This window comes from Paracoccus caeni, assembly GCF_016629665.1.
GTDB lineage: Bacteria > Pseudomonadota > Alphaproteobacteria > Rhodobacterales > Rhodobacteraceae > Paracoccus > Paracoccus caeni.
The window spans coordinates 56,394-110,989 of the sequence record NZ_JAEPRQ010000003.1; the positions used below are offsets into that span (position 1 = coordinate 56,394).

General features: G+C 62.1%; 56 protein-coding genes (1 of these 56 only partly in view). 22 read left to right on the forward strand and 34 right to left on the reverse strand.

Annotated features, from left to right (window positions below):
* Nucleotides 1-49: 49 nt before the first annotated feature.
* Nucleotides 50-1,477, reverse strand: a complete 1,428-nt coding sequence (gene cls, locus JJJ17_RS09770; protein WP_200685910.1) for a cardiolipin synthase — start codon at nucleotides 1,475-1,477, stop codon at nucleotides 50-52.
* A 91-nt stretch (nucleotides 1,478-1,568) separates the two neighbouring features.
* Here cls and accD point away from each other — a divergent pair, with 91 nt between their 5' ends.
* Complete coding sequence (gene accD / locus JJJ17_RS09775; RefSeq protein ID WP_200685911.1) at nucleotides 1,569-2,492, forward strand: acetyl-CoA carboxylase, carboxyltransferase subunit beta; 924 nt, start codon at nucleotides 1,569-1,571, stop codon at nucleotides 2,490-2,492.
* A 19-nt stretch (nucleotides 2,493-2,511) separates the two neighbouring features.
* Nucleotides 2,512-3,783, forward strand: coding sequence for a bifunctional folylpolyglutamate synthase/dihydrofolate synthase (locus JJJ17_RS09780; protein ID WP_200685912.1), 1,272 nt, complete (start codon nucleotides 2,512-2,514; stop codon nucleotides 3,781-3,783).
* Between the two features lie 11 nt (nucleotides 3,784-3,794).
* On the opposite strand, the gene zapE is transcribed toward JJJ17_RS09780, so the two are convergent.
* Complete coding sequence (zapE, locus tag JJJ17_RS09785; RefSeq protein WP_200685913.1) at nucleotides 3,795-4,937, reverse strand: cell division protein ZapE; 1,143 nt, start codon at nucleotides 4,935-4,937, stop codon at nucleotides 3,795-3,797.
* Nucleotides 4,938-5,045: 108 nt separating this feature from the next.
* Here zapE and JJJ17_RS09790 point away from each other — a divergent pair, with 108 nt between their 5' ends.
* Together JJJ17_RS09790 and JJJ17_RS09795 are read left to right on the forward strand one after the other, a co-directional pair.
* Nucleotides 5,046-5,678, forward strand: coding sequence for a 5'-methylthioadenosine/S-adenosylhomocysteine nucleosidase (locus JJJ17_RS09790; protein WP_200685914.1), 633 nt, complete (start codon nucleotides 5,046-5,048; stop codon nucleotides 5,676-5,678).
* 216 nt (nucleotides 5,679-5,894) lie between these two features.
* Complete coding sequence (locus JJJ17_RS09795; RefSeq protein ID WP_200685915.1) at nucleotides 5,895-7,712, forward strand: ABC transporter transmembrane domain-containing protein; 1,818 nt, start codon at nucleotides 5,895-5,897, stop codon at nucleotides 7,710-7,712.
* Nucleotides 7,713-7,752: 40 nt separating this feature from the next.
* Here the strand turns inward: JJJ17_RS09795 and JJJ17_RS09800 are convergent, their stop codons facing one another.
* A complete protein-coding gene (locus JJJ17_RS09800) occupies nucleotides 7,753-8,289 on the reverse strand; it encodes a CAP domain-containing protein (protein WP_200685916.1) in 537 nt (178 codons plus the stop codon).
* Between the two features lie 221 nt (nucleotides 8,290-8,510).
* Here JJJ17_RS09800 and lysM point away from each other — a divergent pair, with 221 nt between their 5' ends.
* The 4 genes from lysM (at nucleotide 8,511) to JJJ17_RS09820 (ending at nucleotide 13,113) form a co-directional block, all read left to right on the forward strand.
* Nucleotides 8,511-9,008, forward strand: coding sequence for a peptidoglycan-binding protein LysM (gene lysM, locus JJJ17_RS09805; protein WP_200685917.1), 498 nt, complete (start codon nucleotides 8,511-8,513; stop codon nucleotides 9,006-9,008).
* A 146-nt stretch (nucleotides 9,009-9,154) separates the two neighbouring features.
* The gene (locus JJJ17_RS09810; protein WP_200685918.1) at nucleotides 9,155-11,038 is read left to right on the forward strand and encodes an acyl-CoA synthetase; all 1,884 of its coding nucleotides are present in this window, start codon (nucleotides 9,155-9,157) and stop codon (nucleotides 11,036-11,038) included.
* A 100-nt stretch (nucleotides 11,039-11,138) separates the two neighbouring features.
* Nucleotides 11,139-12,224, forward strand: a complete 1,086-nt coding sequence (locus JJJ17_RS09815) for a glycosyltransferase family 61 protein (RefSeq protein ID WP_200685919.1) — start codon at nucleotides 11,139-11,141, stop codon at nucleotides 12,222-12,224.
* A 40-nt stretch (nucleotides 12,225-12,264) separates the two neighbouring features.
* A complete protein-coding gene (locus JJJ17_RS09820) occupies nucleotides 12,265-13,113 on the forward strand; it encodes a glycosyltransferase (RefSeq protein WP_200685921.1) in 849 nt (282 codons plus the stop codon).
* Here the strand turns inward: JJJ17_RS09820 and JJJ17_RS09825 are convergent, their stop codons facing one another.
* The 9 genes from JJJ17_RS09825 to JJJ17_RS09865 all read right to left on the reverse strand — a co-directional run bounded on the left by JJJ17_RS09825 (nucleotide 13,114) and on the right by JJJ17_RS09865 (nucleotide 21,100).
* Nucleotides 13,114-13,749 carry a DsbA family protein gene (locus tag JJJ17_RS09825; RefSeq protein ID WP_200685922.1) on the reverse strand — a complete coding sequence of 212 codons (636 nt, stop codon included), beginning with the start codon at nucleotides 13,747-13,749 and terminating at the stop codon, nucleotides 13,114-13,116.
* Nucleotides 13,750-13,954: 205 nt separating this feature from the next.
* Nucleotides 13,955-14,512, reverse strand: coding sequence for a CHAP domain-containing protein (locus tag JJJ17_RS09830; protein ID WP_234464019.1), 558 nt, complete (start codon nucleotides 14,510-14,512; stop codon nucleotides 13,955-13,957).
* A 199-nt stretch (nucleotides 14,513-14,711) separates the two neighbouring features.
* Complete coding sequence (ettA, locus tag JJJ17_RS09835) at nucleotides 14,712-16,367, reverse strand: energy-dependent translational throttle protein EttA (RefSeq protein ID WP_200685923.1); 1,656 nt, start codon at nucleotides 16,365-16,367, stop codon at nucleotides 14,712-14,714.
* Nucleotides 16,368-16,393: 26 nt separating this feature from the next.
* Nucleotides 16,394-16,744 (reverse strand): hypothetical protein, encoded by a 351-nt coding sequence (locus JJJ17_RS09840; RefSeq protein WP_200685924.1) that lies wholly within the window; start codon nucleotides 16,742-16,744, stop codon nucleotides 16,394-16,396.
* A complete protein-coding gene (locus tag JJJ17_RS09845) occupies nucleotides 16,741-17,607 on the reverse strand; it encodes a sulfotransferase family protein (protein ID WP_234464020.1) in 867 nt (288 codons plus the stop codon). The genes JJJ17_RS09840 and JJJ17_RS09845 overlap by 4 nt, the downstream gene beginning before the upstream one ends.
* Nucleotides 17,604-18,239, reverse strand: coding sequence for an MT-A70 family methyltransferase (locus JJJ17_RS09850; protein ID WP_200685925.1), 636 nt, complete (start codon nucleotides 18,237-18,239; stop codon nucleotides 17,604-17,606). The genes JJJ17_RS09845 and JJJ17_RS09850 overlap by 4 nt, the downstream gene beginning before the upstream one ends.
* A complete protein-coding gene (locus JJJ17_RS09855; RefSeq protein ID WP_200685926.1) occupies nucleotides 18,220-18,837 on the reverse strand; it encodes a BglII/BstYI family type II restriction endonuclease in 618 nt (205 codons plus the stop codon). Before JJJ17_RS09855 ends, JJJ17_RS09850 begins: the two co-directional genes overlap by 20 nt.
* 277 nt (nucleotides 18,838-19,114) lie before the next feature.
* Complete coding sequence (gene rimO / locus JJJ17_RS09860) at nucleotides 19,115-20,479, reverse strand: 30S ribosomal protein S12 methylthiotransferase RimO (protein ID WP_200685927.1); 1,365 nt, start codon at nucleotides 20,477-20,479, stop codon at nucleotides 19,115-19,117.
* A 96-nt stretch (nucleotides 20,480-20,575) separates the two neighbouring features.
* Nucleotides 20,576-21,100, reverse strand: coding sequence for an HdeD family acid-resistance protein (locus tag JJJ17_RS09865; protein WP_200685928.1), 525 nt, complete (start codon nucleotides 21,098-21,100; stop codon nucleotides 20,576-20,578).
* Nucleotides 21,101-21,300: 200 nt separating this feature from the next.
* Here JJJ17_RS09865 and JJJ17_RS09870 point away from each other — a divergent pair, with 200 nt between their 5' ends.
* Nucleotides 21,301-21,777: a hypothetical protein gene (locus tag JJJ17_RS09870; protein WP_200685929.1), complete on the forward strand. Its 477-nt coding sequence runs from the start codon at nucleotides 21,301-21,303 to the stop codon at nucleotides 21,775-21,777.
* Nucleotides 21,778-21,865: 88 nt separating this feature from the next.
* Entirely contained in the window at nucleotides 21,866-22,270 is a 405-nt protein-coding gene (locus JJJ17_RS09875; RefSeq protein WP_200685931.1) for a hypothetical protein, read from the forward strand.
* A 26-nt stretch (nucleotides 22,271-22,296) separates the two neighbouring features.
* On the opposite strand, the gene JJJ17_RS09880 is transcribed toward JJJ17_RS09875, so the two are convergent.
* On the reverse strand, nucleotides 22,297-22,914 hold the full coding sequence (locus JJJ17_RS09880; RefSeq protein ID WP_200685933.1) for a TetR/AcrR family transcriptional regulator: 618 nt from the start codon (nucleotides 22,912-22,914) through the stop codon (nucleotides 22,297-22,299).
* A gap of 99 nt (nucleotides 22,915-23,013) precedes the next feature.
* Between JJJ17_RS09880 and JJJ17_RS09885 the strand changes: the two genes are divergently transcribed.
* The gene (locus JJJ17_RS09885; protein ID WP_200685935.1) at nucleotides 23,014-23,454 is read left to right on the forward strand and encodes a hypothetical protein; all 441 of its coding nucleotides are present in this window, start codon (nucleotides 23,014-23,016) and stop codon (nucleotides 23,452-23,454) included.
* Between the two features lie 32 nt (nucleotides 23,455-23,486).
* Here JJJ17_RS09885 and JJJ17_RS09890 read toward each other — a convergent pair whose 3' ends face one another.
* The 5 genes from JJJ17_RS09890 to JJJ17_RS09910 all read right to left on the reverse strand — a co-directional run bounded on the left by JJJ17_RS09890 (nucleotide 23,487) and on the right by JJJ17_RS09910 (nucleotide 28,878).
* A complete protein-coding gene (locus JJJ17_RS09890) occupies nucleotides 23,487-25,298 on the reverse strand; it encodes a DUF4132 domain-containing protein (protein WP_200685937.1) in 1,812 nt (603 codons plus the stop codon).
* Between the two features lie 66 nt (nucleotides 25,299-25,364).
* Entirely contained in the window at nucleotides 25,365-26,138 is a 774-nt protein-coding gene (locus JJJ17_RS09895) for an ABC transporter permease (protein WP_234464021.1), read from the reverse strand.
* Nucleotides 26,135-27,076 (reverse strand): ABC transporter ATP-binding protein, encoded by a 942-nt coding sequence (locus JJJ17_RS09900; RefSeq protein WP_200685939.1) that lies wholly within the window; start codon nucleotides 27,074-27,076, stop codon nucleotides 26,135-26,137. The genes JJJ17_RS09895 and JJJ17_RS09900 overlap by 4 nt, the downstream gene beginning before the upstream one ends.
* 27 nt (nucleotides 27,077-27,103) lie before the next feature.
* Nucleotides 27,104-28,297 carry an MFS transporter gene (locus JJJ17_RS09905; protein WP_200685941.1) on the reverse strand — a complete coding sequence of 398 codons (1,194 nt, stop codon included), beginning with the start codon at nucleotides 28,295-28,297 and terminating at the stop codon, nucleotides 27,104-27,106.
* Complete coding sequence (locus JJJ17_RS09910; RefSeq protein WP_200685944.1) at nucleotides 28,297-28,878, reverse strand: NADPH-dependent FMN reductase; 582 nt, start codon at nucleotides 28,876-28,878, stop codon at nucleotides 28,297-28,299. The genes JJJ17_RS09905 and JJJ17_RS09910 overlap by 1 nt, the downstream gene beginning before the upstream one ends.
* A 72-nt stretch (nucleotides 28,879-28,950) precedes the next feature.
* Between JJJ17_RS09910 and soxR the strand changes: the two genes are divergently transcribed.
* Entirely contained in the window at nucleotides 28,951-29,442 is a 492-nt protein-coding gene (gene soxR / locus JJJ17_RS09915) for a redox-sensitive transcriptional activator SoxR (protein WP_200685947.1), read from the forward strand.
* A gap of 56 nt (nucleotides 29,443-29,498) precedes the next feature.
* Complete coding sequence (locus tag JJJ17_RS09920; RefSeq protein ID WP_200685949.1) at nucleotides 29,499-29,807, forward strand: hypothetical protein; 309 nt, start codon at nucleotides 29,499-29,501, stop codon at nucleotides 29,805-29,807.
* A 3-nt stretch (nucleotides 29,808-29,810) separates the two neighbouring features.
* On the opposite strand, the gene JJJ17_RS09925 is transcribed toward JJJ17_RS09920, so the two are convergent.
* Nucleotides 29,811-30,974, reverse strand: a complete 1,164-nt coding sequence (locus JJJ17_RS09925) for an MFS transporter (protein ID WP_200685951.1) — start codon at nucleotides 30,972-30,974, stop codon at nucleotides 29,811-29,813.
* On the opposite strand from JJJ17_RS09925, the gene JJJ17_RS09930 reads away from it, so the two are divergent.
* Nucleotides 30,933-31,874, forward strand: coding sequence for a helix-turn-helix domain-containing protein (locus JJJ17_RS09930; RefSeq protein WP_200685953.1), 942 nt, complete (start codon nucleotides 30,933-30,935; stop codon nucleotides 31,872-31,874). The two genes, JJJ17_RS09925 and JJJ17_RS09930, sit on opposite strands and share 42 nt — an antisense overlap.
* 60 nt (nucleotides 31,875-31,934) lie before the next feature.
* On the opposite strand, the gene JJJ17_RS09935 is transcribed toward JJJ17_RS09930, so the two are convergent.
* The 7 genes from JJJ17_RS09935 to JJJ17_RS09965 form a co-directional block, all read right to left on the reverse strand.
* Nucleotides 31,935-34,919 (reverse strand): valine--tRNA ligase, encoded by a 2,985-nt coding sequence (locus tag JJJ17_RS09935; protein ID WP_200685955.1) that lies wholly within the window; start codon nucleotides 34,917-34,919, stop codon nucleotides 31,935-31,937.
* A gap of 471 nt (nucleotides 34,920-35,390) precedes the next feature.
* Nucleotides 35,391-36,059: a glutathione S-transferase family protein gene (locus tag JJJ17_RS09940; RefSeq protein WP_200685958.1), complete on the reverse strand. Its 669-nt coding sequence runs from the start codon at nucleotides 36,057-36,059 to the stop codon at nucleotides 35,391-35,393.
* Entirely contained in the window at nucleotides 36,056-36,415 is a 360-nt protein-coding gene (locus JJJ17_RS09945; protein WP_234464022.1) for a hypothetical protein, read from the reverse strand. Before JJJ17_RS09945 ends, JJJ17_RS09940 begins: the two co-directional genes overlap by 4 nt.
* The gene (locus JJJ17_RS09950; RefSeq protein ID WP_200685960.1) at nucleotides 36,412-37,053 is read right to left on the reverse strand and encodes a glutathione S-transferase family protein; all 642 of its coding nucleotides are present in this window, start codon (nucleotides 37,051-37,053) and stop codon (nucleotides 36,412-36,414) included. Before JJJ17_RS09950 ends, JJJ17_RS09945 begins: the two co-directional genes overlap by 4 nt.
* Before the next feature lie 34 nt (nucleotides 37,054-37,087).
* A complete protein-coding gene (locus JJJ17_RS09955) occupies nucleotides 37,088-37,720 on the reverse strand; it encodes a glutathione S-transferase family protein (protein ID WP_200685962.1) in 633 nt (210 codons plus the stop codon).
* A 67-nt stretch (nucleotides 37,721-37,787) separates the two neighbouring features.
* Nucleotides 37,788-38,576, reverse strand: a complete 789-nt coding sequence (locus JJJ17_RS09960) for a VOC family protein (RefSeq protein WP_200685964.1) — start codon at nucleotides 38,574-38,576, stop codon at nucleotides 37,788-37,790.
* Nucleotides 38,577-38,585: 9 nt separating this feature from the next.
* Nucleotides 38,586-39,302 carry a DUF1428 domain-containing protein gene (locus JJJ17_RS09965; protein WP_200685966.1) on the reverse strand — a complete coding sequence of 239 codons (717 nt, stop codon included), beginning with the start codon at nucleotides 39,300-39,302 and terminating at the stop codon, nucleotides 38,586-38,588.
* A 98-nt stretch (nucleotides 39,303-39,400) separates the two neighbouring features.
* Here JJJ17_RS09965 and JJJ17_RS09970 point away from each other — a divergent pair, with 98 nt between their 5' ends.
* Entirely contained in the window at nucleotides 39,401-40,069 is a 669-nt protein-coding gene (locus tag JJJ17_RS09970; protein WP_200685968.1) for a winged helix-turn-helix transcriptional regulator, read from the forward strand.
* Between the two features lie 72 nt (nucleotides 40,070-40,141).
* Here JJJ17_RS09970 and hppD read toward each other — a convergent pair whose 3' ends face one another.
* Nucleotides 40,142-41,239, reverse strand: a complete 1,098-nt coding sequence (gene hppD / locus JJJ17_RS09975) for a 4-hydroxyphenylpyruvate dioxygenase (RefSeq protein WP_200685970.1) — start codon at nucleotides 41,237-41,239, stop codon at nucleotides 40,142-40,144.
* 132 nt (nucleotides 41,240-41,371) lie between these two features.
* Between hppD and JJJ17_RS09980 the strand changes: the two genes are divergently transcribed.
* Nucleotides 41,372-41,827, forward strand: coding sequence for an Lrp/AsnC family transcriptional regulator (locus JJJ17_RS09980; RefSeq protein WP_200685973.1), 456 nt, complete (start codon nucleotides 41,372-41,374; stop codon nucleotides 41,825-41,827).
* Here the strand turns inward: JJJ17_RS09980 and maiA are convergent.
* Complete coding sequence (gene maiA / locus JJJ17_RS09985; protein ID WP_200685975.1) at nucleotides 41,824-42,456, reverse strand: maleylacetoacetate isomerase; 633 nt, start codon at nucleotides 42,454-42,456, stop codon at nucleotides 41,824-41,826. The genes JJJ17_RS09980 and maiA overlap by 4 nt on opposite strands.
* A complete protein-coding gene (locus tag JJJ17_RS09990; protein ID WP_200685977.1) occupies nucleotides 42,453-42,875 on the reverse strand; it encodes a MarR family winged helix-turn-helix transcriptional regulator in 423 nt (140 codons plus the stop codon). Before JJJ17_RS09990 ends, maiA begins: the two co-directional genes overlap by 4 nt.
* Before the next feature lie 139 nt (nucleotides 42,876-43,014).
* On the opposite strand from JJJ17_RS09990, the gene hmgA reads away from it, so the two are divergent.
* Both hmgA and fahA read left to right on the forward strand, forming a co-directional pair.
* Entirely contained in the window at nucleotides 43,015-44,376 is a 1,362-nt protein-coding gene (gene hmgA / locus JJJ17_RS09995; RefSeq protein WP_200685979.1) for a homogentisate 1,2-dioxygenase, read from the forward strand.
* A gap of 10 nt (nucleotides 44,377-44,386) precedes the next feature.
* Entirely contained in the window at nucleotides 44,387-45,649 is a 1,263-nt protein-coding gene (gene fahA / locus JJJ17_RS10000) for a fumarylacetoacetase (protein ID WP_200685981.1), read from the forward strand.
* A gap of 43 nt (nucleotides 45,650-45,692) precedes the next feature.
* Here the strand turns inward: fahA and msrA are convergent, their stop codons facing one another.
* From msrA to JJJ17_RS10015, 3 genes are all read right to left on the reverse strand, one after another.
* Nucleotides 45,693-46,202, reverse strand: a complete 510-nt coding sequence (msrA, locus tag JJJ17_RS10005; RefSeq protein WP_200685983.1) for a peptide-methionine (S)-S-oxide reductase MsrA — start codon at nucleotides 46,200-46,202, stop codon at nucleotides 45,693-45,695.
* Nucleotides 46,199-46,645: a peptide-methionine (R)-S-oxide reductase MsrB gene (gene msrB, locus JJJ17_RS10010; protein WP_200685985.1), complete on the reverse strand. Its 447-nt coding sequence runs from the start codon at nucleotides 46,643-46,645 to the stop codon at nucleotides 46,199-46,201. The genes msrA and msrB overlap by 4 nt, the downstream gene beginning before the upstream one ends.
* 133 nt (nucleotides 46,646-46,778) lie before the next feature.
* Nucleotides 46,779-47,747 (reverse strand): NAD(P)H-dependent flavin oxidoreductase, encoded by a 969-nt coding sequence (locus JJJ17_RS10015; RefSeq protein ID WP_200685987.1) that lies wholly within the window; start codon nucleotides 47,745-47,747, stop codon nucleotides 46,779-46,781.
* 197 nt (nucleotides 47,748-47,944) lie between these two features.
* Here JJJ17_RS10015 and JJJ17_RS10020 point away from each other — a divergent pair, with 197 nt between their 5' ends.
* Nucleotides 47,945-48,886, forward strand: coding sequence for an omptin family outer membrane protease (locus JJJ17_RS10020; RefSeq protein WP_200685989.1), 942 nt, complete (start codon nucleotides 47,945-47,947; stop codon nucleotides 48,884-48,886).
* Nucleotides 48,887-48,935: 49 nt separating this feature from the next.
* Here the strand turns inward: JJJ17_RS10020 and clpB are convergent, their stop codons facing one another.
* Nucleotides 48,936-51,575, reverse strand: coding sequence for an ATP-dependent chaperone ClpB (gene clpB, locus JJJ17_RS10025; protein WP_200685991.1), 2,640 nt, complete (start codon nucleotides 51,573-51,575; stop codon nucleotides 48,936-48,938).
* Nucleotides 51,576-51,738: 163 nt separating this feature from the next.
* Between clpB and JJJ17_RS10030 the strand changes: the two genes are divergently transcribed.
* From JJJ17_RS10030 to JJJ17_RS10040, 3 genes are all read left to right on the forward strand, one after another.
* The gene (locus JJJ17_RS10030) at nucleotides 51,739-52,452 is read left to right on the forward strand and encodes an SIMPL domain-containing protein (RefSeq protein WP_200685993.1); all 714 of its coding nucleotides are present in this window, start codon (nucleotides 51,739-51,741) and stop codon (nucleotides 52,450-52,452) included.
* A 3-nt stretch (nucleotides 52,453-52,455) separates the two neighbouring features.
* Nucleotides 52,456-53,169 carry an orotidine-5'-phosphate decarboxylase gene (gene pyrF, locus JJJ17_RS10035; protein ID WP_200685995.1) on the forward strand — a complete coding sequence of 238 codons (714 nt, stop codon included), beginning with the start codon at nucleotides 52,456-52,458 and terminating at the stop codon, nucleotides 53,167-53,169.
* A gap of 66 nt (nucleotides 53,170-53,235) precedes the next feature.
* On the forward strand, nucleotides 53,236-53,955 hold the full coding sequence (locus JJJ17_RS10040; protein WP_200685997.1) for a hypothetical protein: 720 nt from the start codon (nucleotides 53,236-53,238) through the stop codon (nucleotides 53,953-53,955).
* A 275-nt stretch (nucleotides 53,956-54,230) separates the two neighbouring features.
* On the opposite strand, the gene JJJ17_RS10045 is transcribed toward JJJ17_RS10040, so the two are convergent.
* On the reverse strand, nucleotides 54,231-54,596 hold the 3' portion of the coding sequence (locus JJJ17_RS10045; protein ID WP_200685999.1) for an NUDIX hydrolase. Its footprint extends 84 nt past the window's final position; only the last 366 of its 450 coding nucleotides appear in the window; the start codon falls outside the window, past its right edge; it ends in the stop codon at nucleotides 54,231-54,233.

Here is a 54,596-nt window from a genome sequence, read left to right on the forward strand (position 1 = left end):
GCAGCCAAGCCTACATTTCCACGCTGCCGCTGTAAAACGGCATCGGCGGCTACAGCAGCGGCGAGGCCAGCGCGGCAAGGTTATTGCGCAGGCGGCGCAGCACGCTCCAATCGCGGACCTCGTCCAGTGTGATCTCGCGCGAGCGTTCGACATAGGTCGCCTGACGGGCATCCAGTTCGGCGATCAGTTCAGGGTCGAAGACCGCCATGTTCACCTCGTAATTCAGCTCGAAGCTGCGGCGGTCGAGGTTGGCGCTGCCGACCATGGCGATGCGGCCATCGACGGTCATGATCTTGGCATGCAGCAAGCCGGGCTCGAACAGCATGATCCTGACGCCCGCCGACAGAAGGCCATAATAGAAACCCTGCGAGGTGGCGCCCACCACCATCGAATCGTTTCGGGCGGGCAGGATCATCGTCACCTTGACCCCGCGCCGCGCCGCCGCCCGGACCGCCGAATCCAGCGCGACATCGGGCACGTAATAGGGAGTAGTGATGACGATATTGTCTTCCGCCGCGTGCAGCATCGCGTTCAGGCAGTCCGAGATGCTGCCCGCCCGCCGATCCGGCCCGGTTGCCACCACCTGCGCGATCTGGCCCGGCAGATCGACCGCATCCACGGTGGTCAGCATGTCGCCGAGGTCACGTCCGGTATAGCTCATCCAGTCGGCCAGAAAGACCGACTGAAGCTGGCGCACGACCGGCCCCTCCACCCGGAACAGCACATCGATCCACGGCGCAAAGCGCGGTTTGACCGCGAAGGCCATGTCAGAGCAGTTGCGGCTGCCGGTAAAGGCCACGCGATTGTCGATGACCAAAATCTTGCGGTGATTGCGCAGATCCAGCCTGCGGAACAGGATGCTGATGAAGGGAAGGCCCCACGGAAACGCCGTCACGCATTCCGCGCCAGCATCCTGCATCTTCTTCCACAGCGGCGAATTGACCAGCGAACGAGAGCCAAGCGCATCCACGATCACCCGGCAGGCAACGCCCCGACCGGCAGCGCGGCCAATCGCCTCGGCGACCTTGCCGCCGCTGTGATCGGGCAGCCAGATGTAGAACAGCACATGCACATGATCCTGAGCGCGGTCGATGGCGTCGATCAGCCGGTCGATCGCCTCATCCGATTCTTCCAGCAAAGAGATACGGTTGCCGGTCAGCGCGATCATGCCGCCGACCGCCGCATTGGCCGCAACGACGGTGCGCGCATAGTCCGGCGGATAGGCGATCAGATCGGGCAGGGTGATCTTCAACCCGGTCAACCGGTCGCGAACGTCGCCCATCCGCTGCACCTCGGCCTGGTTCATCCGCACCTCGCCGAACAGCACATAGGCGATCAGCCCGACGACGGGCACTGCCTCGATCACCATGATCCATGCAAGCCGCACCGAAGGGTCAAGACGGGGACGGATCAAAACCCGGGCGATAAAGCCCCAGACAAGCGCCGTGTGAAGAAGAACCAGCAAGGAAGTCCACATGCCGCGCATCTTTGACAGACCATGCGGCAATTGCAATTCCCCGTCATGCGCCCTATTTCGGGAACCGCAAACAGCCCGAGGTCGCTCGCGAATGAACTGGATCACCAACTACGTCCGCCCGCGCATCAACTCGCTCTTCTCGCGTCGCGAGGTGCCGGACAATCTGTGGACGAAGTGCCCGGAATGCGGGACCATGCTGTTCCACCGTGAGTTGTCGGACAATCTGAACGTGTGTTCGACCTGCGATCATCACCTGGCGATTTCGCCCCGTGACCGCTTCACGGCGCTGTTCGACGGCGGCGTGTTCCTTGAGGTCAAGGTGCCAGAGCCGATCGCCGATCCGCTGCAATTCCGCGACCAGAAAAAATATCCCGACCGGATGAAGGCCGCGCAGAAATCCACCGGCGAGAAAGAGGCGATGTTGGTCGCTGAAGGCGAGATGGGCCGCACCCCCATTGTCGCCGCCGCACAGAATTTCAGCTTCATGGGCGGCTCGATGGGGATGTATGTCGGCAACGCCATCATCGCCGCTGCCGAACGCGCGGTGAAGCTGAAACGCCCCTTGGTCCTGTTCTCGGCTGCTGGCGGGGCGCGGATGCAGGAAGGCATCCTGTCGCTGATGCAGATGCCGCGCACCACCGTCGCGGTCGAGATGCTGAAGGAAGCGGGCCTGCCCTATATCGTCGTGCTGACCCATCCGACCACGGGCGGCGTCACCGCCAGCTATGCGATGCTGGGTGACATCCAGATTGCCGAGCCGAACGCGCTGATCTGCTTTGCCGGTCCCCGCGTGATCGAACAGACCATTCGCGAAAAACTGCCCGAGGGTTTCCAGCGCGCCGAATACCTGCTGGAACACGGCATGCTGGACCGGGTGACGCATCGGAAGGAATTGCGGAACGAGCTGATCTCGATCCTGCGGATGCTGGGCAACCTACCCGCGCCGACCAAGGCCGAACTGCCCGCGCCTTCGCCCGAAGAACTGGCTGCGGCTGCGCCCGCCAAAGTCGAATAGAACCCGACAAAGCCCTGCCATGAGCCATACAGACGCCATCCTCGACCGCCTGATGGCGCTGCATCCGAAGGTCATCGACCTGTCGCTTGACCGGATGCACCGGCTGCTTGGCGCGCTTGGCAATCCCGAACGGTCGATCCCGCCGGTGATCCATGTCGCAGGCACGAACGGCAAGGGCTCGACCCAGGCGATGATCCGTGCGGGGCTTGAGGCAGGGGGCAAGCGCGTCCACGCCTATACCTCGCCGCATCTGGCGCGCTTTCACGAACGCATCCGGCTGGCGGGCGACCTGATCCCCGAAGCCGATCTGGCGGCAGTGCTGGAAGAATGCGAGGCCGCCAATGACGGCCAGCCGATCACCTTCTTCGAGATCACCACCGCCGCCGCCTTCCTCGCCTTTTCGCGCGTCCCGGCGGATTATACGTTGCTTGAGGTCGGGCTTGGCGGTCGCCTTGACGCGACCAATGTGATCGATGAACCCGCGCTGACGGTGATCACCCCGATCAGCATCGACCACACACAATATCTTGGCGATACCCTGCCGCTGATCGCAGGGGAAAAGGCCGGGATCATCAAGCGCACCGTCCCGTGCATCGTCGGCCCGCAACAGGACGAAGCCCTGCGCGTGATCGAAAACCGCGCCTCGGGCCTCGCAGCGCCGCTGTTCGTCCACGGCCAGCACTGGCAGATCGCCCGCGACCGTGACGGCATGGTCTATCAGGACGATTTCGGCCTCTGGGATCTGCCGCTGCCGAACCTGATCGGCCCGCATCAAATCCAGAATGCAGGCGCGGCGCTTGCCGCCCTTCGCCACCTGAACGCAACCGACGCACAGGCGCTCGCCGCGGTGACGCAAGCCGAATGGCCCGCCCGTATGCAACGCCTGCGCCACGGCCCGCTAGTCGATCTGGCGGGACCGCAAGCAGAGCTTTGGCTTGACGGCGGCCATAACCCGGCAGGGGGCGAGGCGCTTGCCGCGACCTTCGAAACCCTGCCATCCCGCCCGACCCATCTGGTCTGCGGCATGCTGAACACCAAGGACATCGCGGGCTATCTTCGCCCGCTGGCCCCCTTTGCCGAGACGCTGACCGCCATCGATATTCCGGGCGAGCCGAACACGCTGCCCGCAGCCGAGACCGCCAAAGCTGCCGAAAGCGTCGGCATCACCACCCGCACCGCAACCGACGCCGCCTCGGCCATTGCGGCGATCATCGAAACCGCCCCACAGGCCCGCATCCTGATCTGCGGCTCGCTGTATCTTGCAGGCAGGATCCTCCGCGAAAACGGCTGATTTGCGTTGGTCTAAATATCCCGGGGGTTCGGGGGCTGGCCCCCGGCCTCGCCGCCCCAATCCGCATCCTGCATCTCGCGCAACCGACTGGCCGTCCGCTCGAACTCGAAACTGCCCTCGCCCTCGGCATAAAGCAGCTCCGGCTCATCCGCTGCGCTGGCGAACAGACGCACCTTGGCCTCGTAAAGCGCATCGATCAGCGTCACGAACCGCTTGGCCTCGTTATAGTTCGCGGATGACAACCGGGGAACGCCGTCGATGATCAGCACCCGAACCCGCTGCGCCAGCGCCAGATAATCCGCCGCGCCAAGCGGCTTGCCACAGAGATCCCAGAACCCGGCTCGCGCCACATCACCCGCATGGGCGGGCAGATCGAAGCTGCGGCCCTTCATCTCGATCACCAGAGGCGTGGGCGCAGCCCCCTGGGTTTCCTCAGCCCATACCGCATCCAAAGCCTCGCGCGCCGCCGCATTGGCGGGGGTGAACCAGACCTGCCCGCCGGTGCTGCGGCCCTGTCGATGGTCGGTCTGGCTGTCGAGGCAAACCACATCCATCCGTTCGCGGATCAGCGCGATGAAGGGCAGGAAAAGCTGACGGTTCAGTCCGTTCTTGTAAAGCTCTTCGGGTGCCCGGTTCGAGGTGGTGACGATGACAACCCCCTGATCCAGCAGCACCTGAAACAGCCGTCCCACGATCATCGCATCGGCGATATCGGTGATCTGCATCTCGTCGAAACACAAAAGCCGCACCTTGGCCGCGACGGCCATTGCCACCGGCTTCACGGCGTCCTGATCGCCACGCTTGCGCGCTTCGTTCAGGCCGACCTGAATTTCCTGCATGAATTCATGGAAATGCACCCGCCGCGCCGGCAGGGGCGAGGCTTCGGCCATCATGTCCATCAGCATCGATTTACCGCGCCCGACGCCGCCCCAGAGGTAAAGCCCCTTCACCTGCGCGCCCGACTCGGCAGGAGAGCTGCCGCCGCCGAAGAAGGCACGCCAGCCGGAACGCGGCTTGCCCGAAGTTGCCGCAGGAAGCTGCGCCAGATCATCCAGAACCCGGTCCAGATGCGGCAGAACCGCCTGCTGCGCGGCGTCCGGCTCCAGCTTGCCGCTGGCTACACGTTCTCGATACAGGTCGCTGATCTTGCCCATGTTGCTGCAATTTGCATGCCCGCCAGACCCAGACAAGGGCCAATCCGGCGACTTGACCGGAACGGCGCGGCATGAGACCCCAAGATGTGACAGCGCAAAGGAACCGCCATGCAGATCCCCGAGCCCGATCAGATCGCGGGCCTGCCCGTGCTTTTCGTCATGGCGGCCGAACCGGAATATGGCCCGGCCTTGCGCGCGCGGATCAGCCCGTTGATCACCGGCATTGGCCCGGTCGAGGCCGCCGTGAAGCTGACCGCCGCGCTTTCCGCGATGCCCGTTTTGCCAAAGCTGATCGTCTCGCTGGGCTCTGCCGGGTCGGCATCGCTGCAGCAGGCCGAGATCTATCAGGCCAGCGCCGTCGCCTATCGCGACATGGATGCCTCACCGCTGGGCTTCCCGCGCGGACAGACGCCGTTACTTGATCTGCCGCCGCGCGTCGATCTGCCTTACCGCATCCCCGACCTGCCCGAGGCGACGCTTTCCACCGGCGCCAATATCGTCAGCGGTGCCGCCTATGACGACATTGCCGAGGATATGGTCGATATGGAAACCTTCGCCCATCTGCGCGCCGCGCAGCATTTCGGGCTACCACTGATCGGGTTGCGGGGAATTTCGGACGGGGTGGCCGAGTTGCAGATGCTGTCGGACTGGACGCAATATCTGCACATCATTGATGAGAAGCTGGCCCTCGCCGTCGATGCGCTTGAGCGGGCGATAGCGGACGGAGAGATCAGTCTGTAGGGCGCGTCTGCCACCTGAAACGAAGGGCATCGCCCGCCCGATGGGGCGGACGGGCAATGCCCGGCGGTGCCTGTCGGCACCTTGATTCCGGGCGGGCACTCTTCTTTCACCCTGATCGTGCTTCACTCTGTCGCCGTCATTCCGGTCTCGCCTGCTTGTTCTTGCGGCATCCACAGCCTAAACCGACGACGGCACAGCAATACTGAACAGGAAGCCATGGCACGGGGCGACACCCTTACCGAGGATCGGCCGACCAGCAAGAAGGTCGGCGCGCTAGGCGCGTTGTGGCCGTTCATCCGGCCCTATCGCGGACAGGTTCTGATCGCGGTCGTGGCCTTGGTGCTGACCTCGGCGATCAGCCTTGTTCTGCCGCTGGCCGTGCGCCGCGTGGTCGATAATTTCGACGATGGCGCGGGCCTGCTGGACGAATATTTCGCCGCCGCCCTTGGCATCGTTGCGTTGCTGGCGGTGGGGACCGCCGCCCGTTATTTCTTCGTCACCCGGCTGGGCGAAAGGGTCGTTGCGGACATTCGCAAGGCGGTCTTTGCCCGTGTCGTCACCCTGAGCCCCGGCTTTTTCGAACGGGTGATGACCGGCGAGATCCTGTCACGCATCACCACCGATACGACGCTGGTGCAATCGGTCGTCGGCTCGTCGCTGTCGATCGCGCTTCGCAATATGCTGGTGCTGGCCGGGGGGCTGGTGCTGCTTGCGCTGACCTCGGTCAAGCTGATGGGGCTGGTGCTGTTGATCGTTCCGGCGATCCTTGTGCCGATCATCGTGCTGGGCCGCCGCCTGCGCCGCCTGTCGCGCGAGAATCAGGACTGGATCGCGGCATCCTCCGGCATGGCGTCCGAGACGCTTCTGGCCGCGCAGACGGTTCAGGCCTACACGCATGAGGCGCGCAGCAGCGCCCGTTTCGACACGGCAACCGAGCAAAGTTTCGATGTCGCCCTGACCCGCATCCGCACGCGGGCGGTGATGACGGCCATCGTCATTTTCCTGATCTTCGCCGGGGTGATCGGCGTGTTGTGGATTGGTGCGCGCGACGTGCGCGAAGGTGCGATGACCGCCGGGCAGTTGGTGCAGTTCGTGATCTACGCGATCCTTGTGGCCAGCAGCAGCGGCGCATTGTCGGAAATCTGGGGCGAATTACAGCGCGCGGCGGGCGCGACCGAGCGGCTGGGCGAATTGCTGGCAGCCGAGGATGCGCTGACCGATCCCGCCAATCCGGTTGCCTTGCCCCGCCCGGTCAAGGGGCAGATCGCGCTGGAAGGGGTCAGTTTCCACTATCCGACCCGGCCCGATGTTTCGGCGCTGGAAGGCGTCGATCTGGTGATCCGGCCCGGTGAGACGGTGGCACTTGTCGGCCCGTCTGGTGCAGGCAAGACCACGATCATCCAGCTTGCCCAACGCTTCTGGGATCCGGGTGCGGGGCGGGTGACGCTGGACGGGATCGACCTGCGCGACATGCGCCGCGACGATTTCCGTCAGGCGATGGCGCTGGTGCCGCAAGACCCGGTGATCTTCGCGACGACTGCCGCCGAAAACATCCGCCTTGGCCGCCCCAAAGCCAGCGATGCCGAGGTCGAGGCCGCCGCCCGCGCCGCTCATGCCGATGACTTTATCCGGTCGCTGCCGCTGGGCTACGAGACGCAGCTTGGCGAGCGCGGGGTGATGCTGTCGGGCGGGCAACGTCAGCGTATCGCCATCGCCCGCGCCATTCTGCGCGATGCGCCGGTGCTTCTTCTGGACGAGGCGACAAGCGCGCTGGACGCCGAATCCGAGGCATTGGTTCAGGCCGCCGTTTCGCGACTGTCCGAGGGACGCACGACCGTGGTCATCGCGCATCGGCTGGCCACGGTGAAGAAGGCCGACCGGATCATCGTGCTGGAACATGGCCGTATCGTGGCCGAGGGCACGCATGAAGAGCTGGTGGCGCAGAACGGGCTTTATGCGCGGCTGGCGCGGATGCAGTTCACCGATGATCTGCAAGAGCAGCCTTTGACGGGGGTCTCAGCAATCGGGGGCTAGGACCGCTCGCCGGTCAACCGCGCGAGGCTTTCAGCATCACCTATTGGCGCGGCGCTGCATAGACGGCTGACCAGAACCGCGTTCTGCCATCTGCGCCAATGGCCTGACCGATGCCGTAATCGCGCATTTGCGGGATCAGCAGGTTGGCGACATGGCCCGAGGATCGGTTCCACTCACTCAGCACCCGGCCCTGATCGAAGGGGCCCGCCGCGATATTCTCTGCCGTGATCGAGGGTGCGTAGCCCGCTGCCTTGACCCGTGGTCCCGGTCCGGCGCTGGAGGAGCCGCGATGCGTCATCCGCCCGCGTTGTGCCATGTCGCAGGCATGCTCTGCCGCCACGCGCGACAGCGTCGGATTGGGCCGGACCGGAGGCAGCCCGGACCGCGCCCGCATCGCATTGGTCGCCGCAGCGCCCGCCTGATTCTGCGAATGCGTTGTCCGAAGGCACGTCGCCTGTCCCGGCGCCGTCGCCTGCACATCATGGGGATCGCTGCCAGAGGGAGACTGGCCGCCCTCCTGAGCGCAGGCGGCAAGCACCGAGACGAAGGCAAGCGCCGACAAACGGAGAGAGGTCATGGCGGAGGTCATTCCCGTGGTTCTTCTGCTTTGCGCCGGGACTATCCCGACAGGACGGCTGAGCCAATCATATACAACCAAAGGTTGCTTTTCTATTCACGGACTCGACATTCGCGGGAATGGCGGCGCTTTGCCGCCCGGATGACTGTGCCGGAACCCTTCAACTCTGCCTGACGTTTCTGCATCGTGATCACGTCTAACCACCCGAAAAGGACAGAAACATGGCCATCTGGGATTTCGTGAAAGATGCCGGGAAATCGGTATTCGGCAAGGCCGAGGCCGCGACGCCGAAACCCGCCGAAACCACCGCAGCGCCCGCCGCTCCGGCGCAGGACGCAGATACGACGCGCAAGGTCGAGGCTCTCAAGGCCGAACTTCGGGCGCTGAAGCTGGACAAGGACGACGTTCATCTGACGCTGAAGGGCGACACGGTGAAGCTGGAATCCCGCGGTGCGGATCGCGAGACGCTTGAAAAGCTGGTTCTCGCTATCGGCAATATCGAAGGCATCGCCAAGGTCGAGGCCGATCTGCCCAAGGATGCAGGCGAAGCGCCGGTCTTCCACGAGGTGAAGAAGGGGGAAACCCTGTCGGCAATCGCCAAGGCCTATCTGGGCGATGCGAACAAGTATAACGCCATCTTCGAGGCGAACCGGCCGATGCTGTCCGACCCGGACAAGATCTATCCCGGCCAGACGCTTAGGATCCCTAAATCTGCCTGACCTTCCGAGACGCGGCGTCGGGCTTAACTGACGCCGCGTTTCAACCGACAGCCGGGCGCAAAGCTCTTGCCCCACTTCCCTGCTATGGCCCATGCTACGATGCAGGGAAGGAACCGGAGTAACCGGGTTCCGCAGGGGGAGGAAAAATGGGCCGCTTCATCAGCTATGAAGATCGTGATGCCGTAGAAAACGCGATGCCTTACGAATCGCGCGATCTGCCAAAGACGATCTATGGTTTTCTGTCGCAAACGGCTCAACGTTTTCCGGAACGCCCGGCGATCAGCTTTCAGCTTTTGTCCGGTGAACGCGACCATGCTGTCACGCTGAACTGGCGCGACCTGCTGGCGCGCGTGACCGAGACGGCGAACCTGTTCCGCAGTCTTGGTGTGGGTCCGACCGATACGGTCGCCTATCTGCTGCCGAACAGCATCGAGACGCCGGTGGTCCTTTTGGCCGGTGCCACCGCAGGCATCGTCAACCCGATCAATCCGCTGCTGGATGCCAGCCAGATCGCGGGCATCCTGCGCGAAACCGGCGCAAAGGTTCTGGTGACGCTGAAGTCGTTCCCCAAGACCGATGTCGCCCAGAAGGCCGCCGCCGCCGTGGCCGAGGCGCCGAACGTCACCCATATCATCCAGATCGACCTGAACCGTCATCTGAAGGGGATCAAGCACTACATCGTCCCGCTGATCCGCCCCAAAACCACCGTCAAGCATCACGCCGAGGTTCTGGATTTCGAAGCCGCGACCAGCAGCCAGAAGCACACGAGGCTGGATTTCGAGGACGTGCAGGAAGACCGCATCGCCGCCTATTTCCACACCGGCGGCACCACCGGCACGCCCAAGGTCGCGCAGCACAAATATTCCGGGATGATCTATAACGGCTGGCTGGGCGGCACGCTGCTGTTTGATGAAACCGACGTGCTGATGTGTCCGCTGCCGATGTTCCACGTCTTCGCGGCCTATCCGGTGCTGATGTCCTGTATCGGCTCGGGCGCGCATGTGATCCTGCCGACGCCTGCGGGTTATCGGGGCGAAGGCGTGTTCGACAACTTCTGGAAGTTGATGGAGCGGTGGCAGTGTACCTTCCTGATCACCGTGCCAACGGCGATTTCCGCGCTGATGCAGCGCCCGGTGAATGCGGATGTTTCGGCCCTGAAAACCGCGATCTCTGGCTCGGCCCCGCTGCCGCTTGAACTCTATAACCGTTTCAAGGCCGCAACCGGCGTCGAGATTGCCGAGGGCTATGGCCTGACCGAGGCGACCTGTCTGGTCAGTTGCAACCCGGTCGATGGGGTGAAAAAGGTCGGCTCGGTCGGGATTCCGCTGCCCTATACGCATGTGCGTATCCTGAACCACGACGATGCGGGCAATGCACATGCATGCGGCGTGGACGAGGTGGGCGAGATCTGCGTCTCGAATCCCGGCGTCCTGCCCGGCTCGACCTATACCGAAGTGGACAAGAACCACCGTCTGTTCGCCGAGGATATTTATCTGCGCACCGGCGATCTGGGTCGGCTGGATGCCGATGGCTATCTGTGGATCACGGGTCGCGCCAAGGATCTGATCATCCGTGGCGGCCACAATATCGACCCCGCCGAGATCGAGGACGGCCTGCTGTCGCATCCCGCCGTGGCCTTCGTTGGCGCGATTGGTCAGCCTGACGGCTTTGCGGGCGAACTGCCCTGCGCCTATGTCGAGCTTGTCTCGGGCGCCTCGGTCACGGTTGACGAATTGATAGAGCATGCCCGCAACCATATCCACGAACGTGCCGCGGTCCCGAAATATGTCGAGGTGCTGGACGAGCTTCCGAAAACCGCCGTTGGCAAGATTTTCAAGCCCGATCTCCGCAAGCTGGCCATTGCCCGCGTCTATAACGAGGCGCTGGCGGGGACCGGGGCGAAAGTGACCGATGTGGTGGACGACAAGAAGCGCGGTCTGGTGGCGCGTCTGTCGCGCGATGGTCAGGTGGATGAGGCAGCCGTTCAGCAGAAACTGGGTGAGTTCACACGACCATGGGAATGGGGCTAAGGACGGCAGAGCGGACTTTCAGACAGCTCCAAACTCCGATATGACAAGCTGATCAACCAGCGCGCCAACTGTCGGACCCAAGTTCAACCGAGGAGCACCTATGAGCGAACCACTGCCTGCTGAAGGCTGGTCCCGCGAGATCGTCGTTCTGAAAAACGCCGTCGTCTATCCTCCGACCGGGTTGGGAATGCAACAGGTCTGCGGCGTCCAGACTGCGGAAGGCGACTGCCTTCACGCCTCGATGTGGCGCGGTAAGGTGCGGTTGACGATGGCCTCGAAAGAGCCGGTGGAACCTCTGTCCAGACTGCCGGGCCGCCACATGTGGGGCGGCCTTTTCTATGGGCATTTCGGGCATTTCATGACCGAAACCATGTCGCGCTGCTGGGCCTTCGACCGCGATGATATCGAGTCTGTCGTGTTCATCCCGAAGCATGAAAAGCTGAACGGGTTTCACTCTTACCGCACCGATTACTGGAACCTGCTGGGGCTGAAAGCGCAGATCCACATCGCCCATCACCCCATCGAGGTTGAGGAATTGTTGGTGCCGGGGCAGGGCTTCGGGCTGGGCCTGATCGCCAAGGGCACCCCGGAATATCGCGAGACGATGCGCCGCCTGACCGAGCGGGTCGAGACTGACGAGCCGCGCAAGATCTATATCTCGCGCACGAAATTCGGGGGCAGGGGCGGCATTATCGCCGAGATGTCGATCGAAGAGAACATGGCCCGCAACGGCTATACGATCATGCACCCGGAACGGATGCCGCTGGTCGATCAGTTCCGCTATTACAAATCGGCGACGCATATCGTTGGGGTGGATAGTTCTGCCTTTCACATTGCCGGAATGATGGCTGATCCCTCTAAGCAGTTCGCCTTCATCCTGCGCCGTGACAACAATGCCTATGATTCGATTGCCGATCAGATTCTGGGCATGACCGGACGACCCCCGCATATCATCAACACGCTGGTCGCCAATTGGATGGATAAGGGACAGGCGCGGTCGAACCACCTGAGTTGGGGTGAGATCGATCATCTGGCTTTGGCGCGGCGCTTGCAGGAACTGGGGTTCATCGACGATGCCTCGACCTGGGAGCCGCCATCCCCGGAACTGGTGCAAAGCAGCGTCGAATATGCAAACAATCGCAGTCAGGGGCCGGGTCTGGTCCGCAATCTGATCGAGGCGGGGTAAACTTGCCGAACGACCGCAACACTATCGCTGAAGGTTAGACATGAACGATCGTGACGTCCGCATCCTTGGTGTCTGCCGCTTCTCGATGTTGGGGCGTGGCGATTGGAAAGCCTATCGGAATCAACCGGACGAAGCGCTGGAAGCGATCTATGAGGCGCAGGCGGTGGAATTGTTCACGCCCGACCGGATCGAGGCGCGGCTGGCCACGTTCGAGCAACTGACCCTGCGGTCGCTGGTCCATCAGTCGGACCCGGATTTTCAGTTGCTGGTGATCTCTTCGGACCGGATGCCGAAGAAATATCAGGATCGGCTGGCCGAGATATGCGCGGGTCACGAGCAGGTCGTGCTTAGATTTCTGCCGCCGATCCACATCTCGGAGGCGATCCAGCAGGTCGCGGCGGAAATCGGGCTGGACCTGAAAGACACGATGCAGTTCCGTCTGGATGACGACGATTGCGTTGCCACCGATTACATCCGCCGCCTGCGCCGTCACGCGGTCTGCATGTGGCGGAACGCGCATTTCGCCGTCAGCTTTCCGTCGATCTTCTACTGCATCACCGACGGCCCGACCGAGGGTATCTATAACTGGTTCAGCCCGTTTTTCAGCGCCGGTGCCTGCATCCGGCATTCGACGCGGACCATCTTCGACTATGGGCACTATCAAATCCCGTCGCGGCTGGTCGCCGTCACCGATCCGCATTTCCCGAACATCGTGACGCATCGCGGTGACAATGACACGCCGCGCCATGCACCTGAAATCCTTCGGAAAAGGGGAATGTCGCGGGCAACGTCAAACGATGTCCAACGCGCGATAGAGCGGCATTTCGGCTATCTGACGCCCGAAGGTTTGGCGCTTTGCACGTTCGACCGCGCGCTGGCGCTTGCCTGATCAGGCAACGCCCAGCGTCTTGCGGCCGCGTTCGACCAGTTCGCGCAACTCTTTCAGGCTCATCTCACCAAAGACCGCCTCGTCGCCGCACATGAATGTCGGCGTGCCCATCAGGCCCATGTGATCGGCAAGTTCGGCACTGTTGGCGATGTGGTCGGTGACGTTCTGGGCCTGCATGTCGGCGCGGAGTTTGGCTTCGTCCAGACCGACGCGGCGGGCGATCCGCATGACGCTTGGCTCTTCCGCGCGGTCGCGCATCAGCAGCAGACCCTGATGGAATTGCCAGTACTTACCCTGATTGAGCGAGGCAAGCGAAGCCTGCGCCGCGAATTCCGAACCGGGTCCGAAGACCGGCCATTCGCGGTAAACCACGCGCAGCTCCGGGTCCGACGACACGATCTGCTGCACGACATTGACCATCTTGCGGCAATGCGGACAGTTGTAATCGAAGAACTCGACCAGAGTGATATTTCCCTCGGGATTTCCAAGCACCGGCGAGGTCGGGTCACGCTCCAGCGCCTCTCGCAGCACATCTGGCATCGGGTTCGGGCGATCAGCGTTCTGCGCCAAGGCGGGAAGGGCGGCCATGGTGCCGAAGGCGGCTCCGCTGGCGAGGATCAGGCGGCGGGTCGGCATGGCGGCTCCTGTCGTCGGGACAGGTCAAACCATAGCCAAGCGAGATCGCAGGCGTAAGCCGTCTGTGGTCACTTTGGTGTCAGGAAGGGCGTTGCATCTGCGAAGGTTGCGCGCCGCAAGCCATTGAAATCACATAATCTGGCCTGCGCAAGATGTGCACAGCCTGTACACCGCTTCTGCACAGCGCATACACCGGCGGCGCGCTTCAGTGTTGTTGCGGATAGATGAAGCCGTTGATCGGGTAGGGCTTGCCATAGGTGCCGGGCTGGCTTTCCAGCCGGACCATGGACCAGTCCCCCGCCCCGGACACATCGACGACATTCATGTTCATCGACACCTGATTGCGGTGCCAGTTGGCATGATCGATCCTGATATGGCGCGGGGAGACGATTTCGGACACGACGGCAACGTGGCCCAGCGGCATCCCCCCCGTCGCGCGGAACGCCATTACCGAACCGGGCTGCGGCTGCCGCCCGTTGGCGTAAAGGCCCTGCGCCGCGCCCCACCAATCCTTCGCATTACCGCGAATATTGATGCCGCTGGCGGTGCGGGCGAAAGGCACGCACCAGACCCGCTGCCCGTTCGAGCGACGCTCTTTCGCTTCCAGCAGCGCCATCGAGGCGCGCTGCGGATCGATCTGGCCGATGGTGATGTCATTGGAAGAGGACGAAGGCGGCGTGGTCGAACAGGCCGCAACCAGCGCGATCACCGCGCATAAAACCGGAAGACGCCGCATAAGCGGTGTGATGCGTGAGCCGCGCATATATCCCTCGTTTTCGCATTTTTATGCTTGGCCTCGCGTACGGCGCGAAGCCCGCAGACGGTGCTATATCTGCGGGCTCTTGCAAAGCTTTTGCTCAGGAGGGTGGCGGATTGTTGCCGGTTTGGGCGCGCCTTGCCAAAGTGGCACACGCGCAGATGACCTTCCCGAACGCCAAGGTGACGGGAAGGTCAGCGTCAGTTCAGCGGGTGAACTTCTTGTATTTCACCCGTTTCGGTTCGATCGAATCCGGGCCGAGGCGGCGGACCTTGTCTTCCTCATAGGCTTCGAAGTTGCCTTCGAACCATTCGACATGGGCATCGCCTTCGAAGGCAAGGATATGCGTGCAAAGCCGGTCGAGGAAGAAACGGTCGTGCGAAATGATCACCGCGCAACCGGCGAAATCTTCCAGCGCGGCTTCCAGCGCCTGCAGGGTTTCCACGTCAAGATCGTTGGTCGGTTCGTCCAGCAGCAGCACGTTGCCGCCGGATTTCAGCAGCTTTGCCATGTGAACGCGGTTCCGTTCACCGCCGGACAATTGCCCGACCTTCTTCTGCTGATCGCCGCCCTTGAAGTTGAAGGCGCTGCAATAGGCGCGGCTGTTCATCTGCGCGTCGCCCAGCACGATCTGCTCGGCACCGCCCGAGATTTCCTCCCAGACGGTCTTGTTCGCGTCCAGCGCATCGCGCGACTGATCCACATAGGACAGATGCACGGTATCGCCCAGCGTGATCGAGCCTTCGTCGGGCTGTTCGTTGCCGGTCAGCATGCGGAACAGGGTCGATTTACCGGCGCCGTTGGGGCCGATCACGCCAACGATGCCGCCGGGCGGCAGGGCGAAATCCAGACCTTCGATCAACAGCTTGTCGCCCATGGCCTTTTTCAGGCCGGAAACCTCGATCACCTTGCCGCCAAGGCGTTCGCCGTTCGGAATGATGATCTGGGCGCGGGTCAGCTTGTCGCGTTCGGACTGGCTGGCCATTTCGTTATAGGCGTTGATCCGGGCCTTCTGCTTGGCCTGACGGGCCTTGGCGCCAGCGCGGATCCATTCAAGCTCGCGTTCCAGCGTCTTCTGCTTGGCCTTATCCTCGCGCGCTTCCTGCGCCAGACGCTTGGCCTTCTGTTCCAGCCATGCCGAGTAATTGCCCTCGTAGGGGATGCCGCGGCCGCGATCCAGTTCCAGAATCCAACTGGTGATGTCGTCAAGGAAATAGCGGTCGTGGGTCACGGTCAGGATCGTGCCCGGATATTCGATCAGGTGCTTTTGCAGCCAGGCGATGGTTTCCGCGTCAAGGTGGTTGGTCGGTTCGTCCAGCAGCAGCATGTCGGGCGCTTCCAGCAGCAGCTTGCACAGCGCGACCCGGCGGCGCTCACCGCCGGACAGGGTCTCGACATCGGCATCATCGGGCGGGCAGCGCAGGGCCTCCATCGCCACGTCGATCTGGCTGTCCAGATCCCACAGGTTCTGGGCGTCGATTTCATCCTGAAGCGCCGCCATCTCATCGGCGGTCTCATCGGAGTAGTTCATCGCCAGTTCGTTGTAGCGGTCCAGCTTGGCCTTTTTCGCGGCTACGCCCAGCATGACGTTTTCACGCACGTTGAGCGAGGCGTCCAGTTGCGGCTCCTGCGGCAGATAGCCGACGGTCGCGCCTTTGGCGGCCCAAGCTTCGCCGGTGAAATCCTTGTCCCAACCGGCCATGACGCGCAGCAGCGTCGATTTACCGGCGCCGTTGACGCCGACCACGCCGATCTTCACTCCCGGCAGGAAGTTCAGGCGGATATTTTCAAAGACCTTCTTGCCGCCGGGATAGGTCTTGGACACGCCGTCCATGTGGTAGACGAACTGATAGGCCGCCATCGGAGAACTCCTCGCAAACTTTGAGGCTATTTAGGCCATCGGAGCCGCGAGTAAAAGAACCGGACGATGACCACAACCGCTATGATGATCGCCGACCAGGCCGCAATCGCCATCGGCAGCAGTTCTGGTTTGTGCTTGAAGAATGCGGATATCAGCAGAAGCACAAAGAAATGAAGGTTGTAGAATGCCTCGCGGGTTTCACCGAAAGGCGCATTTTCACCGCAGCGCACAAAGACGAACATCGCATCCGTCCAGAAACAGGTCGAGCCGTAGTTGAGGCCGCCTGACGGCAGCCAGAGACTGGCCACGTAGCCAGCGATCATAATGAAGAGAAAGCCGACGCTGACAAGGCTGATGGCTTTCCAAAGCAATCTCATCTGATTTCCTCGACAAATTCGGGACCGATTGTGTCGGCCAGAAAATCAAGCTGCGGCTGAAGCCGGGCTTCCAGCGCGGCGATTACCTCGGGCGGGGGGTGCAGCCCTTCGGGATTGGCGAAGACCTTGTTTCGCATACCGCTATAGGGGTAGGGGCCGATCTTCAGATAGGTCTCGACCTGATCCATGACCGCCGCCGGGTCGCGGGCGATGCGTCCGAAGGGCAGCACCAGCATGTCTGGAAAGCGCGCCAGCCAACGAGGCAGGTAGCTGGCATAGTCGCCACGCTCGATCAGCACCGGATCTTCGATGGCGGTCAGCCATTCGGAAATCGTCGCAGGGGCGGATTTTTTCCGGCGCAGGTTCATCCGTAGCTGCGACACCGCGCGATCGACCGGATGCCGGATCAGATAGATCACCCGCGCTTTCGGCATGAAATCATGGATGTAATCGACGCCCTCATCCGGCAGGCCGGAATATTCGGGGGTGAAATCCATCGGCATCGCCGTTTTTGGCGCCGGGGCGAAGATGCGCTTGTACCATTGGTTGTGAAACATCCGCCGCGAGGTCAGATCGACCAGATAGGCATCCAGTTCCGGCGGCATCGGCACGTTGCGCTTCACATGCCTTTCGCGGATTTCCTTCAGCTTGTTGCGATAGTGCCAGCCGGTCCATTGCCGGTGGTCGGGCAGGAACAGGTGGTTGAAATACTGCGCCTCCTTGAACGGAGGGATCCAGATCTGCGGGTGCTGCCCCAGCATCTGCGCCAGCCATGAGGTGCCGGCCTTTTGCGCGCCGATGCACAAGGCGCCGGGCTTGCGCGGCTTGCCTTCGGGGTCGAATGCCGCGCTGATGGTGATCAACGCAGCTTCACCACGTTGCTTTGGGAATGGTTCGAATAGGTCGGCCAGTCGGGTTCATATTCCTCGGCCTGATTGCCCCAGACGGTCCAGCCCTTGCGCGGGCCTCGGGCGAACATTTCCAGGCGCGGACCCCAGCTACAGGATTCGATCAGCTCGTATTGCTCGTCCGGTTTGCGGCTGTGTTCGCGTTTCTGGGTCGAGATGATGTTTTCCTGCGACCGGCCGGGGGCAAGGGTGCGGACATCCTTGCCGCGCACGCCGAAGAGCAGGATTTCGGTCACGTTTCGGAAATAAAAGCCGACGCCGCGCCGGTCCGGGCCGCCATCCTTGCGGACCTTGTACCAGATCAGGTTGGATTTGTATTTGAAGCCCCAATGCTCCATCACCTTCAGCCCCTCGGGCAGAAGCGCGTTCGGCACCCAGAGATAAAGGTGGGCACGGGGGGCCGCGACAGCCTCGACAGGCAGGTCGCAGATATCGTCCAGGGTCATCGTCGGATAGCGGGACAGGCGCTTGTGTTCGGGCGCCATCTTGCCGGTGCGGTTCTGGAACTGCCAGGGCGGATCGGCAAGGATTGTGCCGAACTTTGCCGACTGGGCGGTCGCCAACAGGTCATCCGACGCGCTGTTCAACGTTGCCTCCCGTGTCCAGATATAGAGCCTTGGTGATACCGAATACCAATAGCGGACATCCCGCCCCGCCGCCACCTTCAATTCGCGGCAACAGCTTTGACATATGCGTGGTCGATTCCCCGTAGGACGATCCGCGCCCCAATTGCCGGAAGATGTGCTGCAATTCATCGGCGCGGGTGACGATCACTCCGACGCTCAGCGCCCGCAGATCGAAGAGAAGGCGGAAGTTGTTCAGGTCGCGGTCGTAGAACGGGTCTTTGTTGTTCCATTCGATCTCAAGCCCGATGCCGTTCTTGAAGCAATCGACTTTGTGGGTCGGGCTTTCCTTCATCAGATCATCGACGACGATGCCGGTGCGAAATTGCCGCTCGCGCCAGCCGCGCTGGTCAAGGAAGCCATCAATGAAGGCCGAGACGCGGGATTTGTTGCCGCCGCCGACCTCGATCCATTCGCGGCGAAGGCGGAAGGCGGTCAGAACGTCGATGATGTCCTGCCATTCGTTGGGGAAGTCATGGGCAAGGATGGCGCTGGCATGGCGCCATTCATGGACTTCGTAATGATCGGCGATGAAGGCGGGCAGGCGGTTGCGAAGGGTCACGGGCTGCCCCGAAATCGAAGCGCCCGCCCGGAATCAAGGTGCCTGAAAGGCACCGCCGGGCAGTGACCAGCCGCCCCCCGGCTGGGCACTTCGGGGAGGTTCCGCGCGACAGAAATCTTCGAAGGGGTGGCACCATAAAGTGCGAAATACGACTGTTCCCGTGCCCATCCGCGGCTGATCGCTGCCCTCATCTCTGAGGGGCGTTCGTCAACAGGCGCGGTGCTGATGGGGCTCCACAAGGCTGCCAGCGGTCGGGCACTGCCCTTGGCTTTGGAATTCACAAACGTCCCCAAAGATCATACTCCCCGGCCTCGTCCACCGTTACGGTGACGATATCGCCGGGTTTCAGATCTTCAAAGCCCTCGTCGATGAACAGGTTGCCGTCGATTTCCGGGGCGTCGGCCTTGGTGCGGCAGGTTGCGCCGTCGGCATCGACCTCATCCACGATCACCTCAATCCGGGTGCCGATCTTGGCGGCCAGCTTCGCCTCGGAGATCGCCTGCGCCTTCTCCATGAAGCGGTCGAAACGGTCCTGCTTGACCTCGGCAGGGACATGATCGGCCAGATCATTAGCCCGCGCGCCTTTGACATTCTCATACTGAAACGCGCCGACGCGATCCAGTTGCGCCTCGTCCAGCCAGTCCAGCAGGGTCTGGAACTCTGCCTCCGTCTCGCCCGGATAGCCGACGATGAAGGTCGAGCGCAAAGTGATCTCGGGGCAGATCGCCCGCCATGCGGCGATTTCGTCCAGCGTCCGCGCCGCCGCCGCAGGCCGGGCCATGCGTTTCAGCGTGTCGGGATGGGCGTGCTGGAAGGGGATGTCCAGATAGGGCAGCACCAGCCCCTCGGCCATCAGCGGGATCAGGTCGCGCACATGCGGGTAGGGATAGACATAATGCAGCCGCACCCATGCCCCAAGCGAGCCCAGATCGCGCGCCAGATCGGTGATATGCGCCCGGTGGCCGCGTTCCTCGGCGAATTTACGGTCCACGCCGTAGGCGCTGGTGTCCTGCGAGATCACCAACAATTCCTTGACCCCGGCCTGCACCAGCTTTTCAGCCTCGCGGAAGACCGCATGGGCCGGGCGGCTGACCAGTTTGCCGCGCATGTCGGGGATGATGCAGAATTTGCACTTGTGGTTACAGCCCTCGGAAATCTTCAGATAGCTGTAATGCCGGGGGGTCAGGCTGACGCCGCTGGCGGGCAGCAGATCGATGAAGGGATCGGGCGATGGCGGCACCGCGCCATGCACCGCATCCAGCACGGATTCGTATTGATGCGGGCCGGTGACGGCCAGAACCTTGGGATGCGCGCCGGTGATATATTCAGGCTCGGCCCCCAGACAGCCGGTGACGATCACCCGGCCATTTTCGCGGATTGCCTCGCCAATGGCTTCCAGCGATTCCGCCTTGGCGCTGTCCAGAAAGCCGCAGGTGTTCACGATCACTGCATCGGCGCCAGTATAATCGGGGCTGATCGCGTAGCCTTCGGCCCGCAGGCGGGTCAGGATGCGTTCGCTGTCGACCAGCGCTTTCGGGCAGCCAAGGCTGACCATGCCGATAGTCGGCTGGCCGTCACGCCGCTCTTCGGGGATACGGGCACGGGCTAGATCGGGGCGCAGATCGGGCGGGTTCATGTGCATCTGGCGCAGATAGGGCCAGCCATGCGCAAAAGCAAGCTGTCTGAAAGGCGGCGTCGGGATGGCAGAGGGGCGGAAGCGCCCGCCCCTCTGAAACGTTTACGCGGTCGCGGGGCTCTGAGGCCGCGTCCATGAAAGTGCAAGCATCGAGACCCCGTTCGAGATCAGCTCGATCGCCAGCAGGATGCCCAGAGCGCTTGCCACCGAAGCCGGGAAGTTGGCCAGGATGATCAGGCCCAGCAGGATGGCCAGAAAGCCGCTGACCAAGATCAGCCAGAAGGCATTGGTTCCCTTGAGCGAAAAGGCCAGCACCACCCGCAGGATGCCTGCCGCCAGAAACAGCGATGCTACAGTCAGCGTCAGCGCCACGATCCCTTCAAGCGGTCGTGCCAGCAGCACGATCCCCAACAGGATAAACGCCGCTCCAAGCAGGATCGCCCAGATGCGACCCGCCCAGTCCCGTTCCTGAAACACCGTAACAAGTTCCAGAATGCCGATGATCAGAAACGCCCAGCCCGCAAGCTGTTCAACGGTCAGCGTCGCCGCCAGCGGGTTCGCGAAGGCCAGAATACCGGCAAGGATCGATAAAACCCCCACCGCAGTCCAAAGGATTCGACTCGACATGGCTTGAACTCCGTTCTGTTTGCCAGTGCCGGGATGGTGCCACGAAGCCGCATGCATAAGTTGTGCAAATTGAGCATATCGGATTTTATCCACAGGGAGTGTAACGCAGAAGTCGCGCATTTTTTTGGCGTTTGGCGGCGCTGTCAGCCTTCACGCATCCGTGGCTTTTCGCCGACAGGGATTCGGAGGATACCTCTGGCATGAAAAGAAGAATCTTCCAGCTTGTTCCGGCGCTGATGGCTGCGCTGTTCATGGCGGTTATGCCGGATGCGGTGCTGTCGCAGCAGCGCGACGGGGGCCGTTTCATCGACGTGATCAACAATGGCGGCGGCAATGTGCTGGAGATGGTCCAATATCGCGACCGTCTGGCCCGCTCTGGCAAAACCGTGCGGATTCGCGGCTATTGCCGGTCGGCCTGCAGTATTCTGACCAGTTTGCCCAATGCCTGTCTGGGGCCGGGGGCGAGTATCGGTTTCCACGCCCCGCGCCTGCCCGGCACCACGATCATCCCGCCCTATGTCGATGAGATCATGGGCAACTATTACCGCGCGGGCATTCGTGAGCGGTGGTTCGGCGGCTGGAACCGCTCGATCGATATGCATGTCATCACCGCGCAGGAATATGTCCGGCTGGACCCGCAGGCGAGGATTTGCGGCAGCATTCGCGCAAGGCGCTGATGTTGTGTCGCAGTATTCGATCATCCTTGTTCCCCGCGATGTCGGGCACGTGCCGGTTGAACTGCGTCAAGGACAGGGGCGTGATCTGTTGCGCGAGATCATCGGGGCTGGCGGTCAGGTCAGCCTGATCCGACATGACTCAATCGAATTCTTTGATTGTGGCGAGAACTTTTCGGAGATCACCTGCCCGCAATGCGGTGTCGAGATCGATCAGGCCGTGTGGGGTGATATGATGGATCGCGATTATGTGCCTACGAGAATGGCGGACCCGGTCAATGGTATCGCGCCGGGCTTTCGGATGCAGGCTGATGCGCTGCCTTGTTGCGGGGCCAGCGCTACGGTCGCGCAGCTTGATTATGTCTGGCCCGTCGCCTTCGGGCGCTTTGCTGTTGAGGCGGCTAACCCTGCTATCGGTGAACTGACGACAGAACAGGTGATGGCACTGGAGGCCGCCTTGGGTTGTCCGCTGATCGTGGTTTATCGGCACTTGTAAAATGCCCGACGCTCTCTCGCCGTCGTTCAGGCGCGCATTCCGGCGATAAAATCGGCCAGCGCGCGGCGCATCAGGTCCAGAGGCTCGCCATTCGGGTGCCATTCTGGGAAATGCCCGTCCGCTGCCATCCGCGCCAGACCATAGACAAATGCGCGGCAGGACAGGACCAGCGCCTCGGTATCCGCATTCGCAGTCAGTTGCCCTGCCTGCTGCGCCCTCTCAAGAAGATCGGCCATGCGCGTGCGAATGCCATCATTCATCTGCCGCAGCGTGGCCGAGCCGTTGAAGTCGATCAGGCTGCGGGAACTGACAATCTGAAAATGGGTCGGGTTTTGCGTCGCCCATTCCAGATAGCCAAGACCGATCCGCTCGATCTGCGCTAATGGGTCGGTGTCGTCATCGTCAGCCTGCGCAACCTCGACCGCCGCGACCAGCCGTTCCATCGCCTGCTCGGCAACAGCGGTCAGCAGCGCCGCCTTGGAGCTGAAATGCCGGAACGGGGCGCCGGGCGAGACGCCGGCGCGCTTCGCCACCTCTCGCACCGACAGCCCGTCCACGCCGCGCTCATCGATGATCTCTACCGTAGCTGCGATCAGGGCCGAAGCCAGATTGCCGTGGTGATAGGACTTTTCCTGTTCGGTCATGGGGCACCTCTGAACAGTAATGTAATCACCGATTATTTACTGCGCAATCCGTTTGGATCGGCTATATGTAATCATCGATTACATCCACATGAGGTTTCCATGCGCTCTTTATCGATGATGCTCTTCCTGACCATTCTTGTTCCCGCGCCGCTGATCGCGGATGAGCCGCCAAGCTTGCAGATCGTTTGGCCACCCGAGGGTGCGACGATCCCTTTGGGCACGGACGATGAGGGCGCGATTGGCGTGGTGGTCAGCAGCAATTTCCGCTTGATGCCTGCGGGCGATTGCGGAGGCGATCCACGCTGCGGTCATGTTCATATGAAGATCGATCCCGACGGTGATAGCTGCAATATCCCAGGACGGCCCTATAACAGCATGAACAGCGATTTCGGCGGCAATCTGATCGTCGCGCGGTTCGGCCATTGCCCCGAGCCGCGTGGCGAGCATGTCATCGGTATCCTGTTGGCCGACGATCACCATCAGCCGGTTTTGATGGACGGAAAGCCGATCACCGCGCTGATCCGGGTGCAAACCGAATAAAAAATATCGGCAGCGCGGTCAGCCGGGGGGGTCTAAGACCGCCCGCCGACGCTGACCAGCAGATCGGTTTTTCGCATCACTTCTGACAGGATACGTCCGGGCACCTGATCCAGCCGCTTTTGCGGGCCAACAAGCCAAAGGTTCCCGGTCGTGCCGCCTCCTCCTGAGCCGGGATAGGCCCGCGCGCCTGCGGAGAAGGTGAAATCCACCCCCGACAGATGCAGGTGCAACTCGTTGTCAAAGCCGAAACGCCAGCCCTGTGATCGCGCCAGTCCCATTAGCGGGGTTCCCGATATCATCTGCCCGGCGAAGGCCGAAATGACCCGACCGTCCATCTCGGACGACGCGGGGCGGTAAATCTCACGACCGGCCTGCGGGAAGGGTTGATTTTGACCGTTCTCTTCAAGCCTGAAACGCCATTCTTTTGCAAGCTCGTCCGGCGTTTCGACCGGATGCCACAATCGCACCAGATCATTGGGATCGAAGGGGCGTGTGCCGTTATCCTGCAACCGCCACTGAAGGGTCTTGCCGCTGTGAACGGGCATGGCGGTGACGGCCATGTCCTTCCCGTCCGCGACCACCTGCCAGATCAGATCGCGGGACAGGTTCCATGCATGCTTGCGGTCCGGGCCGAAGCGCTGCAGCCAAAGCACCGCAGGAAGTGCCGCAGGCTCTGCCATGAGCGACTGCACCGCATCGCGAAAGGGCAGTTGCATATCCTTCGAAATCGGCTCATCGGCGGGCAAATCCAGCAGACCTTCGGGACGGGCGATCAGCGAACTGCGGGCGGTGCGCAGCAGGCGCTCCAGCTTCTTCTTGACGCCCGCGTGGCGGCAAGAGGCGGCCACGTCTCGCATGATCGAAATCGCTTCCGGGCGCGGTTCGTAAATCGTCGCATTCGCAAGTTGAAGCGTCAGCGATTGCGACGGCATCGTCTTGGCCTTTGGGTCCGGCGCGACTGAGGCCATGCGCCAGATCGGACCGATTGCCGCCATGCACCACTGTTCAGACCGCGCCAATCCGAACATCACCGCCCGCGCAATCGCGCCGCAATCATCGACGACGAACGCGCCATCGGCCTTGTAGCTGACACGGCCTTCGGCGATGTCGGCCATTCGGATGACGGCCTGTTCCACGATACTGCGCGCGAAATCGGCATAATCAGGGGTGCTTGCCACCAGCGTGGCAAAGGCATCCCTCGCCTCGGGATCTGGTTGCGCGCCATAGGGCAGATATCTGTGTTCAAGAAACCGGATCAGGGGCAGCGCACCTGCCTTGGCATAGATACCGCGTTCGGTTCGCGCCAGTTCACCCTTGGTCGAGGCCTGCCAAGCAGCCAAGGCGGTGGCGATTGCTGCGGGGTCCTGTGCAAGACTTGCCGCCGCCAGCCGCTCTTCCGGTTGGTGGCGACGGTCCAGCAGGGGCAGCATCTTTTGCAGGCGGGAACGGGTCTCGGCCTCCGGCTCTTCGCGCATTCGCAGGATCATCGACCGCAGCAGGTGGATGATGCGCGATAGCTTAACGTCCTCGGGCGAATATCTTGGATCAGGTGACGGTTCGGGCGTCCAGTTGTCGATCAGCCAGCGCAGCGCCGACAGCCCCTCGTCGAAGGACTGCGCGCGGAAGACAGCCTGCTTGCCCGAGAACTCGATGGAGCTGGCCAAGGGCTCGATGCGGCGGTCCAATCCCGGCTGGCCACGCACGCGCCATGCCAAGGGGATCAGATCGCCGAGATCTTCTGGCGAGAGTTGCCTTGTCAACTCGGCCAGTTCGCCGAAATCGTCCGGCGGCGAGACGGCGGCTTCCAGAATACTGCGGGCGCGGTCAATTGGCCTGTCGGTCATGCGGCGTCAAATCCTTTGGGTAAATGACGCCAGCATGATGATCGGACCAACCTTTGCAAGTCGTCCTTATTCTCTCAACCGCCAGCCCGTCGCGAAGATCCAGCGGATAATGCCCAGACAGATCGCGATCATGACGCCCACGGCGAGCAGCGACACGCCGACCGGCACATCCGCCATGCCGAAGAACGCCCAGCGGAAGCCCGAGATCAGGTAAAGCACCGGGTTCAGCTTGGCCACCGCTTCCCAGAAGGGTGGCAGCATGTTGGCCGAGTAGAAGGCCCCGCCAAGGAAAACCAGCGGCATGATCACCATCATCGGGACAAGCTGCAACTGCTCGAACGACTTGGCCCAGAGACCGATGATAAAGCCCAGCAGACTGAAACCGACCGAAGTCAGGAACAGGAAGCCCAGCATCCAGAAAGGGTGCAGGATGTGCAGATCGACGAAGAAGAAGCTGGTCAGCAGGATCATCATCGCGATCAGCATGGCCTTCGCCGCCGCCGCGCCGACAAAGCCCAGCGTGACCTCGATCCAGCCGACGGGCGAGACCAGATATTCATAGATCGTGCCGCTGAATTTCGGGAAATAGATCCCGAAGCTGGCATTGCTGACCGCCTGTTGCAGCACCGTCAGCATCATCAGGCCGGGCACGATGAACGCGCCATAGGCGACGCCCTCGACCGACTGGATGCGCCCGCCGATGGCCGCGCCGAAGACCACGAAATACAGCATCGTGGACAGGACAGGCGACAACAGCGACTGCATGATGGTGCGGAAGAAGCGCATCATTTCGTGGTGGAAGATCGCCCAGATACCGGGCCAGTTCACCCCCATATTCATGCTGTCACCTCATCCTGCGTCTCGGTCACAAGGGTCATGAAGACCTCTTCCAGATTGGACTGCCGGGTCGAGACGTCCCGCACCGTGATCCCATGAGCGGCGAGATCGCCCAAAAGCCGTGCGATCCCCGTCCGTTCCGCCCGCGTGTCATAGTCATAGCGCAGCGCCTTGCCGCCCTCGGTCAGCGACAGATCGCGGTCGGCAAGCGCTGCGGGGATTTCCGGCAAAGGCTCGTCCAACTCGATCGTCAGGGTCTTCTTGCCGAATTCATCCATCAGTTCCGCCGTGGGCTTCACCAGTAGAAGCTGACCGTGATTGATGACGCCGACGCGGTCGGCCATTTCCTCTGCCTCTTCCAGATAATGCGTGGTCAGGATGATGGTCACGCCGTCGCGGCGAAGTTGTTCAACCACCTGCCACATCTCGCGCCTGAGCGCGACATCGACGCCCGCCGTCGGCTCGTCAAGGAACAGCACCTTCGGGCGATGGGCCAGCGCCTTGGCGATCAGCACCCGCCGCTTCATCCCACCCGAAAGCTCTTTCGTCGCCGCATCGCGCTTGTCCCACAGCGCCAGACTGCGCAGAACCTGCTCGATATAGGCGTCGTCCGGGCCTTCACCGTAAAGGCCGCGGGTAAAGCGGACGCTGTTGATCACCTTCTCGAACGGCTCAAGCGCGATTTCCTGCGGGACCAGCCCGATCATCCGTCGCGCGGCACGCCAGTCGGTGCGGATGTCATGGCCGCCGACCCGGACGGTGCCGCCGGTCGGCACCACCAGCCCGCAGATGATCGAGATCAGCGTGGTCTTGCCCGCACCGTTCGGGCCAAGAAGGGCGATGATCTCACCCTCGTTGATGGTCAGGCTGACATCGCTCAGCGCCTTGGTGCCGCTGCCATATTGCTTCGACAGGTGGTCGATTTCGATGATGCCGGTCATGCCGGTCTCCTTCTTTTGCCTGACGGATCAGGATATGCGCGTCGGCCGGGGCGGCGCTTGCCGCATCAGCATCAGGGTCAGGATCACGGCCAGAACGACAAAGCCCGCCGCACCGGCGCCAAAGGCACCCGCATAGCCCAGACGTTCGACCAGAGGTTGCGTGACCAGCGGTGACAGAAACTGACCCAGAAAAATGGCCGAGGTGACAGCGCCCGAGACAAGTCCCCGATGCCGGGCAGGGGTCACGTTCAGCGCAGTGGTGATGAACGTTGGCATACATAATCCCAGACCGGCTCCGATCAAGGCGGTCCCGATCATTTCGACGCCCAAGGTGTCGCCGGATGCCACGGCGGAAAATCCCATGGCCAGCGTCAGATAGCCCGAAACCGGCGTCCCGATCCGCCCCAGCCAAGGCCGGATCCAGCCCGAGACCACCGACATGATCGCCGCCGCGAACATCATCGACCCCATGACGTAACCGGCCTTCTGCGGATCGGGCATGCCCAGACCTTGCAGGTGATAGGGAAGCTGCGTCGGCACCGCGTAGAAGATGACAAATGTCAACCCCGCCGCCACGGACATCACCGCGACAGTGAATTGCCAGCCCGGTTCCGGCTCTGCCTCGGGGATGGCGTTGTCGTGGCCGGTCGCAGCAGGTGCAGGCTCGGGCAGGACGCGCCAGATGAACGGAAAGAAAACGATTGCAAGTGCGTAGATGGCAAAGGGCAATCTGGGGTCGATTGCCGCCATTTCGCCCGCAGCCGTGACGAAGATCAGCCCGCCGACATTGGTTGCGGCCATCTGATAGCCCAGAAGGCGACCCCGCTCTGGCCCTTGAAAATAGTCCCCGATCAACGCGGCCTGTGCGACCATGATCGTCGCCACCCCAAGCCCAAGCACCAGCCGGCTGGCAAGGATCGCCTCGATCGAGTTCAGATAAAGCCCAGCCGTTCCGGCCAGCGCATAAACGATCAGCCCGATCAGCAGCGGCCTGCGTCGTCCCAGCCGGTCGGTCAGCGCCCCCGCAAACGGCGCGATGATCGCCACCAGCAGCGAAGGCGCGGTGATCAGCAGCCGGGTCAACGTCGCGGCAAGGGGATTGTCGGCGAACTCGGCCTGCAGCCCCGGCAGTGAGGGTGTGATCGTGGCGTTCGACATGATCGTCAGGGTGGCGGCCAGCATCAGCCCCCAAGCGCGTGGGTCAAGAAGGATACGATCCATTACCCGGCCTCCGGTGTATAGGGCCGCGCTTGCCGTGCCTCGGCCAGCGCATCTGCCCACCATTTCAGACGATGCGCAAAGATCGCCATCGCGGCCTCGGCCGCGGCGGCTTCGTTCGCATCAAGGATATGCCCCGCCTCGTCGAACTTGCGCCAGGGCGAGGCGAAGCTGACCGTATCGCGCAGCGTCACCGTATGCACCTCGGCCAGCACGATCCGCAGCGATTCGATGGCCCGAAGCCCGCCCGAGATGCCGCCATAGCTGATCAGCCCCACGGGCCGCGCCCACCATTCGGAAATCACCGCATCGATCAGCGTCTTAAGCTGACCGGGCGCGGCGTGGTTATATTCGGGGGTGACGATGACGAAACCGTCCAGCCCTTCCATCCGCTTGCGCAGCCGCGTGGTCGCCTCGGTATCGCCGATCTGCACCGGCAGAAGTGCCGGGTCGGCGGGATCGATCACCCGCGTCTCGAAACCATGATCGCTCAACTGGTCGATCACCCATGCGGCCACACGATCATTCACCCTCCCTTCGCGGATTGATCCCAGGATCACCCCGATCCGATTGCCGACTGCCATTGCCTGCTCCTTGCCAATCTTCCGTTGGTCTGCGACCCTAAGACCTCAACCATAGTTCAGGACAAGTGTTAAATGTCCAACGATATCAATAACCATAAAACTTTGCCTCCGATCCTTTCGGTCGGCGCATTGTCCCGGCGCAGCGGCATCGCGATTTCTGCGATCCACTTTTACGAGCGCGAGGGCCTTCTTCGCTCTACGCGCAACGCCGTTGGTCATCGACGCTATTCCCGAGCCTCTCTGCGTATTCTGGCGATCATCAAGGCGGGTCAGCGCGCCGGGATACCTTTGGCATCCATCCGTCATGCGCTTGGTCCGGCTGTGTCGGGCGATGCGCTTGGGCAGGATGAGTGGCAGAGGATATCGGAAGGCTGGCGGGCGGACCTCGAAGAACGGATCAGGACGCTGGAACTGGTGCGAGACAGGCTGAGCGGATGTATCCGCTGCGGCTGTCTGTCGCACGAGGCGTGCCGGATGTTCAACCCCGGAGATACGGCAGCAGCCGATGGTCCCGGCGCGAAGGGGCTGGAGGTGCAGCATTTCGGGCCGGATAGCGCCGGATGACAGGTGTGATGTCGCTGCGTTATGCTGCGGTCACATTCCCAAGAAGGCCGCGCCCGATGAGTGCAGAAAAGACCGATCAGCGTCCCGCCATTTCCTTCCAGACAAGGGTTCTGCGCAAGGAAGAGTTTCTGCCGCGCTACATCGTCGTGAAGCCTGAATACGTGCCCGGCCGCACCGCAGCTTTCCCGGCGGATGTGATGCTGAACGAGGCGGGTCCGTTCCGCCGCAACATCCGGCCTTGGGGCAAGGGCTCGGACGTGTTCTTCTTCAACCTGACGGCGCCGCAATGCGAGAAGGCGGGGCTTGGCACGAATGACGAATGCTGGGTGACGATCCGTCCGCTGACCGATTCGGAAAGCGCCTGAGTGTCATTCACCGTTTGATGGCCGACTGATCGCCAGCGTTGTCGCAAGCATCGTCGCACCGAAGGCGCAGAATGCGGCAAGCCCGAACATATGCGGCCAAGAAACCCCGGCAGCAAATCCGGCCAGAACCGCACCAAGCGCCCCGATCCCGTCCATCAGCGCGAAGGCAAGGCCCAATGTCGTCCCCTCGCTTCGCCCGGTATGATCCACTGCCGTCGCAAGCATGGTCGAACGGATCGCATCCAGCGCGGCGACAGCAATGATCATCGTCACGATCACCGCCCATAACGGCAAAGTCGCTACCAGAACCAGACAGGCCAGCCCCGCCAATGCAGTCCCGACGACAAGAACGGGTCGCCGCCCCGAGCGGTCCGAGACTCGCCCGGCCCATGGCTGCACCACCGCGCCCAGGACCAGCATCGCCGAAAAGATGACCCCGACCGTCCCGCTGCCCAGACCATGGGCCTCGACCAGATAAAGCGGGATCATGCTCAGCAGCGCCATCAGAGCCATGTTGTAGAGACAGATCATCCCGATGCGTTGACCATTCACGCCGCGCCATGTCGCCAGAAGCACGGTCAAATCCTTCCGGCGCAGTGGTCGGGCAGAGATGATCGGGACGCGACGCACCACGCGCAGCAGGCAAATCCCGACGATCAGCGTCGGCAGCACCGAGACGATCAGCGCTTCGCGCCAGCCCACCCATAGAAGCATGAGCCCGACCAAAAGCGGAGCCAGAATCTCGGCCGCCGATCCTCCGATGGCGTGGATGCCCAAGGCCCAGCCGCGCCCTTGTTTGCTGTCCTGCGCCAGAATGCCCGCTGCAATCGGATGCCACGCAGCGTTTCCCATACCAGCTATCGCCAGCAAAAGGGCGAGCGACCAGAAGTCCGTCGCGAAGGCCGCAGCGGCATAGCCGATCACGATCCACCAGAACGTTGCGAGAAGCCAGCGCCCCCGGTTCGGCGCATGATCTGCGATCATCCCTGCAGGTAAATAGGCCAGCGCGCCGCCGATATTGAGGACCGTGAACAGCAGCCCGACCTCGGCAGGCGCCAGTGCCATCGACATCCCCGCAGCCGGAACGATCAGCCACAAAGCGGCGATTGGCCAGTCATTGGCGAGATGGCCGATGGCAAACCATGTGTGGAGGCTGCGCGCGCTCATCTTGGTATCCTTTTGCGGCCGACCACCGCGACCCAAGAGGGGGATATCAAAGATCGCCTCGACCCTTTATCGATGCTTGGGCATAATCTATCGAGAAATCGTCAATATCATCTTATGCCCATTCGTGATCAACGCATGATCTTTGGACCAACACGGCCCCGCTATCTTGCTGAACTTGTCGGCTCTGCATCCGGCGAGGCTACCGACTGGCATAGTCACAGCTTTGGACAGTTGATTTCGTCGATCTCGGGCACAATGTATGTCGGCACCGAAACTCATGTGCTGCTGCTCAGCCCCGCCATGGCGATCTGGATTCCTCCGGATGCCGGGCACTGGATGCGCACCAGTTCCAATAACGAGATGCTCTATGTCGATGTGAACCGCGCCGAGGCGGTGCATCTGGGTCAGGCGTGCCGGGTCATTGCGATGACGCCTTTGCTGAACGCGTTGATGCGGGCGACCTTGCCGGATGTTGCCCGCAGCGCCGCCCACCATAACACCCTGCACGATCTTCTGCAGAAAGAGTTGGTCGTCGCGCCGGATGTGCCGCTATCACTGGTGCTGCCGCGGGACAGCCGCATCCGTCCGCTTGCATTGTCGGCGTTGAACAATCCCGGAGACATTGTGTCGATCCAGCGATGGCTGTCATCGGCACCGACCAGCCGCAAGACGATTGAGCGGCTGTTTGTTTCTCAAACCGGCATGTCGCCTGCCCGTTGGCTTAAGCATGCGCGGGTGCTGCATGCCATTTCGCGGCTTGCCTCGGGTGAAAAGATCAGTTCGGTTGCGCTGGATATGGGATACGAATCCGCCAGCGCCTTCGGATACATGTTCCGCAAAAGCATTGGCCAGACGCCCGGTATGTTCCGCCCACCGACGCCCGAATTGGACAATAAATAGGCTCTGGAAAGAGTGTTGTGCTGGCGGAACGAAACAGTTCATCTCTCCGCCAGCATCCGGTTACATCGCCGCGAGTTGCTCCAGCGCCGCCTGCAGCCTTGCGATATCGTCGTCCAATGCGGCCAGCTTGTCGCGGGTCTCCTCGATCACTTCGGCTTCGGCATTCTCGACGAATTTCGGATTGGACAGGCGCTTGCGCAAACCATCGGCATCCTTTTCCGACTTCGCCTGCGCCTTTTGCAGTCGTGCCGTTTCAGCCGCAGCGTCGATCACGTCGCCGATCGGCAGCGCAAAGCTGGCCCCTGTGGCCGAGACCGCAATCATGCCCTTGCCCGCCGTGCCGTCCACCGGCGCATTGACGCGGGCGAGACGCTCGATCAGCGGCGCATTGGCGGTCAGGGCGTCGCGGGCGAAAGCGTCGGCCTCGGTCACGATCAGGTCCAGCTTCGCGCCTGCCGGAACGCCCATCTGCGCGCGGGCCGAACGGACGCTTTCAATCAGCGCGATGACCCAGTTCATCTGCCGATCCGCCTCGGGGTCGATCAGCTCTGCGCCATAGGTCGGCCAGTCGCCGTGAACCAGCATCTTTGAGCGATCACCCGTCAGTGCCCAAAGCTCTTCGGTCACGAAGGGCATGATCGGGTGCAGCATCAGATAGCACTGATCCAGCACCCACCCCATCGTGGCGCGGGTTTCATCGGCCAGATCGCCATCGAAAAGCGGCTTCGAGAATTCGACATACCAATCGCAGACCTTGCCCCAGACAAAGGCATACAGCCCGGTCGCGGCGTCGTTGAAGCGATAGGTCTCCAACGCCTCATCGGTCGCCTGACGGATGCGGGCAACCTCGCCGATGATCCAGCGGTTGACGTTGTGGCTGGGATCGGGACGCGGGTTGCCGCCGCGAACGCCGTTCATTTCGGCGAAACGGGTGGCGTTCCAGATCTTGGTGACGAAGTTGCGGAAGCCCTCGACATGGCGCGGCCCCAGCTTTGGATCGCGGCCCATCGCGGCCATGCTGGTCAGCGTCATGCGCAGCGCGTCGGCGCCGAAATCGTCGATCAGCGTCAGCGGGTCGATGACGTTGCCTTTCGACTTCGACATCTTCGCGCCCTTTTCGTCGCGCACGAGGCCGTGGACATAGACGGTGTGGAAGGGGATGTCCTTGGCGACTTCCAGTTGCATCATCATCATCCGGGCGACCCAGAAGAAGATGATGTCAAAGCCGGTGACCAGAACGTCGGTGGGGAAGTATTTCTTCAGCTCCGCCGTGTCTTCCGGCCAGCCCAAAGTGCCCAGCGGCCAGAGGCCTGAGGAGAACCAAGTGTCGAGAACGTCAGGGTCGCGCCAGAGATGTTGAGATTGAGCGCCAAGCGTAGCCGCCTCTAGTCGGTCGTCTATCGCCTGCTGAGCATCGGTGACCTCGTGGATTTCCGTCGTACCGTAATGTTGCCTCGCCAGTGCCGCTGCTTCATCAAAAGACACGGCGCAGAAGGCGACGGGATTGTCGTAATCGGCCTGTTGGTCGTTTTTCTGTCCCGGCCCATACCAAACCGGGATCTGATGCCCCCACCAAAGCTGGCGGCTGATGGTCCAAGGCTCGATATTTTCCAGCCAGTTGAAATAGACCTTCTTGTGCTGCTCGGGCAGGATTTCGGTGCGGCCGTCGCGGACTGCCTCTATCGCCGGGCCGACGATCTGCTTGGTATCGACGAACCACTGGTCGGTCAGCATCGGCTCGATCACCACGTTCGAGCGGTCGCCGAAGGGCTGCATGATCGGCTTCGCCTCGACCAGTGGGCGCTTTTCCAGATGCTCGGCGCCGGTTTCGGCGTCGATTTCTTTGTGCAGATAGGTGACCGCCAGCCCCTCGGCATTGATCTGATCGATCACCAGCTTGCGGGCGTCATAGCGGTCAAGGCCGCGCAGATCGTCGGGGACAAGGTTGACGTTGGACACGTCGCCCACATCCTCGCCCCGCGCGGCGCGGGTGGCGATGGCGGCACTGTCGGCATAGGAAAGGCCATCGGTGCGCATCGCGCCCTTGGTGTCCAGCAGCGCGTAAAGCGGGATGTTATTGCGGGTGGCGACGCCGTAATCGTTGAAATCATGCGCGCCGGTGATCTTGACCGCGCCCGAGCCGAAATCGGGGTCGGGATATTCGTCGGTGATGATCGGGATCAGGCGGCGGTGTTCCTTGGGGCCGACCGGGATTTCCACCAGCTTGCCGACGATCGGTGCATAGCGGGCATCGTCCGGGTGAACCGCGACCGCGCCGTCGCCCAGCATGGTTTCGGGGCGGGTGGTGGCAATCGAGATATAGTTCCGCGTCTCTCGCAGGGTGACGTTGCCGTCCTCGTCCCGTTCGACATATTCATAGGTTTCGCCACCGGCGAGCGGGTATTTGAAGTGCCACATATGGCCGGGAACCTCGCGGTTCTCGACCTCCAGATCGCTGATGGCGGTCTCGAAATGCGGGTCCCAGTTCACCAGACGCTTGCCGCGATAGATGATACCTTTGTTATACAGATCCACGAAAACGCGGATGACCGCGTCGTGGAAATTGCCGTCCTCGCCCGCAGGGGCGCCGGGCGCGCCGGACATGGTGAAGGCATTCCTGGACCAATCGCAAGACGCACCCAAGCGCTTCAATTGATTGATGATCGTGTCGCCGGATTCCTGTTTCCACGCCCAGATTTTCTCGACAAAGGCGTCGCGTCCGATGACCCGGCGGTTGGGTTCCTGCCGCTCGGCCATGCGGCGTTCCACGACCATCTGGGTGGCGATGCCCGCATGGTCCTGACCGGGTTGCCACAGCGTGTCAAAGCCGCGCATGCGGTGCCAGCGGATCAGGATGTCCTGAAGCGTGTTGTTGAAGGCGTGGCCGATATGCAGGCTGCCGGTTACGTTCGGGGGCGGGATCATCACGGTAAAGGTTTCGCTGCGCGAGGCATTGGCCCCGGCGGCGAAGGCGTTGGTGTTTTCCCATTCGGCGCTGATGCGGGCCTCGGCGGCCTCGGCGTCAAAACTCTTGTCCATGCTCATGCTGGCGATCCCCTTGCTTGGGGACGGATTAGCGAATGTGGCCAGAAAGGCCAAGGTTCGAATCCAATCGACGCAACGGCTGCGGGCGTTGCTTTGGGTATTTGGGCAACGGAGAAAGGGCTGGTCCTGGATTTTTCAGCAAATGCTGGGGAACCGGGGGCACAGGGCGTCCACCGGCGATGCACCGGACGTGCACAGGCTGTACACCGCTTGCGCGCGGTGGTGTTGCGCGGCGGGGCGTTGGGTTGGAAGATCAGCGCAGAATGCGAGCCTGTGGGATGTGCCCGCCCGGAGCAAAGGTGCCGCAGGCACCGCCGGGCAGTGCCCGTCCGCCCCACCGGGCGGGCACTTTGGTGAGGTTTCGCGATACGGATAGGTCTGACGGGACGGCACCATAAAGTGCCAAATACAAGCGTTCCTGTGCCCACCCGACGGACGGGCACCGCCCTTGTTGTTGGGGCGTAACTCTTACTAGAGGAAACGGGCCGGGACGCGCTCGGGGAAGGGGAAATAGACAAGCCACGGCTTTGCCTCGTCCAGAACCCGGATCACCGAGGGGCGGGTCAGCAGGCGTTCGAAATAGGCCGACAGGTTTGGATGGGCGTCGAAGGGATGCAAAATGCCCGCATAGAACAGCGCAGGCACCGCCGCGCAGTCGGCGATGCTGAAATCACCGGCAAGCCAGTCGCGGTCCTGAAGCTGACGGTCGGCGGCCCGGTAGGCGCGATCAAGTTGGCTGGTGGTGTAGGGGGTCACGTAAGCCTCGGCTTCCTTGGCCATGAACAGGCGCGCATCGACGATCTGCTGCATCGTATTGGCGATGTGGATATCGCAGAAGCGGTCCCACAGTCGGGCGGTCAGCGCCTTGTCCGGGTCGCGGGGCAGCAGCGGGTGCGGGCCCGGATGGTGGCGGTCCAGATATTCGATGAGGATCGAGCTTTCGGCCAGCGTCTCGCCCCGCGCCTGATCCTCAAGCGCGGGCATCTTGCCCATCGGGGTCAGGGTCAGCATCAGGTCGCGTTCCGATTGCTGGCTGGGATCGACATGGCGGAAGGTGAAATCCGTGCCGTTTTCGTAAAGCGCCACCAGAACCTTGTGGCAATAGGCGGCAAGGGGGTGGCCGTAGAGGGTCAGGCTCATCTCTCATCCGATTTTGGTTGGCGGACCAGCAGGACCGTGCCCGCCGGGTCCGAGGTCCAGTGGCCGGTGACACCGTCCAGCGGCTCAAGCTCGTCCCGTTGCGGGCTGCCGAGGCTGGCCAATGCGGCATCAGGGTCGTCGCTGAACAGTTCCAGCCAGATATCGACCTGCGATTGCTGCGGCACGCGGTCGATCCACAGGGTCAGGTTGCCGAAGGCGAAGCCGGTTGAGTTCTGCATCTCGCGGGTAACGGGCAGGCCGACGCGGTCGCGGTAATAGGCGACGGTTTCGTCATAGCGGTGCAGCGGCACCTTGATGGCGATATTGCGACCGGGGGTGATTGCGGGGCTGGTCATGCGGTGGCTTCCTTTTCGTCTGCGGCGCGCCAATGCGCCATCTGGTCGGCCAAAGCCTTGCGAAAGGCCGGGCGGGCGGTGGCGCGTTCGGCATAGGCGGCCAGTTCGTGGACATCGTCCAACAGACCGTATTGACCGGGCAGACGCAGGATTTCCGCCATCAGCAGATCGGCGACGGTAAAGCGGTCGCCGGTCAGCCAGTCGCGCCCGGCCAAGACCGACTGCAATTGCTGGAACCGCAGACGGACCAGTTCCTCGCGCCGGGTCGCGGCGGCTTCGTCCTTGTCCATGAATTTCGACAGGAACCACGCCATGCTGTAGATCTCGACACTGTTCAGCGCCGCGATCAGCCATTGTTGGACCTGCTGGCGCAGATCATCGGGCATCATCTTGGTGCCCTCGGCCAGATGCAGCAGGATCGCACCGCTTTCGAACAGCACGGTGTCGCCGTCCTGAATGAACGGCACCTGTGCAAAGGGCTGCATGGCGATATGCGCGGCGGTCTTTTCCCGCAGCGGCACGGTTGCAAGCTGATAGGGCTGGCCCAGTTCCTCAAGCAGCCAGCGGATGCGGATATCGCGGACATAGGGGCGCGGAAATTCCGGCACCCAGTCATAGGTGGTCAGGATCAGCGTCATCGGTCGTCCTCTGTTCAAGCCCGTGCGGCCAGCCTCAGGCGGCAGCGGCGTCCTTCCAGTGCTGCATGTGATCCTGCATCGCGCGCGCGAAAGCGGGGCGCGCGGTAATGCGTTCCGCATAGGCGGCCAGTTGCGGCAGATCATCCAGCAGGCCGTTTTCGCCGGGAATGCGCAGCATCTCGGCCAAAAGCAGATCGGCCACGGTGAAGCTGTCGCCGACCAGCCAGTCACGGTCGCCCAAGGCGGTCTCGACCTGTTTCAGCCGCTGGCGCAGCATCGGTTCGGCCTTGGCGGCGGCGGCCTCGTCCTCTTCGAAGAATTTGGCATCGGCCCAGCGCATGAAATAGGGCTCGACACTGTTCAACAGCGCTACCACCCATTGCAGCACCCGCGCGCCATCCGCACCGGCGGGTTTCAGCGCCGTGCCTTCGGCGAGATAGAGCAGGATCGCGCCGCTTTCGAACAGCGACAGATCGCCGTCGCTTATCATCGGCACCTGTCCGAAGGGCTGGCGCGACAGATGCTGGGCGGTTTTTTCCGCGCCGGGAACGGTATCGACCTGATAGGGCAGGCCCAGTTCCTCGAGCGTCCAGCGGATGCGGAAATCGCGGACATAGCCATGTGCGAATTCCGGCACCCAGTCGAATGTGGTCAGGGTAATGGTCATGTCGCGCCCTCCCTTGCGCTATGTTGCACCGCTGCCCGCGCGGATCGGCGGGCAGCGGTCGATGCTGTCAGGCGGTATGTTCCAGCGGCCCGACCACGGCGAAGGTCGCGCCTTGCGGATCGGTGGCGATGGCGATCCATGCACCGCCCGGCACTTCCTGCGGGCCGTGGATCAGGTTGCCGCCAGCCTGCTTGATGCGCTCGATCGCCGGATTGGTGCCGTTCACGCCGAAATAGGGCAGCCACGCCGGAACCTGCGATACGCCGATACCCATGACGCCGCCAATCTCGGCCCCGTCATGGCGGAAAAGCTGATAGGTGCCCATCTCGCCCATATCCAGCGCATCGCCCGCCTGCCAGCCCAGCAGATCGGCATAGAAGGCGAACCCGGCCTGGGGATCGCTGGTCATCAGCTCGGTCCAGTTTCCATGCCCGACCTTTTGCTGATGGAAGGCGTTGCCGCCTTGCCCCTCCTGCATCGGCAGGGGTGCAAGCAGACCAAAGGCCACGCCTTGCGGGTCCGAGACGACGGCAAAGCGCCCCGTGCCCGGAATATCGGCAGGCTCACGAAAGACCGAGCCACCCGCCGCCGTGATGCGCGCGACCGTCTGATCCACGTCATCGACGCCGAAATAGGTCATCCAGTTCGGCGGCACCTGCGCCATCGGCGCGGGCTTTTCCATCAGCCCGGCCACCATATCGCCGTTCGAGGTGCCGAGGTGGTAGGTGAACCCCTCCATCCCCGAATCCTGCACCTGCCAGCCCAGCACCTGCGCGTAGAAATCACCCGCCGCGCCAAGCTGACCTGCTTCCGTCGCCAGTTCGTACCAGACCGGCCTGCCGTGAACCTGTGCCATCAGCCGACCTCAGCGCAAATCGACGATGGGCAGGAAGCCGCCCCAGAACATGCGCTTGCCGTCAAAGGGCATCTCGGGAAATTCCTTGCCCTCCATCTCGGCCTCCATCTGCTTTTGCGCATCGTCAGCGGTCTTGCGGTCGGGCCATTCGATCCAAGAGAACAACGGCACCTCGCCCTCTTTTGCATCGGCGGCACGGTAGAAATCGGTCTGCTTGCCGTGTGGCACATCCTCGCCCCAGCATTCGATCTGAAACGTCGCGCCATAGCCCGCAAACATTTCCGCAGCGCCCTTGGCCATGTCGATATAGGCCTGCTTGTTCGCGGCGGGTGCGGCCAGAACGAAGCCCTGGATATAGCTGCCCGACCTGGTTTCGCCTTCCTGAACGATCGGGGCAAAACCGCCCCAGAACATCCGCATGCCGTCGAAGGGCATGTCCGGCATCTGCTGCATGTCCGGGTCGCTCATCATGTCATTCCACGCGGCATCGGCGGTCGCGCGGTCGGGCCATTCGATCCACGAAAAGACCGGGGTTTCATCATCCTTGGCATTGGTTGCGCGATAAAAATCGGTCTGCTTGCCGTGGGGGACATCCTCGCCCCAGGATTCCATCATGCGCAACGCGCCGCGTTTCTTGAAATGCGGCCAGGCGCCGGTGGCGTGGTCAATATAGGCTTGCTTGTTCGCCGTCGGGACCGAGGCGACGAAGCCGGAATAATAGGACATTTCTACCTCCTGCAAAGCGAGAGAATCGCTTTCTACCCTTGAAAGGTCGCACCGTTAGTATCATAATGCAACTGTTAGTATGAAAAAGATATCAAACTATGAGCAAAGATCAGCGTATCCGTTACGATGAAGGCTGTCTGGCCGCCCATACGCTGAACGTGGTGGGCGATCGCTGGGCGTTGCTTGTCGTGCGGGAACTGATGTTTACGCCCAAGAGGTTCCAGAAAATCCGGCAGGGATTGCCCGGGATCACGGCGGCGGTGCTGACGCAGAGGCTGGGTCAACTGGTCGAGGCGGGGGTGGTGCGCCACGACAAGGAACTGGCCATCTATGCGCTGACCGACAGTGGAAGCGCGTTGCTGCCGGTGCTGCAGGCGCTGTGCCATTGGGGCGCGCTTCATCCCGGTCACGATCCGAGCCGCTTCATCAGCCCGACGGCGCTGATGATTTCGATGACGGCGCTGATCCTGCCGCTGGCCCGGTCAAAGATCACTGCGGGGATGGATTTCGGGACCGAATGCTTCGTGCAGGAAATTACGGAAGACAGTCGGCTGCGCGTTCGGGCGGTTTCGGAACCGGCGGGGGATTTCGTGCTGAGGGGATCAACCAACGGCGCGGCCTGGGCGGTCTATGGACCGGACCCTGTCACCGATCTGGTGCGGCAAGGGGTGGTGGAGATATCGGGATCGGAATCCGCCGCGCAGGACTTCATCGACCTCTTCCACTATGGCCAGAAAGAGCGACCGCAGATCGGAGTGCTGGCTTAAAAGACCGATACCAGCATCGCTGAATGCGGGCGCCCGACGACAGCCGGGCACCTCGCCATTCCTAAGGGCCGATCACGAGGCGTTCAAAACGCCCCGCTCGATTTGATCCTGTTCGATGCTTTCAAAGAGGGCGCGGAAATTGCCCTCGCCAAAGCCGTCATCCCCCTTGCGTTGGATGAATTCGAAGAAGATCGGCCCGATCACGGTTTTCGAGAAGATTTGCAGCAGAATCCGCGTCTCACCGCCGTCAACCACGCCTTCGCCATCGATCAGGATGCCGTGTTTGGCCATCCGGTCCACCGGCTCATCATGGCCCTTCACGCGGTCGAAGGACATGTCGTAATAGCTTTGCGGCGGTTTCGGCATGAATTTCAGCCCGCGTTCGGCAATGGCGTCGGTCGCCGAGTAGATGTCTTCGGCACCGACCGCGATATGCTGGATGCCTTCGCCATTATAGCGCTTCAGATATTCGACGATCTGCCCGGTCTCGCCGCGATCCTCGTTGATCGGGATGCGGATGCGCCCGCAGGGAGAGGTCAGCGCGCGGCTGAACAGGCCGGTGAACTTGCCCTCGATATCGAAGAAGCGGATTTCCTTGAACTTGAACAGATCGCCATAGAAGCCGAACCACTTGTCCATATTGCCCTTGTGGACGTTGTGGGTCAGGTGGTCGAGATAGTGGAAGCCAACGCCCTTCGGTCTGCTGGTATCGGTAAAGTCGAACTCGGTCTCATAAGGGTTGCGGTCGGGGCCGTATTGATCGGTGAAATAGATCAGCGAGCCGCCGATGCCGATAATGGCGGGCCAGTCCAGCGTTTTGCCGGGGCCTTCGTAGGGGGTCGCGCCCAGCTTTACCGCATGGTCGAAGGCATGTTTCGCATCGACGACGCGCCAGCCCATTGAGGGCGCGCAGGGGCCGTGCTCTTCCACGAACTGCCGGGCATGGCTGCCGGGTTCGTCGTTCAGGATGTAGGTGATGTCACCCTGCTGCCAAAGCTCGATCTTCTTCGACTTGTGGCGGGCCGTGAGGGCATAGCCCATGCGCTGAAACAGGTCGCGCAATTGCTGCGGCTCGGGATGGGCGAATTCCACGAACTCGAAGCCGTCGGTGCCGGCGGGGTTCGCCTCGGAAATTGTCTGGAGCGGGGCGTCATGCGGGAAAGGGCCCATGAATTCCTCCATTTGCTGAGTTGCAGAAACAGTCCCACATCTCGCGCGCGGAGGGTGCGCAATGTTTCGCTTCAATAGGCTGCAATATGCGTGCTATTCATCGTATATGAAATCAAAATGCGAGATTTACGCATGAGAGACGCAACAGATTCCCGATTGCTCGCGGCTGTCCAGCGCCGGGCCGACATGACGGCGCAGGAATTGGGCGAGTTGTTGCACCTGTCCGCCAGTCAGGCTGCCCGTCGCCGCGCCCGGTTAGAGGATGACGGCGTCATCACCGGCTATGGCGCGCGGCTGAACCCGGAACGGCTGGGGCTGGCCGTGCAGGCTTTTGTGCAGGTGCAGATGGCGGCGCATAATGCGGGTAACGCCGAGGGGTTTGCGAAGCTGGTCCAGACGCTGCCCGAGGTGGTCAGTTGCTGGACCCTGACCGGCGAGGCGGATTACCTGCTGCGCGTCTGGTGCGGCGATCTTGCGGCGCTGAACGCGCTGATTCACCATCGGTTGCTGCCACATCCTGCCGTCGCGCGAGTGCAAAGTCAGATCGTTATGGACCAGCCAAAGGCGGATTCGGGTCTGCCGGTCTAGGTGGGCTGCCACCGATCAGGATGCGCCGCCGCGACCGCAGGCAATTCCTGCAGCGCTGCAGTCACCGCCTGAATGTGCGGCATCCCCGACAGATCCACGCCCCATCTTTCGGCGTTATAGATCTGCGGCACCAGACATAGATCAGCCATACTTAGCTGATCGCCGTGGCAGAACGGCCCGGTGCGGGGATGATCCAGCATCCTTTCCACCGCTGCCAGCCCGCTGCCGATGAAGTGCCGCATCCAGTCCTCCATCGTGATCGCCCCACCCGAGACCTCCGCCGCATGACGGGCCACGCGCAGATTGCAGACCGGATGGATCTCCATCGCCACCGCATAGGCCAGCGCCCGAACCCTTGCCCGGCCCGCCGCATCGCCCGGCAGAAAGCCTGCCTGCCGCGTCTCGTCCAGATATTCGATGATCGCCAGCGATTGCGTAAGGGTCAGCCCGTCAATCTCCAAAGTCGGCACCAAACCCTGCGGATTGCGGGCGATATTCTCGGAGCCGCGATGCTCTGCGGTCAGCAGATCGACCGCATGGCTCTCATGGGGCAACCCAAGATGCGCCAGCGCGATCCGCAGCCGATAGGCAGCCGAGGATCGCCAGTAATCATGCAGGATCACGTTCATTCGTTCAGAAGCCTGTCCAGCGAGGCATGGAAGGCCTTGGACTCTGGCCCAAGGATGCGTTGCAGGTCGGCGTTGAAGCGATTGGCGAGCGGGATCAGCTTTTCCATCACTTCATGCCCCTTTTGGGTCAGCGACAGCGAGACCAGCCGCCGGTCCGTCTGATTGACGACCTTGGTGATCAGACCCTGCTCTTCCAGCCGGGTTGCGGCGCGGCTGACCTTGGATTTCTCCATATCCACCCGTGCCTGAATCTCGCGGACCGAGACCTCGCTTTCCTGCGACAGATGCGCCAGCACCCGCCATTCCGAAACCGAAAGCCCGGCTTCGGCCATATAGCGACGCTCGAACGCGCGGCTGACCCGAGAGGCGGCGACGGCAAGGCGATAGGGCAGAAAATCGTTCAGCGCAAAGGGCGTCATGGTGGTGAATCCGCTTGTCCAGTCCGGCACCATTCTCGGCACAGGCCGGTGGAGAGTGCAACCTTGCCCCATTAAAACTTGACTTCATTGCAAATGCAATGAATATTTGTGAGGGAAGATTCAGGGGAGGGATTCTGAAATGACCGTTTTCGATCTGCCTCAGGGTATGGTGCGCGCCGTTGGCGATAATGGGCCGCATGACGGGTATATGCCCGGTTTCGGCAATGATTTCGAAACCGAGGCGTTGCCGGATGCCTTGCCGCAGGGCATGAACTCGCCCCAGAAATGCAATTACGGCCTCTATGGCGAACAGCTTTCCGGCACCGCCTTTACCGCGCCAAGCCATCAGAACGAACGGACCTGGTGCTATCGCATCCGGCCCAGCGTCAAGCACACGCATCGCTTCACGAAGATCGATGTGCCGTATTGGAAATCCGCGCCCTGCATCGATCCCGACATCATCAGTCTGGGCCAGTATCGGTGGGATCCGTTGCAGGTGCCAGATGAGCCGCTGAACTGGATCACCGGCATGCGGACCATGACCACGGCGGGCGATGTGAACACCCAGACCGGCATGGCCAGCCATATCTATCTGGTCACCGAATCGATGCAGGACGCCTATTTCTTCTCGGCCGACAGCGAATTGCTGATCGTGCCGCAGGAGGGTCGCCTGCGGTTTTGCACAGAGCTTGGGATCATCGATCTTGAGCCGAAGGAAATCGCCCTGATCCCGCGCGGTCTGGTCTATCGGGTCGAGGTGCTGGAGGGCCCGGCGCGCGGCTTTGTCTGCGAAAACTACGGTCAGAAATTCCACCTGCCGGGGCGGGGGCCAATCGGCGCCAACTGCATGGCGAACCGGCGTGATTTCAAGACGCCGGTGGCGGCGTTCGAAGATCGCCAAGTGCCTTCGACCGTCACCGTCAAATGGTGCGGACAGTTTCATGTAACCGAGATCGGTCACAGCCCGCTGGACGTGGTGGCGTGGCATGGCAACTACGCGCCCTGCAAATACGATCTGCGCACCTATTGCCCGGTCGGCGCGATCCTGTTCGACCATCCCGATCCGTCGATCTTCACCGTCCTGACCGCGCCGTCGGGTGTCGAGGGCACGGCGAATATCGATTTCGTGCTGTTCCGCGAACGCTGGTTGGTGGCTGAAAACACCTTCCGCCCGCCGTGGTACCACAAGAATGTCATGTCCGAACTGATGGGCAATATCTATGGCGTCTATGATGCCAAGCCCAAAGGCTTCGTCCCCGGCGGCATGTCGCTGCACAATTGCATGTTGCCGCACGGCCCCGACCGTAACGCCTTCGAGGGTGCCTCGAATGCCGAGCTGAAGGCTGAAAAGCTGGACGAGACCATGAGCTTCATGTTCGAGACCCGCTTCCCGCAGCACCTGACCCCCTTCGCCGCCCAGCCGGGCGCGCTGCAAGAAGATTACATCGACTGCTGGGGCAGCCTTGAGAAGAAATTCGACGGCACGCCCGGCCTGAAGTGAAGGACACAAGATGCCCCTGATCCGCTCATGGCTCGACAGCGCCAATGCCGCCGATTGCCCCTTCCCGCTGAACAACCTGCCCTGCGGTGTCTTCAGCCTTGATGAAACCGAGCCCCGCTGCGGGGTGGCCATCGGCGACGTGATCCTTGATGTCTCAGCACTTGAGGCTGACGGCTTGCTGGAACTGGACGGCGGCCCCTATCTGGACGTGCCATTCTGGAACGAGTTGATGGCGGCAGGTCCGGCGATATGGGCCGATCTGCGCGACCGCATGACCGAGCTTCTGGCCGAAGGCAGCGAATGGCGCGAACAAGTTGTGCCCTATCTGGTCGCACAGGACGGCGCGGTCCTGCATCTGCCGTTCCTGATTGCCGAATACACCGATTTCTACGCGGGCCGTCACCACGCGTTCAATGTCGGCACCATGTTCCGCGGGGCCGAGAATGCGCTGCCGCCGAACTGGCTGCATATCCCCATCGGCTATAACGGGCGGGCATCCTCGGTCGTGGTGTCAGGGACCGAGGTGCGCAGGCCGTGGGGGCAGATCAAAGGCCCGGACGACGCCGCGCCGCGCTTTGCCCCCTCGGCCCGGTTCGATATCGAGCTGGAATTGGGGGCGGTGGTCGGCACGGCCTCGGATCCCGGTTATCCGGTGACGGTGGCCGAGGCGGATCAGATGATCTTCGGCTATGTCCTGCTGAACGACTGGTCGGCGCGGGACATTCAGGCGTGGGAGTATCAGCCGCTTGGACCGTTTCAGGCCAAGGCCACCGCGACGACCATTTCGCCGTGGATCGTGATGCGCGCCGCGCTGGAACCGTTCCGCACCTCGACCCCGGATCGTGAAAAGCCGCTGCTGCCCTATCTGCAAGAGCCGCGCCCGATGCTTTACGACATCGCGCTGGAAGTCGGGCTGATCCCTCAAGGCGGGGCGGAGACGATCCTCAGCCGCACCAATTACGCCGAGATGTATTACTCGGCCCCGCAACAGCTTGCCCATCACACGACTTCGGGCTGTGCGATGAATACGGGCGATCTCCTGGGCTCGGGCACGATCTCTGGCCCGACCAAGGACAGCCGGGGCAGCCTGCTGGAACTGAGTTGGGGTGGGAAAGAGCCGATTGCGATCGACGGCGGCACCCGCAGCTTTATCGAGGATAACGACACGCTGATCCTGCGCGGCGCGGCGCGCGGGGACGGTTATCAGATCGGCTTCGGGGATTGCGCGGGTAAGGTCATTCCGGCGCTGGCCGACCCTTACAAACGGCGCTGATGCCCCACAAAAAAGGGTGGGCTTAAAAGCCCACCCTATCGTATCAAACGGTCTCTTTGCGCTTCGGTAGAACCCAATCCGTGCGCGGGAAATGGCAGGTATAGCCATTCGGGAACCGCTCCAGATAATCCTGATGCTCGGGCTCGGCTTCCCAGAAATCGCCCACAGGCTCCAACTCGGTCACCACTTGTCCCGGCCAAATCCCCGAGGCGTTCACATCGGCAATCGTATCCTCGGCCACCTGCTTTTGTTCGTCATCCAGATAGTAGATGGCCGAACGATAGCTGCGCCCGATGTCGTTGCCCTGCCGGTTGCTGGTTGTCGGATCGTGGATCTGGAAGAAGAATTCCAGCAGCTTGCGATACGAGATCATCGACGGATCATAGGTGATTTCAATCCCTTCCGCGTGATCGCCGTGGTCGCGATAAGTGGCGTTCGGATGATTGTCATCGCCGGTATATCCAACCCGGGTCGAGATCACGCCGGGCAAACGCCGGATCAGATCCTGCATCCCCCAGAAACATCCGCCGGCCAGAATTGCATGGGTCGTCATTTCACCGCTCCTTCAACCTGATCCAGATAAGCGCCATAGCCTTCTGCCTCCATCCGATCCGCAGGCACGAACCGCAGCGAGGCCGAGTTAATGCAATAGCGCAGACCGCCCGCCGCGGTCGGGCCATCGGGGAAAACATGGCCCAGATGGCTGTCACCATGTTTCGAACGAACCTCGGTGCGTACCATGCCGAAGGTCACATCGCGATGCTCGGTCACGTTGGTATCTATGGGCTTGGTAAAGGCGGGCCAGCCGCAGCCGGAATTGTATTTATCGGCCGACGCGAACAAAGGCTCGCCCGAGACGATATCGACATAGATGCCGGGTTCGAAATGGTGGTCATATTCGCCGGTGAAGGCGCGCTCGGTGCCGCTTTCCTGCGTGATCCGATATTGCTCGGGCGTCAGGCGGTCGATTGCATCTTGGGATTTGGTATAGGCCATGTGTTCCTCCACGAATGGGGCTTCGCGGCACTATATGGTGTCGCAAGGCGCGAACGCAAAGGTGGGTGAGGCGGTTATGCGGGCCGTTTACCCCCAAAAGCCTCGCCGGCGTTCGCACATGGCCCGCTGCGCCTCACAGTCGGGCAATTTCCGCCTTTGCCTCGGCATATTCTGCGGCCAGCCTGTCGATCCGATCTGCCGCAGGCTCGACCGCCCGAACCGCGCCGATCCCCTGACCCGAACCCCAGATCTGGCTCCATGCCTTGGGCTTCGACGATGCGCCTCCGAAATTCATGGTCGAGACATCCGCATGTTCCAGATCATCCGGGTTCAACCCTGCCGCGCGGATCGAAGGTGCCAGATAATTCCCCGAAACCCCGGTGAAGAGCGACGAGGTGACGATATCCATCGCCCCGCTTTCCACGATCATCTGCTTGTAATCGCCGGGCGCGTTCGCCTCGGTCGTGGCGATGAAGGGGCTGCCGATATAGGCCAGATCGGCGCCCATCGCCTGCGCCGCCAAGACCGCCCGGCCAGTGGCGATTGCGCCCGACAGCAGCAGCGGCCCATCGAACCATTCGCGGATTTCCTGCACCAGCGCGAAGGGCGATTGCGGGCCGGCATGGCCGCCCGCACCGGCTGCAACCGCGATCAGACCGTCGGCGCCTTTCTCGATCGCTTTCTTTGCAAAGGTATTGTTGATGATGTCGTGCAGCGCGATGCCGCCGCAATCATGGGCGGCTGCGTTCACCTCGGGGCGCGCGCCCAGCGAAGTGATCCAGATCGGCACCTTGTAACGGTGGCAGATTTCAATGTCCCGTTCCAGCCGGGCATTGCTGCGATGCACGATCTGGTTCACGGCAAAGGGTGCCGCAGGATGATCGGGGTTCGACTGGTTGTGCCGGTCCAGTTCCTCATTGATCCGGGTCAGCCACGCTTCCAGCAAAGGCGGCTCACCATCCTTCTCGCGCGCGTTCAGGGCCGGGAAACTGCCGACGATCCCGGCCTTGCATTGCGCGATGACAAGCTCTGGCCCCGAAACGATGAACATCGGCGATGCCACAACGGGAATACGCAGGTTTTGCAGGATGGGTGGCAGCATCTTTTCCTCCTCACGAACTGCCTTGGACGATGGCGCGCGGTGGGCGAGGGGGCAAGCGTAACGCAGCGACAGATGATTGGTGCCCGCGGGCAACAAGCCCGCATCGATGGGCGCCACGCGGTCGCTTTCGGTTGACCATAGGTCAATGCACGCTCAGGGTCGCGCGCGATTTATTTTGTTTTGTTTTGGGGTTTCCGATGTGTGTGTTTTCACGATTTTTGCTGCCCGTCCTTGCAGCGCTTACCCTCACCTTTCCGGCCAGTGCAGAGATCGCGGACACCGCCCGCCCGCGGTTCGAGGTGGCGCTTGGGCATACGACGCTGAGCGCGAATGAGCAGGTCTATTGGAACGGTGACCGGATCAGCCGCCTGAACTGGGAGGCCAAGGTGCCCACGGCCACTTTGGGCTTCAGCAACCGCTTTGCGGATGGCTGGATCCTGAACGGTCAGGCGACCTTCCGGCTGGGCGGAAACGGCCACATGACCGACCATGACTGGCTGCCGCCCTTCGCGACCGGCTTTGGCCCGGATGACTGGAGCCATCAGTCCACCCACCCGGATTCGCCGCTGCGGAAATATCTGGACGTGGATCTGAGCCTTGGACGCGACATTGTCCTGAACGATTCCACCCGACTGAACCTGCATGGCGGCGTGAAATACACCAATGTCAGGTGGGATGCGCGCGGTGGCACCTCGGTTTATTCCTATCAAGACCTTCGTGATACGGCAGGCCTGTTCCGTGACGGGATGCGTGTCGTTTCCTACAAGCAAGAGCATGTGACGATCTTTGGCGGGGCCGAGCTGACCCGTGTTCAGGGTCCGTGGCAGTTTTCGGGGCGGTTGCGCGCGGGGATCAGTCCGTCACCGCAGGAACGCGACCATCACTGGCTGAGAGATCTGCGCTTCGACAATGATTATGGTGCCATGGCCTATGCCAGCATCGCCGGGCAGGTTGATTATCAGATTGCCGACCGCTTCACCGTCTTCGCTTCGGCAGGCTATCAGAAATTCTTCGAAGATCGCGGTGATGCCTATTACACGACGATCGAACACGGCCAGGATCTTGGCTATGCGCCGGGCGCTGCCGGAGCCGACCTTTCAGCGATGACCGTCGCTTTCGGCGTCTCTGGCCGGTTCTGAAAGCTGTTGCCCGAATGAAAAACGGCCCCGGAAACCGGGGCCGTTCTCGTTAGTGGACGGTAGAGGATCGCGGACCTTCGCCCACGGCACCCAGCTTGTGCCCGGCCTTGCCGACGCGGTTGCCGACGATCAGCCCGTCATCGCCCACGGTGACATGCACGGTTTGCCCGTCCAACACCTCGCCCGACAGGATCAGTTCAGCCAGCGGGTCCTGCAACGCTCGCTGGATCACCCGTTTCAGCGGGCGGGCACCGAAGACCGGATCGTAGCCTTCGTCAGCCAGCCACTTCCGCGCCGCCTCGTCCAGATCCAGCGTGATCTTGCGCTGTGCCAGACGCTGTTCCAGCAACCAAAGCTGGATATTGACGATACCGTCCATATTGTCGCGCGTCAGGCGGCGGAAGATGATGATCTCGTCCAGACGGTTCAGGAATTCCGGCCGGAAATGCGCCCGGACGGCCTCCATCACCTGCTGGCGGGCATCCGATGAATCCGCGTCCTCGGGCAGATGCGACAAAGCCTGCGACCCAAGGTTCGAGGTCAGGATGATCACCGTATTCTTGAAATCGACCCGGCGCCCCTGCCCATCGGTCAACTGCCCGTCGTCAAGGACTTGCAGCAGCACGTTGAACACATCGGGATGCGCCTTTTCCACCTCATCAAACAGGATCACCGAATAGGGCCGGCGCCGGACAGCCTCGGTCAGCACGCCGCCTTCGTCATAGCCGACATAGCCCGGAGGGGCACCGATCAGCCGCGCTACGGAATGTTTTTCCATGAACTCGGACATATCGATGCGGACCATCGCCTGATCGTCGTCGAACATGAATTCGGCCAAGGCCTTGGTCAGTTCGGTCTTGCCGACGCCGGTGGGGCCAAGGAACAGGAAACTGCCCAGCGGACGGTTTTCGTCGTTCAGCCCGGCACGCGCGCGACGGACCGAGTTCGACACGGCGATCACTGCCTCGGACTGGCCGATGACGCGCTTGCCGATCTGCTCTTCCATCTTCAGCAGCTTGTCACGCTCGCCCTCCAGCATCTTGCTGGTCGGGATGCCGGTCCAGCGTTCGACCACCTCGGCGATCTGTTCGGGGCGGACGGCCTCTTCCACCATCAGCCCGTCGGCGCCGCCGTTTTCGGCGTCGGACAATTGCTTTTCCAGACCGGGGATGATGCCATAAGACAGCTCACCCGCGCGGGCCAGATTGCCCTCGCGCTTGGCCTGATCCAGTTCGGCGCGGGCACGGTCAAGCTGCTCTTTCAGGGTCCGCGAGCCTTCTAGCTTGTCACGTTCGGCCTGCCAGCGGGCGGTCATTTCGGCCGATTGCTGTTGCAGGTCAGACAGATCCTTCTCGATCCGCTCAAGCCGGTCTTTCGAGGCCGCGTCGTCTTCTTTTTTCAGCGCCTCTGCCTCGATCTGCATTTGCAGGATCTGGCGATCCAGCGCGTCCAGTTCTTCGGGCTTGCTGTCCACTTCCATGCGCAGACGGCTGGCGGCCTCGTCCACAAGGTCGATGGCCTTGTCGGGCAGGAAGCGGTCGGTAATGTAGCGGTTCGACAATTGCGCAGCCGCAACCAGCGCCGCATCGCTGATGCGGACGCCGTGGTGAAGCTCATACTTCTCCTTGATGCCGCGCAGGATGCTGATCGTATCCTCGACCGTCGGCTCCTCGACCATCACCGGCTGGAAGCGACGGGCAAGGGCCGCATCCTTTTCGATATATTTGCGATACTCGTCCAGCGTCGTGGCACCCACGCAATGCAATTCGCCCCGGGCAAGCGCAGGCTTGATCAGGTTGGCGGCGTCCATGGCGCCATCGGTTTTACCGGCGCCGACCAGAACGTGCATTTCATCGATGAACAGGATGATTTCGCCTGCAGCGGTCTCGATCTCTTTCAGGATCGACTTCAGCCGTTCCTCGAACTCGCCGCGATATTTCGCACCGGCGATCAGCGCGCCCATGTCCAAGGCCATCAGCCGCTTGTCACGCAGCGATTCCGGCACGTCGCCGTCGATTATGCGCAGGGCAAGGCCCTCGGCGATGGCGGTCTTGCCGACGCCGGGTTCACCGATCAGAACCGGATTGTTCTTGGTGCGGCGGGACAGAACCTGCATGGCGCGGCGGATTTCCTCATCCCGCCCTATGATCGGGTCGATCTTGCCTTCGCGTGCAGCGGCAGTCAGGTCGCGGGCATATTTCTCAAGCGCCTCATAGCTGTCCTCGGCACTGGCGCTGTCTGCGGTGCGGCCCTTGCGAATGTCGTTGATGGCAGAATTCAGGTTCTGCGCGGTGACCTGCCCGGCGGTCAGGGCGTCCTTGGCATTGGTGTTCACCATCGCCATCGCCATCAGGATCCGCTCGGCCGGGACAAAGCTGTCACCGGCTTTCTTTGCCAGCTTTTCAGCCTCGTCCAGCACCCGCACCATCGAGGGGTCCACATAAACCTGACCGCCGCCGCTGCCGGACACTTTGGGCAGCTTGGACACGGCCTGATCCACGGCCTCGCGCACGCGCCGGGCATCACCGCCCGCGCGGGTGATCAGGTTCGAGGCCAGCCCCTGATCGTCATCCATCAATGCTTTCAGCAAATGTTCGGGCACAACCCGCTGATTTTCTTCGCGGATCGCAATCGTCTGTGCAGCTTGCAGAAACCCGCGCGACCGCTCCGTGAACTTTTCCATGTTCATCGGCAATGCTCCTCTTTACGTTAGCACCCGCTCTTGCACCGCCCGTTCCGGCACGGCCCGCTCGCGGGTCTTGTGATCACAAGATGGGACCGTCCAAACAGGGTTTCAAGCGTCCCGATTGTATGTCATGAGTGCGTCACAGCAAAAGATTTCAGGTGCGGCGATGCGACAAAGTATCGGATTGGTTCTGGCGGCAATCATGCTGGCCATCGGCATTGGCTTGGCCGGATTTTTCGGAAGTCAGACCATCCTGAACGCGCGCACCGGCGCCAATACCGCAGCAGTCAAGGGCCTGTCCGAACGTCTGGTCGAATCCGACAAGGCGCGCTGGTCGCTGTCCTATAGCCGGACCGAGCGTGATCCGGCGCTTGTCGCCGATACCTTCGCCAACGCCGAAGCCATCACCACGCGCCTGCGCAGCATTCTGGCAGAGCAGGGGTTCGAGGAGGCCGAAATCTATGTCGCGCCGCTGGTCAGGAACGATTTCGACGAACGCGACAATGAGGGGCGCGTTTACGATCGCTATTACAACATTTCGGGGTCGCTGACCGTTTCGACCGCCCGCCCTGAACTGATCGAGCCATCCCGCGCCGCCGTGCTGGATCTGGCCCGCGAAGGCATCCAGATTTCCGAGGACAGTCTGGATTACAGCTTCAACAAGCTGAACGAGATCAAGCCCGACATGCTGCGCGAGGCGACCGAGAATGCCCGCATCGCCGCGGATGAATTTGCCCGGAATGCGGGCGTGACCGTTGGCGGCATCCAAAGCGCTTCGCAAGGCGGGTTCGAGGTGAATGACGCCCCCGGCGCGTCCCCCGGCTCGACCCAGAAGCTGGTGCGGGTCGTCACCAATGTCAGCTTCTATCTGGAGAACTAAGCGATGCCTGCCGATGACCGCCTGATCGTGGCGCTTGACGTGCCGAACGCGCTGGCCGGGCTGGAACTGGCCGGAACTCTGGGCGATGCGGTGGGCTTTTACAAGATCGGCCTTGGCATGCTGACCGGCGGCGGACTGGCCCTTGCCAATGAGCTGAAGCAGGAACACGGCAAGCGCATCTTCCTTGATATGAAGTTGTTCGACATCGGCGCCACGGTCGAGGCTGCCGTGCGCGGGTTGGCGCAGTATGATCTGGATTTCCTGACCGTTCACGGTGATCCGCATGTGGTCCGCGCCGCGAAAGAAGGGGCTGCGGGCAGCAATCTGAAAATTCTGGGCGTGACCATCCTGACCTCGCTGGAGCGCGCCGATCTGGACGCGGGGATGATCCAGCCGGGCGATCTTCAAGAGATCACCGTCGAACGCGCCGCCCGCGCTTTCGAGGCGGGTGCCGACGGTATCATCTGTTCCCCGCGCGAAGCGGCGGCGATCCGGGCGCAACCGGGCTCGCGGTTGATCGTGACGCCGGGTGTGCGACCGGCGGGGGCCGATCTGGGCGATCAGAAGCGGGTTGAGACCCCGGCCAGCGCGATTGCGGCGGGGGTGGACCATATCGTCGTCGGTCGCCCGGTCTGGAAGGCCGCCGATCCGAAAGCTGCCGCGCAGGCGATTTTGGCCGAGATGTCCTCGCCTCAGGCGCAGCGACCGAACGGCTGATTTGCGCGGCGCATTGACCTGATCGGCCGGGCGCGTCACCCTACCCCGATAAGCCGGGGGCAGAACATGCGTAACGATCAGGGTCTGTCGCAAAAGGCCCATAACGATCTGGTCCTGTCCTTCCTGTCGGTCCGTCGCGCGATTGGTGTACTGGGCTTCTTCCTGCCGCTCGCGCTGATTGCCTTTGCGCTTGTCACCGGCCAGTTTCTGCCCAGCATCTCGGACGCCTTCTTCACACCGATGCGGGATATCTTCGTTGGCACGATGATGGCTCAGGCAGTGTTTTTGTGGAGCTATGAGGGCTTTCGCCCGAATAGCGGCGAGCTGATTTCGGACAAGGCAACGGCAAGGATCGCGGCGGTTGCGGCGGCGATGGTGGGGCTTGCGCCGACCAATATGACCCCCGGCACCGAAGGCGCGACAGAACTTCCCTGCACGCTGCTGCAATGCGTGATGGGCACTGGCCCGGCAGCGATGATCCACATGATTGCCGCGGCGGTCTTCTTTGCAGCTTTGGCGATCTATTGTCTGGTGCTTTTCGTCAGGGGTGAGCCTGACAGCCCCGAGAAACGCGCCTCGAACGCCATCTATAGTGCCTGCGGCTGGATCATCGTGGTCAGCATCACGTTGATAGGTATCCTGTTTCTCACCGGACTGGACGAAAGCCTTCGCTGGCTGCGCCCGGTCTTCTGGCTGGAAACAATCGCCACCTTCGCCTTTGCGACAAGCTGGCTGGTCAAGGGCGACAGCCTGCGCCCCCTGGTCCGCGCCGTCGCCGCAAGGTAAGCCGGGATCAAAGCCGATTGACCAATCCGCGCTTACATTCGCGCGGGCCTTTGGGTGAGCCGCTATAGGCTGTCACGCCACATCGGTCGCAGCGGAGTTCAGTCAGCGCCCCGCGCCCGCCGCGCCGCTCCCACCGGCAGGGCCGCCGCCGAAACACTCGGTTCCACACCGGATCAAGACGGTTGGCCATCTCTGCCTGCGCCCGGTCCCGCGCCCAGAGGCGCCAGATGACAAAGGCTGCAACGCTTAAGACGACGATCAGGATCGGCATTGCCCTATTCCTCCAGCACGGTCGTGATCCAACGCCGGAAATGCGGAACGGCGCGGGGGTGGGCGATATATTCCGCCACCGGCATCATCCGCCATTCCTGCCCTTCATCGCCGAAGCGGATCGCCGCGATGTCGCCCGCCGTCAGATTGCCGGTAAAAAGCCATGATACCATGTCGGGCCGCTGATGGGACGGAAAGACACGACCGCGCAGCCGGTTGGGCGGCAGGTGCAGGCCGAACTCTTCCGCCAATTCGCGAAGTGCGCATGTAAGGGCGGACTCTGAGCCCTCTCGACCGCCACCGGGCAAATCCCAATGGGCAGGAAAGGGGATGTGTTCAAAATCATCGCGCAGACAGGTCAGTAACCGCCC

What these genes read in the sequence shown, in the direction of transcription:
- JJJ17_RS09910 (WP_200685944.1), bottom strand. Translation starts at nt 28,878, where the DNA reads ATGGCAGTCGGCAATCGGATCGGGGTGATCCTGGGATCAATCCGCGAA.
- msrA (WP_200685983.1), bottom strand. Translation starts at nt 46,202, where the DNA reads ATGACGACCCATGCAATTCTGGCCGGCGGATGTTTCTGGGGGATGCAG.
- hppD (WP_200685970.1), bottom strand. Translation starts at nt 41,239, where the DNA reads ATGGGCCCTTTCCCGCATGACGCCCCGCTCCAGACAATTTCCGAGGCG.
- JJJ17_RS09790 (WP_200685914.1), top strand. Translation starts at nt 5,046, where the DNA reads ATGCAGATCCCCGAGCCCGATCAGATCGCGGGCCTGCCCGTGCTTTTC.
- JJJ17_RS09795 (WP_200685915.1), top strand. Translation starts at nt 5,895, where the DNA reads ATGGCACGGGGCGACACCCTTACCGAGGATCGGCCGACCAGCAAGAAG.
- JJJ17_RS09935 (WP_200685955.1), bottom strand. Translation starts at nt 34,919, where the DNA reads ATGAGCATGGACAAGAGTTTTGACGCCGAGGCCGCCGAGGCCCGCATC.
- JJJ17_RS09810 (WP_200685918.1), top strand. Translation starts at nt 9,155, where the DNA reads ATGGGCCGCTTCATCAGCTATGAAGATCGTGATGCCGTAGAAAACGCG.
- JJJ17_RS09900 (WP_200685939.1), bottom strand. Translation starts at nt 27,076, where the DNA reads ATGACCGGCATCATCGAAATCGACCACCTGTCGAAGCAATATGGCAGC.
- JJJ17_RS09960 (WP_200685964.1), bottom strand. Translation starts at nt 38,576, where the DNA reads ATGGCACAGGTTCACGGCAGGCCGGTCTGGTACGAACTGGCGACGGAA.
- JJJ17_RS09940 (WP_200685958.1), bottom strand. Translation starts at nt 36,059, where the DNA reads ATGAGCCTGACCCTCTACGGCCACCCCCTTGCCGCCTATTGCCACAAG.
- JJJ17_RS10030 (WP_200685993.1), top strand. Translation starts at nt 51,739, where the DNA reads ATGCGACAAAGTATCGGATTGGTTCTGGCGGCAATCATGCTGGCCATC.
- fahA (WP_200685981.1), top strand. Translation starts at nt 44,387, where the DNA reads ATGCCCCTGATCCGCTCATGGCTCGACAGCGCCAATGCCGCCGATTGC.
- JJJ17_RS09880 (WP_200685933.1), bottom strand. Translation starts at nt 22,914, where the DNA reads ATGACCGAACAGGAAAAGTCCTATCACCACGGCAATCTGGCTTCGGCC.
- JJJ17_RS09895 (WP_234464021.1), bottom strand. Translation starts at nt 26,138, where the DNA reads ATGAATATGGGGGTGAACTGGCCCGGTATCTGGGCGATCTTCCACCAC.
- JJJ17_RS09825 (WP_200685922.1), bottom strand. Translation starts at nt 13,749, where the DNA reads ATGCCGACCCGCCGCCTGATCCTCGCCAGCGGAGCCGCCTTCGGCACC.
- soxR (WP_200685947.1), top strand. Translation starts at nt 28,951, where the DNA reads ATGTCCAACGATATCAATAACCATAAAACTTTGCCTCCGATCCTTTCG.
- msrB (WP_200685985.1), bottom strand. Translation starts at nt 46,645, where the DNA reads ATGGCCTATACCAAATCCCAAGATGCAATCGACCGCCTGACGCCCGAG.
- JJJ17_RS09830 (WP_234464019.1), bottom strand. Translation starts at nt 14,512, where the DNA reads ATGCGCGGCTCACGCATCACACCGCTTATGCGGCGTCTTCCGGTTTTA.
- hmgA (WP_200685979.1), top strand. Translation starts at nt 43,015, where the DNA reads ATGACCGTTTTCGATCTGCCTCAGGGTATGGTGCGCGCCGTTGGCGAT.
- JJJ17_RS09840 (WP_200685924.1), bottom strand. Translation starts at nt 16,744, where the DNA reads ATGAGATTGCTTTGGAAAGCCATCAGCCTTGTCAGCGTCGGCTTTCTC.
- JJJ17_RS10015 (WP_200685987.1), bottom strand. Translation starts at nt 47,747, where the DNA reads ATGCTGCCACCCATCCTGCAAAACCTGCGTATTCCCGTTGTGGCATCG.
- JJJ17_RS09865 (WP_200685928.1), bottom strand. Translation starts at nt 21,100, where the DNA reads ATGTCGAGTCGAATCCTTTGGACTGCGGTGGGGGTTTTATCGATCCTT.
- JJJ17_RS09930 (WP_200685953.1), top strand. Translation starts at nt 30,933, where the DNA reads ATGGCCGATGGCAAACCATGTGTGGAGGCTGCGCGCGCTCATCTTGGT.
- JJJ17_RS09780 (WP_200685912.1), top strand. Translation starts at nt 2,512, where the DNA reads ATGAGCCATACAGACGCCATCCTCGACCGCCTGATGGCGCTGCATCCG.
- accD (WP_200685911.1), top strand. Translation starts at nt 1,569, where the DNA reads ATGAACTGGATCACCAACTACGTCCGCCCGCGCATCAACTCGCTCTTC.
- maiA (WP_200685975.1), bottom strand. Translation starts at nt 42,456, where the DNA reads ATGAACGTGATCCTGCATGATTACTGGCGATCCTCGGCTGCCTATCGG.
- JJJ17_RS09990 (WP_200685977.1), bottom strand. Translation starts at nt 42,875, where the DNA reads ATGACGCCCTTTGCGCTGAACGATTTTCTGCCCTATCGCCTTGCCGTC.
- JJJ17_RS09870 (WP_200685929.1), top strand. Translation starts at nt 21,301, where the DNA reads ATGAAAAGAAGAATCTTCCAGCTTGTTCCGGCGCTGATGGCTGCGCTG.
- zapE (WP_200685913.1), bottom strand. Translation starts at nt 4,937, where the DNA reads ATGGGCAAGATCAGCGACCTGTATCGAGAACGTGTAGCCAGCGGCAAG.
- JJJ17_RS09955 (WP_200685962.1), bottom strand. Translation starts at nt 37,720, where the DNA reads ATGACCATTACCCTGACCACATTCGACTGGGTGCCGGAATTCGCACAT.
- JJJ17_RS09890 (WP_200685937.1), bottom strand. Translation starts at nt 25,298, where the DNA reads ATGACCGACAGGCCAATTGACCGCGCCCGCAGTATTCTGGAAGCCGCC.
- clpB (WP_200685991.1), bottom strand. Translation starts at nt 51,575, where the DNA reads ATGAACATGGAAAAGTTCACGGAGCGGTCGCGCGGGTTTCTGCAAGCT.
- JJJ17_RS09950 (WP_200685960.1), bottom strand. Translation starts at nt 37,053, where the DNA reads ATGACGCTGATCCTGACCACCTATGACTGGGTGCCGGAATTTCCGCGC.
- JJJ17_RS10020 (WP_200685989.1), top strand. Translation starts at nt 47,945, where the DNA reads ATGTGTGTGTTTTCACGATTTTTGCTGCCCGTCCTTGCAGCGCTTACC.
- JJJ17_RS09980 (WP_200685973.1), top strand. Translation starts at nt 41,372, where the DNA reads ATGAGAGACGCAACAGATTCCCGATTGCTCGCGGCTGTCCAGCGCCGG.
- JJJ17_RS09925 (WP_200685951.1), bottom strand. Translation starts at nt 30,974, where the DNA reads ATGAGCGCGCGCAGCCTCCACACATGGTTTGCCATCGGCCATCTCGCC.
- JJJ17_RS09815 (WP_200685919.1), top strand. Translation starts at nt 11,139, where the DNA reads ATGAGCGAACCACTGCCTGCTGAAGGCTGGTCCCGCGAGATCGTCGTT.
- rimO (WP_200685927.1), bottom strand. Translation starts at nt 20,479, where the DNA reads ATGCACATGAACCCGCCCGATCTGCGCCCCGATCTAGCCCGTGCCCGT.
- JJJ17_RS09920 (WP_200685949.1), top strand. Translation starts at nt 29,499, where the DNA reads ATGAGTGCAGAAAAGACCGATCAGCGTCCCGCCATTTCCTTCCAGACA.
- ettA (WP_200685923.1), bottom strand. Translation starts at nt 16,367, where the DNA reads ATGGCGGCCTATCAGTTCGTCTACCACATGGACGGCGTGTCCAAGACC.
- JJJ17_RS09905 (WP_200685941.1), bottom strand. Translation starts at nt 28,297, where the DNA reads ATGGATCGTATCCTTCTTGACCCACGCGCTTGGGGGCTGATGCTGGCC.
- lysM (WP_200685917.1), top strand. Translation starts at nt 8,511, where the DNA reads ATGGCCATCTGGGATTTCGTGAAAGATGCCGGGAAATCGGTATTCGGC.
- JJJ17_RS09970 (WP_200685968.1), top strand. Translation starts at nt 39,401, where the DNA reads ATGAGCAAAGATCAGCGTATCCGTTACGATGAAGGCTGTCTGGCCGCC.
- JJJ17_RS09885 (WP_200685935.1), top strand. Translation starts at nt 23,014, where the DNA reads ATGCGCTCTTTATCGATGATGCTCTTCCTGACCATTCTTGTTCCCGCG.
- cls (WP_200685910.1), bottom strand. Translation starts at nt 1,477, where the DNA reads ATGTGGACTTCCTTGCTGGTTCTTCTTCACACGGCGCTTGTCTGGGGC.
- JJJ17_RS09820 (WP_200685921.1), top strand. Translation starts at nt 12,265, where the DNA reads ATGAACGATCGTGACGTCCGCATCCTTGGTGTCTGCCGCTTCTCGATG.
- JJJ17_RS09800 (WP_200685916.1), bottom strand. Translation starts at nt 8,289, where the DNA reads ATGACCTCTCTCCGTTTGTCGGCGCTTGCCTTCGTCTCGGTGCTTGCC.
- JJJ17_RS10040 (WP_200685997.1), top strand. Translation starts at nt 53,236, where the DNA reads ATGCGTAACGATCAGGGTCTGTCGCAAAAGGCCCATAACGATCTGGTC.
- pyrF (WP_200685995.1), top strand. Translation starts at nt 52,456, where the DNA reads ATGCCTGCCGATGACCGCCTGATCGTGGCGCTTGACGTGCCGAACGCG.
- JJJ17_RS09945 (WP_234464022.1), bottom strand. Translation starts at nt 36,415, where the DNA reads ATGACCAGCCCCGCAATCACCCCCGGTCGCAATATCGCCATCAAGGTG.
- JJJ17_RS09965 (WP_200685966.1), bottom strand. Translation starts at nt 39,302, where the DNA reads ATGTCCTATTATTCCGGCTTCGTCGCCTCGGTCCCGACGGCGAACAAG.